At 65.9% G+C, this 57,671-nt stretch carries 52 protein-coding genes (2 of these 52 only partly in view); 38 read left to right on the top strand and 14 right to left on the bottom strand.

Annotated elements, in window-relative coordinates:
* Together CA951_RS03570 and CA951_RS03565 are read right to left on the bottom strand one after the other, a co-directional pair.
* Positions 1-151, bottom strand: the start of a protein-coding gene (locus CA951_RS03570) for a hypothetical protein (protein WP_087555554.1). 1,097 nt of this gene lie to the left of the window's left edge; the window shows 151 of its 1,248 coding nt (coding positions 1-151); it begins with the start codon at positions 149-151; the stop codon falls past the left edge of the window.
* Positions 148-543 (bottom strand): hypothetical protein, encoded by a 396-nt coding sequence (locus tag CA951_RS03565; protein ID WP_143543009.1) that lies wholly within the window; start codon positions 541-543, stop codon positions 148-150. Before CA951_RS03565 ends, CA951_RS03570 begins: the two co-directional genes overlap by 4 nt.
* A gap of 299 nt (positions 544-842) precedes the next feature.
* On the opposite strand from CA951_RS03565, the gene CA951_RS03560 reads away from it, so the two are divergent.
* Entirely contained in the window at positions 843-1,469 is a 627-nt protein-coding gene (locus tag CA951_RS03560; RefSeq protein WP_179220102.1) for an antirestriction protein ArdA, read from the top strand.
* Positions 1,470-1,541: 72 nt separating this feature from the next.
* Here CA951_RS03560 and CA951_RS03555 read toward each other — a convergent pair whose 3' ends face one another.
* Entirely contained in the window at positions 1,542-2,408 is an 867-nt protein-coding gene (locus tag CA951_RS03555) for a hypothetical protein (protein WP_143543008.1), read from the bottom strand.
* 115 nt (positions 2,409-2,523) lie between these two features.
* Positions 2,524-3,765, bottom strand: a complete 1,242-nt coding sequence (locus tag CA951_RS03550) for a hypothetical protein (protein ID WP_143543007.1) — start codon at positions 3,763-3,765, stop codon at positions 2,524-2,526.
* Positions 3,766-4,091: 326 nt separating this feature from the next.
* On the opposite strand from CA951_RS03550, the gene CA951_RS03545 reads away from it, so the two are divergent.
* From CA951_RS03545 to CA951_RS03485, 15 genes are all read left to right on the top strand, one after another.
* Positions 4,092-4,556, top strand: coding sequence for a single-stranded DNA-binding protein (locus tag CA951_RS03545; protein ID WP_087555549.1), 465 nt, complete (start codon positions 4,092-4,094; stop codon positions 4,554-4,556).
* A gap of 184 nt (positions 4,557-4,740) precedes the next feature.
* Positions 4,741-5,358: a M48 family metalloprotease gene (locus CA951_RS03540; RefSeq protein WP_179220101.1), complete on the top strand. Its 618-nt coding sequence runs from the start codon at positions 4,741-4,743 to the stop codon at positions 5,356-5,358.
* Positions 5,359-5,407: 49 nt separating this feature from the next.
* Complete coding sequence (locus CA951_RS03535; protein ID WP_087555547.1) at positions 5,408-5,821, top strand: hypothetical protein; 414 nt, start codon at positions 5,408-5,410, stop codon at positions 5,819-5,821.
* A gap of 99 nt (positions 5,822-5,920) precedes the next feature.
* A complete protein-coding gene (locus CA951_RS03530) occupies positions 5,921-6,907 on the top strand; it encodes a DNA cytosine methyltransferase (protein WP_087555546.1) in 987 nt (328 codons plus the stop codon).
* Between the two features lie 155 nt (positions 6,908-7,062).
* Positions 7,063-7,398: a hypothetical protein gene (locus tag CA951_RS03525; protein WP_087555545.1), complete on the top strand. Its 336-nt coding sequence runs from the start codon at positions 7,063-7,065 to the stop codon at positions 7,396-7,398.
* Positions 7,399-7,484: 86 nt separating this feature from the next.
* Entirely contained in the window at positions 7,485-8,216 is a 732-nt protein-coding gene (locus tag CA951_RS03520; protein WP_087555544.1) for a hypothetical protein, read from the top strand.
* 237 nt (positions 8,217-8,453) lie between these two features.
* Positions 8,454-8,849 (top strand): hypothetical protein, encoded by a 396-nt coding sequence (locus CA951_RS03515; RefSeq protein WP_087555543.1) that lies wholly within the window; start codon positions 8,454-8,456, stop codon positions 8,847-8,849.
* Positions 8,850-8,852: 3 nt separating this feature from the next.
* Positions 8,853-9,086 (top strand): hypothetical protein, encoded by a 234-nt coding sequence (locus CA951_RS42690; RefSeq protein ID WP_143543006.1) that lies wholly within the window; start codon positions 8,853-8,855, stop codon positions 9,084-9,086.
* Between the two features lie 51 nt (positions 9,087-9,137).
* Entirely contained in the window at positions 9,138-9,428 is a 291-nt protein-coding gene (locus CA951_RS03510) for a hypothetical protein (protein ID WP_087555542.1), read from the top strand.
* A 262-nt stretch (positions 9,429-9,690) separates the two neighbouring features.
* Positions 9,691-9,876, top strand: coding sequence for a hypothetical protein (locus CA951_RS03505; RefSeq protein ID WP_143543005.1), 186 nt, complete (start codon positions 9,691-9,693; stop codon positions 9,874-9,876).
* 29 nt (positions 9,877-9,905) lie between these two features.
* Positions 9,906-10,364, top strand: a complete 459-nt coding sequence (locus tag CA951_RS03500) for a hypothetical protein (RefSeq protein WP_087555540.1) — start codon at positions 9,906-9,908, stop codon at positions 10,362-10,364.
* A gap of 400 nt (positions 10,365-10,764) precedes the next feature.
* Positions 10,765-10,896 carry a hypothetical protein gene (locus CA951_RS44005; RefSeq protein WP_256973284.1) on the top strand — a complete coding sequence of 44 codons (132 nt, stop codon included), beginning with the start codon at positions 10,765-10,767 and terminating at the stop codon, positions 10,894-10,896.
* A gap of 187 nt (positions 10,897-11,083) precedes the next feature.
* Positions 11,084-11,563, top strand: coding sequence for a hypothetical protein (locus tag CA951_RS03495; RefSeq protein WP_087555539.1), 480 nt, complete (start codon positions 11,084-11,086; stop codon positions 11,561-11,563).
* A 462-nt stretch (positions 11,564-12,025) separates the two neighbouring features.
* The gene (locus tag CA951_RS03490) at positions 12,026-12,232 is read left to right on the top strand and encodes a hypothetical protein (protein WP_143543004.1); all 207 of its coding nucleotides are present in this window, start codon (positions 12,026-12,028) and stop codon (positions 12,230-12,232) included.
* Between the two features lie 109 nt (positions 12,233-12,341).
* Positions 12,342-12,626, top strand: coding sequence for a hypothetical protein (locus CA951_RS03485; RefSeq protein WP_087555537.1), 285 nt, complete (start codon positions 12,342-12,344; stop codon positions 12,624-12,626).
* Between the two features lie 66 nt (positions 12,627-12,692).
* On the opposite strand, the gene CA951_RS03480 is transcribed toward CA951_RS03485, so the two are convergent.
* Together CA951_RS03480 and CA951_RS03475 are read right to left on the bottom strand one after the other, a co-directional pair.
* On the bottom strand, positions 12,693-14,081 hold the full coding sequence (locus tag CA951_RS03480) for a hypothetical protein (protein WP_087555536.1): 1,389 nt from the start codon (positions 14,079-14,081) through the stop codon (positions 12,693-12,695).
* Positions 14,082-14,156: 75 nt separating this feature from the next.
* Positions 14,157-14,627, bottom strand: a complete 471-nt coding sequence (locus CA951_RS03475) for a hypothetical protein (protein WP_143543003.1) — start codon at positions 14,625-14,627, stop codon at positions 14,157-14,159.
* Positions 14,628-14,745: 118 nt separating this feature from the next.
* On the opposite strand from CA951_RS03475, the gene CA951_RS03470 reads away from it, so the two are divergent.
* The 7 genes from CA951_RS03470 (at position 14,746) to CA951_RS03445 (ending at position 31,295) form a co-directional block, all read left to right on the top strand.
* The gene (locus CA951_RS03470; protein WP_256973279.1) at positions 14,746-15,021 is read left to right on the top strand and encodes a hypothetical protein; all 276 of its coding nucleotides are present in this window, start codon (positions 14,746-14,748) and stop codon (positions 15,019-15,021) included.
* 948 nt (positions 15,022-15,969) lie between these two features.
* Positions 15,970-16,356 carry a hypothetical protein gene (locus CA951_RS42685; protein ID WP_143543002.1) on the top strand — a complete coding sequence of 129 codons (387 nt, stop codon included), beginning with the start codon at positions 15,970-15,972 and terminating at the stop codon, positions 16,354-16,356.
* Positions 16,357-16,673: 317 nt separating this feature from the next.
* Entirely contained in the window at positions 16,674-19,757 is a 3,084-nt protein-coding gene (locus CA951_RS03465; protein ID WP_087555534.1) for a DUF6603 domain-containing protein, read from the top strand.
* Complete coding sequence (locus CA951_RS03460) at positions 19,754-23,002, top strand: hypothetical protein (RefSeq protein WP_087555533.1); 3,249 nt, start codon at positions 19,754-19,756, stop codon at positions 23,000-23,002. The genes CA951_RS03465 and CA951_RS03460 overlap by 4 nt, the downstream gene beginning before the upstream one ends.
* A gap of 3 nt (positions 23,003-23,005) precedes the next feature.
* A complete protein-coding gene (locus CA951_RS03455; protein ID WP_087555532.1) occupies positions 23,006-27,529 on the top strand; it encodes a hypothetical protein in 4,524 nt (1,507 codons plus the stop codon).
* Complete coding sequence (locus CA951_RS03450) at positions 27,529-29,361, top strand: hypothetical protein (protein ID WP_087555531.1); 1,833 nt, start codon at positions 27,529-27,531, stop codon at positions 29,359-29,361. Before CA951_RS03455 ends, CA951_RS03450 begins: the two co-directional genes overlap by 1 nt.
* Positions 29,362-29,666: 305 nt before the next feature.
* Positions 29,667-31,295 carry an IS1634 family transposase gene (locus CA951_RS03445; RefSeq protein ID WP_087555530.1) on the top strand — a complete coding sequence of 543 codons (1,629 nt, stop codon included), beginning with the start codon at positions 29,667-29,669 and terminating at the stop codon, positions 31,293-31,295.
* Positions 31,296-32,063: 768 nt separating this feature from the next.
* On the opposite strand, the gene CA951_RS42680 is transcribed toward CA951_RS03445, so the two are convergent.
* The 5 genes from CA951_RS42680 to CA951_RS42670 form a co-directional block, all read right to left on the bottom strand.
* Positions 32,064-32,993 (bottom strand): hypothetical protein, encoded by a 930-nt coding sequence (locus tag CA951_RS42680; RefSeq protein WP_143543001.1) that lies wholly within the window; start codon positions 32,991-32,993, stop codon positions 32,064-32,066.
* 214 nt (positions 32,994-33,207) lie between these two features.
* Entirely contained in the window at positions 33,208-34,050 is an 843-nt protein-coding gene (locus tag CA951_RS42675; RefSeq protein ID WP_143543000.1) for a hypothetical protein, read from the bottom strand.
* A gap of 1,352 nt (positions 34,051-35,402) precedes the next feature.
* Entirely contained in the window at positions 35,403-35,831 is a 429-nt protein-coding gene (locus tag CA951_RS45040) for an SCP2 sterol-binding domain-containing protein (RefSeq protein ID WP_087555528.1), read from the bottom strand.
* Positions 35,832-36,141: 310 nt separating this feature from the next.
* Positions 36,142-38,388 (bottom strand): S8 family serine peptidase, encoded by a 2,247-nt coding sequence (locus CA951_RS03430; protein WP_179220100.1) that lies wholly within the window; start codon positions 38,386-38,388, stop codon positions 36,142-36,144.
* A gap of 1,035 nt (positions 38,389-39,423) precedes the next feature.
* Positions 39,424-39,672: a hypothetical protein gene (locus CA951_RS42670; RefSeq protein WP_143542999.1), complete on the bottom strand. Its 249-nt coding sequence runs from the start codon at positions 39,670-39,672 to the stop codon at positions 39,424-39,426.
* 281 nt (positions 39,673-39,953) lie between these two features.
* On the opposite strand from CA951_RS42670, the gene CA951_RS42665 reads away from it, so the two are divergent.
* The 15 genes from CA951_RS42665 to CA951_RS03360 all read left to right on the top strand — a co-directional run bounded on the left by CA951_RS42665 (position 39,954) and on the right by CA951_RS03360 (position 55,791).
* Positions 39,954-40,169 (top strand): toxin-antitoxin system, encoded by a 216-nt coding sequence (locus CA951_RS42665; RefSeq protein ID WP_143542998.1) that lies wholly within the window; start codon positions 39,954-39,956, stop codon positions 40,167-40,169.
* Between the two features lie 275 nt (positions 40,170-40,444).
* Positions 40,445-42,391 (top strand): hypothetical protein, encoded by a 1,947-nt coding sequence (locus tag CA951_RS03425; RefSeq protein WP_087555526.1) that lies wholly within the window; start codon positions 40,445-40,447, stop codon positions 42,389-42,391.
* A 96-nt stretch (positions 42,392-42,487) separates the two neighbouring features.
* Positions 42,488-42,928: an AAA family ATPase gene (locus CA951_RS03420; RefSeq protein WP_087555525.1), complete on the top strand. Its 441-nt coding sequence runs from the start codon at positions 42,488-42,490 to the stop codon at positions 42,926-42,928.
* Between the two features lie 43 nt (positions 42,929-42,971).
* Entirely contained in the window at positions 42,972-43,289 is a 318-nt protein-coding gene (locus CA951_RS03415) for a hypothetical protein (protein WP_087555524.1), read from the top strand.
* The gene (locus tag CA951_RS03410) at positions 43,286-43,531 is read left to right on the top strand and encodes a hypothetical protein (protein WP_087555523.1); all 246 of its coding nucleotides are present in this window, start codon (positions 43,286-43,288) and stop codon (positions 43,529-43,531) included. Before CA951_RS03415 ends, CA951_RS03410 begins: the two co-directional genes overlap by 4 nt.
* 207 nt (positions 43,532-43,738) lie before the next feature.
* Positions 43,739-44,968 carry a hypothetical protein gene (locus CA951_RS03405; RefSeq protein ID WP_256973278.1) on the top strand — a complete coding sequence of 410 codons (1,230 nt, stop codon included), beginning with the start codon at positions 43,739-43,741 and terminating at the stop codon, positions 44,966-44,968.
* Between the two features lie 25 nt (positions 44,969-44,993).
* Positions 44,994-45,833, top strand: a complete 840-nt coding sequence (locus tag CA951_RS03400; protein ID WP_087555522.1) for a hypothetical protein — start codon at positions 44,994-44,996, stop codon at positions 45,831-45,833.
* 137 nt (positions 45,834-45,970) lie between these two features.
* The gene (locus CA951_RS03395; protein WP_087555521.1) at positions 45,971-46,603 is read left to right on the top strand and encodes a hypothetical protein; all 633 of its coding nucleotides are present in this window, start codon (positions 45,971-45,973) and stop codon (positions 46,601-46,603) included.
* The gene (locus CA951_RS03390) at positions 46,604-47,254 is read left to right on the top strand and encodes an RES family NAD+ phosphorylase (RefSeq protein WP_087555520.1); all 651 of its coding nucleotides are present in this window, start codon (positions 46,604-46,606) and stop codon (positions 47,252-47,254) included.
* Positions 47,255-47,289: 35 nt separating this feature from the next.
* Positions 47,290-47,943, top strand: a complete 654-nt coding sequence (locus CA951_RS03385; protein WP_087555519.1) for a Fic family protein — start codon at positions 47,290-47,292, stop codon at positions 47,941-47,943.
* A gap of 75 nt (positions 47,944-48,018) precedes the next feature.
* Entirely contained in the window at positions 48,019-48,945 is a 927-nt protein-coding gene (locus CA951_RS03380) for a hypothetical protein (protein WP_087555518.1), read from the top strand.
* Between the two features lie 153 nt (positions 48,946-49,098).
* Positions 49,099-49,518 carry a hypothetical protein gene (locus CA951_RS03375; RefSeq protein ID WP_087555517.1) on the top strand — a complete coding sequence of 140 codons (420 nt, stop codon included), beginning with the start codon at positions 49,099-49,101 and terminating at the stop codon, positions 49,516-49,518.
* A 470-nt stretch (positions 49,519-49,988) separates the two neighbouring features.
* Positions 49,989-50,240 (top strand): hypothetical protein, encoded by a 252-nt coding sequence (locus CA951_RS03370; RefSeq protein WP_087555516.1) that lies wholly within the window; start codon positions 49,989-49,991, stop codon positions 50,238-50,240.
* 3,095 nt (positions 50,241-53,335) lie between these two features.
* A complete protein-coding gene (gene istA, locus CA951_RS03365; protein ID WP_087555515.1) occupies positions 53,336-55,051 on the top strand; it encodes an IS21 family transposase in 1,716 nt (571 codons plus the stop codon).
* Positions 55,048-55,791, top strand: a complete 744-nt coding sequence (locus CA951_RS03360; RefSeq protein WP_256973277.1) for an ATP-binding protein — start codon at positions 55,048-55,050, stop codon at positions 55,789-55,791. The genes istA and CA951_RS03360 overlap by 4 nt, the downstream gene beginning before the upstream one ends.
* Here CA951_RS03360 and CA951_RS03355 read toward each other — a convergent pair.
* The 3 genes from CA951_RS03355 to CA951_RS03345 all read right to left on the bottom strand — a co-directional run.
* Complete coding sequence (locus CA951_RS03355) at positions 55,746-56,969, bottom strand: integrase (RefSeq protein WP_256973276.1); 1,224 nt, start codon at positions 56,967-56,969, stop codon at positions 55,746-55,748. The genes CA951_RS03360 and CA951_RS03355 overlap by 46 nt on opposite strands.
* Positions 56,970-57,355: 386 nt before the next feature.
* On the bottom strand, positions 57,356-57,670 hold the full coding sequence (locus CA951_RS03350; RefSeq protein WP_087555580.1) for a helix-turn-helix transcriptional regulator: 315 nt from the start codon (positions 57,668-57,670) through the stop codon (positions 57,356-57,358).
* On the bottom strand, positions 57,660-57,671 hold the final stretch of the coding sequence (locus tag CA951_RS03345; RefSeq protein WP_087555514.1) for a tyrosine-type recombinase/integrase. Its footprint extends 1,050 nt past the window's final position; only the last 12 of its 1,062 coding nucleotides appear in the window; the start codon falls outside the window, past its right edge; the stop codon is at positions 57,660-57,662. The genes CA951_RS03350 and CA951_RS03345 overlap by 11 nt, the downstream gene beginning before the upstream one ends.

Below are 57,671 nucleotides of genomic sequence, written 5' to 3'. Positions count from 1 at the left end.
TGCGTACCTGCTCGTAGGCACTATCGGAATGGTTGGAGCCCTGGATGGCGGCTTCTGTGGATTCAGGCGTTGTACCGTCCGCGCCCGGAATCGAACCGAAGTCAATGATCGGATCCTTCTTGGCGTTGCATAGGCCCGCTTCGTCCGTCACGATCCCACCCCGAATTCGCTGTCCTTGTCGTCCAGCTCATCGGTGAGGATGCTGTCTCCGCGCGCGAGCTCGATCAACGTCGTGAACGTCGTCCGCACCATCGCGCCCATCGCATCGAGCTGTGACTCCATCGACTTCATGGCGTCGGCCATCTGGTTGATACGTCCGGCCAGGATGTGGTCGGCGTCGATCTCGACACCCGAGCGGCGAGCGATCTCGTTCTCCACCGCTGCGGTGACGAAATCGTTGAAATTCGGGGGCGTTCCGGCCGCTTCCGCGTCCCGGCCGGCCCAGAACTTAGCCCGTTCGTACGTCTCGAGATTCATCCGGATCGTCGGACGCGCCACTGCCGCCCTACTGTTGCCGTCGGTTCCCACCTGTGAACCGCCCACCCTTCTCCTCTTTTAAGCTGCACTTTATTAGCAACCTACTATGACGTCATACGTTACAGTATTTTACCTGCGCAAAGGCGAGAGTAACCGTCGTGTTCAGAAAACTCTGACAATTACTGTTCAGAATTCTTGTTCGCGCCGGGCCGGGGCCGTCCAGGTCGTGCCCGACCGCGCGGCAGAGCCGACGGCGGAGCGCCCTCGATACCGCATCGAAGAGAGAGGGGTACATCATGGGCGAGGTCAGTTCCTGGACCGAACGCCAGATCGCAGCCGGAGTGTTAAGCCCCGGCGCTCGCGGCATGACGCCGCACGCGGCGGCCGAGCAGCACAATGCAGCCAACGCGCTGGAACCTGGTGACGCCGACTACCTTGTCGCGCCGATCCCTGTCCAGACGCCGCCAGCCGACGTACCGAGAGTCTGGATCGGCTGCCTGTTCCACTACAACGCCGGGGCACCGGTCGGCGAGTGGTTCGACGCCATCGACGCCGACCGTGTCGGTGTCGCCGACGTCCATCGCAGCGGCCCGCCTGTCACCAGTGACTGTCAGGAGTTGTGGTGCATGGACAGCGCCAACATTCCTACCGACGACGAGATGTCTCCGGCGCACGCAGCGGTGTGGGGCAAGGCCCTCGCGCGCTTTCCCGACGAAAAGCGTCAAGCTTTCTGTGCATGGCTTCGCGGTGGTGACTACGTCGTCGGCAAAGACAGTGTGTCGAACGTCGATTCGTTCGACGAGCACTTCTGCGGGTGGTGGCCGAGCTTCGCGGACTTCAGCTACGGCGTCGCACAGAGTTCACTGCTGCGCGACGTGTCGGCAGAGCTCGCTCTGTACTTCAACCATGCGGCTTACGCCAGCGACCTCGAAGTCCGCTACACCACCGTCGACGCGCCCGATGGCGGAGTGTTCGTGTTTCGAAACCCGTAGCGATTCTCGTGCAATACGCAAAAAGACCCCGCACCGAGATTCGGTGCGGGGTCTTTTATCTCACCTTGCGACTCAGCGGCTGGGCTCCAGTTCCCCGAAATAGAGCTTCAGTGAATCGGCCACCACGAAATAGACCTTGCTGGAGGTCTCGCGCGGCTGCGCGGCAACACGCAACAACGCGGCGTCCGCCCCAGTGGCCTTGTCCCTGCCCACCACCGACTCCGGCAGCTGCGACGGGTCGGTGACCGCGACCCGGGCAGACGCCACACCCATCGACGCGCTGGACTCACCCGGCAGACCTCGGACCGAATTGGACGTCGACAGTATCGCCGGTTCCGATCCCGAGACGTCGAAGGCGATGTGGTAAACCTCTCGACAATTCCCGCTATCGGTATCGTGTGCGACGAATTCACAATTCCAGCTCAAATGCAGGACATTGTCCGTGTCGGTGTACATGCGAACCGAATTGTCGTTCACCGGGAAGCTGGAATCGGTGGTTGCGCCATTCGCATTCTTCGGCAGTCGCTGCTCCGCGGCTCCGTATCCGATGGACTGCGCGGCCTCGGTCAGATCGAGACTTCCGGTGATCTTGATGCCCTGCGGCGGGGTGACCGCTTCCTTGGTCGTCTTGTCGGTCCAACCGTCACCGAACTCCGCGTTCATGATGTCCGGGACGAACTTCGATGCCGGTGTCGTGGCTACGGCACCGGTTCCGTTCTCGGTCCCAGCGGCCGCGCCACCACCACCAGCGCCACCGTCGCCGCTGCTCAGGGTGATCACCAGGATCACCACGACCGCCACCACCGCAGCCGCCCCGCCGGCGAGCACCGTCCGCGGCACGCTCGACCACACGCTCGGCTTCGGGTTGTACGGCGGCTGAGGCTGCGCCGGATCATCAGCCGGGCGGCCCGGTCGATCGGGCCCGTTCGGTATCGTCATCAGTTCGTCTTTCCGTATCTCTCCGAGGCGACATCTGCGTTCGGAAGCGTTGAACAGTGCAGGTGGTGCGCCTGTGCCTGTCCGATACGAAGTATCATCTCCAATTTTGAATTTACTATGTCACATCAATAACAAACTCGTACAACCTGTCCTGACCGGCAATGGTGACCCAACCTCTTCTGGCATCGGTCTGATCCAGCGTCAGGCTGGTGATTTGCGCGTCATCTGCAACACCGTTTCCGCGCACCTGAAACCCTGCGACGGCGACACCGGTGCCCGTGTCGATGGCCACCGCGTCCAGACGGTCCTGCCCCGACGCGGTGGCCTGGCCAATCAGTGCACCAGTGCTGTGCGTTCCGGCCGGGTTCGTGCCGCCGCCGGCCTCCGCGACCAGCTCGGTCCCGCCGGCGTACCAGCGATCGGCCAGTTCCCGGTCGACGACGGCGAGGACTGCGGCGCCGCGCCCTGAACGGAGGCCGTCGGTGACACCGGCGTCGTGCAGCTGCTCGACCTGGTCGGTGCCCAGACACACCATGTCGGCCAGGCCTCCGACCAGGAGCTCCTGTGCCGGAGCGAACTTGGGCGGGGCAGCGGGACCGGTCCGATCCGCGATCTCCTGTTGGCCGGTGCGCACCCCGAGCTGCGGCCCGGCCTGCATCATCACCCTGGTAGGACGTCCGTCGCCGGGACCTGCCGCCGCGGCAAACCGGCGCTCGAGCGTGTTCGACCCGTCCGCGGTCATGGTTCCGGCGGCGTCGTCACCGACACCGGGGAACCAGCACGCGCCGGTGACCGGGGTGATCAGGGATGCCGGCTTGTCGGTGATCAGGCCTGCGTAATTCCCCGGTTCGTCCGGGGAGTGCTCCAGGTCCTCGACGACGCCGTATCGATTCCCGGCGCTGACCGCTGTGCGTCCGTCCGGGCCCGAGGCGACGGCCCACCCTTTCGCGACCTGGATCGATGCCGTCTGAGCTGCGGCGTATTCGGATCCGAATGCGATCGGATGCAACGTGGTGGCGGGGTCGGATTCAGTCCCGGTCGTCGTGTCGACGGAAATCAGCTCTCCGGGTGCACCGCTGGCCACATCGGGGGCTGCGATCGCCAGCACGCGCCCATCGGGGAGGGTGTCCAAGCCATGGACACGACTCGCGTGGGTCATCGGCCACGACTTCGTCACTGTCATGGGGATCAGCGCCGGGGCCCCCACCGGCGTCGTCGACGGTTCCGCTGCTGCCGGGGAGTAGTCGACACCGTCGGCCTGCGTCAGTGAACATCCGGCCGACAGCAGTGCGGAGCTAACCGCCACCATTGCCGCCACGGCTCTTGCCGATTTATTCAACTGAGAAACTCCAGTCATCTCAATCTCGCCTTTGAACACGCATCATGCCTGTTCAGGTCGACTTGAATGTCCGTGACGCGCGTATTGGTTATGCAGAAACTATATCAGCGAGAGTTTGTCGATGAGCGTTGCGAGGGTGATGCGAGACACCAGCAGCGCAGCTGCTGGCGAGAAGACCGTGACCAATCGATGCGTGTCGACACAGCGCACCGAAAGCGACGAGCGACAACCGCACAGGCGGAGCCTGCGCCGGAGAAGTACATGAACCCCCACAGACACACCAGTCGTCGGGGTCGATCGTCCGACTCGACCAGGGACACCTGGACAAGAACTCAGGAGAAGTCATGACCCAGATCAACGCCAACAACTTCGCCAAGGTCACCGGTCGCCTGACCCGGGATCCGATTTTCTTCGACAATGCGAACGGTTCGAAGACCGTCAAGCTCACCCTCGCCTACTCCGAGGAGTTCGTGCGCAACGGCCAGACCGAGCCGCAGGCCCGCTACGTCGACCTGACCGGGTACGTCCCGGAGGGGAGCGGCGAGGGCGCGTACGCCTACGTCGTGCGCGGCTCCAAGGTCAGCATCTTCTACGAGCCCTACACGCAGGTGTTCACCCGTGGCGGCAAGACCGTCTACGACGCGACCAACGAGATCAAGAGCGTGATCCTCGAGGAGTCCAAGGCCGAGACCGCGGCGCGCCGTAAGCGCAATGCCGACGGTGCGGCCGCCGGCGGCGACGCTGCCGCCCCGGCCACCGATCCGGTCGAGCAGACCGCCTACGCAGAGTCCGCCGGCCCGTTCGGCTGACGCGCACCAGCAAGCAATTCCATCTCGTCACGCGGCGGGTGGGGAACACAGGTTCCCCACCCGCCGCGTGCTTCTGTCCCGCATCCTCGAACACCCTGTTCACTACAGAAGGAAAGTCCCAGAATCCCGCCTCGACGACAACGCCGTGAGCCCACGAGATAGACCGACGACAACGAGGAGACGCATGACCACCCCGACCACTGACGACCTCATGCAGCGGAGGCAGCAGCGATGCCGGGAGTTGGTGTCCGACATCAGCTCCCGCATCCACGGCCCGTGGACGCCGCCGGATGTCGTGTTCGTCGACAAGGCCGGTTCGACTCGTGGTGGGTTCTCGTGGCGACACAATCGGGTCACCGTGGTGGTTCCGGGATTCTTGGACGACTCGGCGACTCTCGACGACAGTATCGACGCCGTCATAGCGCACGAGATGGGGCACTGGGCCGACCCCGACGTTGTCACCGAGGCGCGTCGAGCGGTCATGGCCGGGGTGCCGCTTCTCGCTGTATCGGCAGTACTGCTCGTCGTGAGTCTGCTGCTCCCCCCACTCCCCTCCGCCGCGGCGGCGCTGTCGGCGATCGTGACGCTCGTGGCCGCACTCTGGGTGATTGCCCGCCTCAGCTGGCCGGGCGAGGAGCGCGCCGACCGGTTCGCGGTCGACCAGGTCGGTATCGATGCGGTCGTCGCGATGCTCGAGAACCCTCCGAAGAAGGCCGCCCGCGGTGCCACTCCGACGCATCCGAGCATGCGTCACCGAATTCGTCTGGCGCGACACCATGAGCAAAGGCGTCAGGCGATGTGACCAACCCTTGTCACATCGCCTGGTCGCAACACAACACGTAAGGATTGGCATGACTACACCGCAGGTAGAGAACGGCGTCGCCGTCGGAAGCGGATCAGGCTGGCTGCTGATCGACAACAACGCATCTGGCGGCTCGGGCAGGCTTCCCGCAGGCTTCGCCTCGACCACGGAACCAGGTTCCGACGACGTGGTCGGCAGCTGGGAGCGGGGTGGTTTCCAGGCCGGGATCCTGTGGCTGCACCAGACGAGCAGGGCCGCCGTCCTCGCCGTGCCCTCCGCACGGTGGCAGGGTTCGGGGACCTTCCTGTTCTTCCTCTGGCGCGGCTTCGGGTCCGTCCTGAAGATGCCGGCGTGGTACGCCGGGGCCGACTGGACGAACAACTCGGCGGACTTCCACGCGGCGCACGCCGCCGCGCAAGCCTTCGGCGGCTCCGCGCTCGGCATCGAACCTCGACCTGCCTGACACACGACGGCGCTAGCGCCGACACCACCTAACCCCCACAGCCCCCTGCAGCATCTCCGCTGCGGGGGCTTCCTCCGTTCTGTGACAGGAGACCGTCCAATGTCCAGCCCCGCTTCCGCTGCACTCGGCATCCTTGACGCCACCGACCTGTTCTCGGGTGGCGGTGGTAGCTCGAAGGGGCTGACCCAGGCCGGAATCCGGGTCCGTGTCGCCGCGAACCACTGGGATGTCGCCGTGGCTACCCACGAGGCGAACCACCCCGACACCGAGCACCGCCTCGCCAACCTTTCCGAAGTCGACTGGCGCACGTTCCCCCGCACCAACATCCTGTGGGGCTCCCCGTCGTGCGTGTGGCACGCTCGGTCCGGTGGCCGCAAGAAGCCGACCGCCGCCGCCGAGCTGCGCGGCAACGATCCCGGCAGCGTCGACCGGGCAACCGCGTTCGCGATCATCGCTGCGACCGAGGTGCACGAGTACGACGCCGTAATCGTCGAGAACGTGCCCGAGTTCATGGACTGGGCCCTCTACCCGTGGTGGCTCGACGGGATGCGCGCTCTCGGCTACGTCGAGCAGGTCGTCATCCTGAACGCGATCGACTTCGGAATGCCGCAGCATCGTGTGCGGTACTTCGCGGTGTTCACCCGCACCGGCGACGTCGACTTGTCGCTGCCCGACATCGCACCGGTCCACGCCGACGCGATCATCGACCCGAACCCCGGCAAGCTCGTCACCCGCAAGCTGTACGTGGCGGACCAGCTCGCGCAGATCACCGAGCCACATGTGCCGCACACTGTGACGTACCGGCGCAACGCGAAAGCCCGCCGCGCCGACCGGCACCCCCTCGCAACGATTACCGCCGGCGGCAACCATCACGGCGTCGCCACACTCACCGATAACGGCATGCGCTTTCGGATGCTGTCGAACCGCGAGTGCGCCCGCGCGCAGGGCTTCCCCGACGACTACCGATTCGCCGGCAAGGTGGACGAGGTCAAGAAGCAGATCGGTAACGCGGTCCCCGTCGGTGTGGCTCGCTGGCTGGGCGAACGCGTCAGCGCGGCGATCGGGTGTAGCGCCGCGGCAGCTTGAGCGCTCTGTCCCTGGCGGCGTCCGTCCCCACGACTCGCATCGCATAACGCAACAGACCCCCGGCACTCAAGGCCAGGGGTCTGTTGTGGGGTTTGTGCCCGCGAGCGGTCGGTGCGCGATCTTGATCACTCTCACAGAAGTTCGGAGCTTTCCCGTTGCTGAATCACACTGCGCTGACACTCATTTTCGTGCTGGTCCTGGTGGCAACACTGGGCGCGTGGGGTCTCACCGTTCTGCTTCTGCAGGCCAGTCGGGACGCCGCTGTCGAAGAGCTCGTCGCCGCCCACGCCTGCGCTCGCGTTCACAGCGAGGGCGTGAGCCGCACCGGCAGCGCCGGTACCGAGGAGCATCTGATCCAGCAGATTCGGCGGATCGACGTCTCCGTCCGCGAGCGCTACGTGCTGGTGGGAAGACTGGCCGTGCTGATCCTGCTCGCAACGTCCATCAGCTACTTCGCCATTCGAGCATTCGCTGGGTTCCTCGGCATGTGACGTCCGAGTCCCCCGTCGCATTCCGGCTGCCGGAGAAGAGCACCCGCCCGCCGAGACATCCTCCGCACACGAAAGCGAGCCCAGCTATGTCCGACTACCAGATCTATTCGATCCCGCCCGAGCACGCCGGACGCATGCGTGTACTGACCTCGGGATGCCGGCACGCCACCAGTCCGGCACAGGCTCAGGCAGGAGCGCTGGCGCTCATCGCAGCCCGAATCCTGCTCACCACCGACGCCGTCACCGATCCGACGCCGCTGCTGCTCGACCACGGCGGCGCCGGCGGCGCGGACACCGCGGTGTGGCAGGCAGCTGGAGAAACTACGCCCGGCTGGGAGACGGTCGCTCACCCCGCCCAGTGGCACACCCACGTCTTCACCCAGCCGCAGTTCGCGCCGAGCGATCCCGAGCAGAGCGTGAGCCTGTGCCCTGCTCGTCACCGAGACGTCGCCCGGTGCGCGATGGCCGGCCATCGCCGCAACTCGGCGATGATCGCACTGGCGCCGAAACTGTTGCTGGCCATGCCCACGGCGTCCAAGGCCCAGGCCCAGGAACTCGGCCGGTCCCGGGGCACCTGGGGCTGTGTGGACGCCGCACAGCGCGCGGGGATTCCCACCCTGATCGTGTGGAGCCCTGACAGCGGCGAGCGCACCCCGTTCCGACTGTTCTGGTCCGACGAGATGACCGCTCACATGATCACGAGCCACTGGGCGTTGAGGCACATCCATGCCCGAGAATGTGCCCCCTCGACCGCTACGGCCGCGCTGGCCGTCAACTCGCTCGACCTGGCAGAGGCGGCCGTTGAAGTGCCCTTCTGACCGACCATTTCCCACGCTCGACATCCCGGTGCAACTCGGCGCGATACGCGCGGCCACCGGCAGAGACACTCACACCGACAGGACCCGGCCCACCTCCAACTCATGGGATGTGGACCGGGTCTTTCCTGTCGAGCTGCTGCGGTCGCCGCCGAGCCCGGCGACGACCAGCGGCGTAGCCGCTGACAGATGCCTTCCCGAGAAACGCGACGCCGACCCGCACCGAGCGAGGAGTACGACATGACATTCGCACGCATCCAGCTCTTCGAGACCGACGCCGAGGAGACCGCGCGGCTCGCGCAGGCACCCGTCGGTTCCACCAACCACAGCCTCTCGCTGCTGCCGGTCACCAACGCCCACCCCGACAAACACCACCTCCTCGAACTGTCCTGGCCGCAGACCCGCAGCTGCTCGGGCACCACGGGCGGTTTGGGCCACGAGCGCAACGGCTCTCACCGCATGGTGGTGCTGCCGCTGAACCGCCATGCCAGCGCCGGTGAGGGACTGCCTCGCCGCCACGACGGGTACTGGGATTGCCGCATCGTCTCCAGCGACCACCCCAGCTACCCGGTGGGTGGCTACGACATCTGCGTCTCCGACTCCGAGCTGCGCCGCGGCCGGGTCCTGGAGGTGTGAGCGATGTCCGAGCACCCCAGAGGCGGGCCGGTTCTGACCCGAGTAGTCGTCGTCCCCGCCGGGGATAGCGCTGTAGTGCAGGAGTTCTGGGCCGAGAGTTGGACGCTGCTCCGTCAGGACGACGGCGCCACCCTGAAGATCCTGGGCTCCGGTGACGGTTCGCGCCGGCGCCGAACACGAACCTCCTTGCTGGCCATCGCCCTCGGCGCGATCACCGGTGCCGTCACCGGCAGCTGATCGCTCGACGCCGCCCACCGGCCACCACTCCACCGACGAAGAGGTACCCCCATGTCACGCACTTCAGATACACCCACGCCCTCCCTGCGGCGCGATTTGCTCGTCATCCTCGGGTTACTGGGGCTGGCCGTGCTCGTGTTCCGCGTCGGCCATATCCCTGGCGTCGTCAACACCGCGACCCTGATCGCGGCAGGGGCGAGCATCTGGGCCGGATGGAGGCTGGTCACAGTGTTGCGTCGTGCGCATGTGCGCGCCACCGCGCTGGTCAGGGCCCGGCTGGCCGCGCCGCCCCACCGGGCGCCGGCGCGGCCGGTGGCTCTGCACGGCCACCGCAATCGCTGAGCGACCACCTCGACCCCGGCTGGCCGGGCAGGTGACCGAAGACGGTCGCAGCGATTCGCGCCGCGGCCGAGCCAAGGAATGACCGCGGCTGACGGCGCCACCGTGGTTGTTCAACGGTCACAGCCGCTCTCACGACCAGGACCTACACCCCAGGAGTGAATCACCCATGTTCCGTGCCCCACGCTGCTGCTCTGTCTGCTCGAACACACTCCGGTGCCAGTGCGGCACCTTCGACCGCCGGTGCGAGGACTTCTGCGATCTCGTGTCCGACGTCTGCTCCGTGTGCCAGGAGGCGGACATCGATCGCATCCCCGACGGCCCCGAACCCGACCCGGACGCCGACCACGTCAAGGAGCTGACGCTGGCCGAGCTCGACGCCCTGGTGCTCGAACACGCGTACGCGATGCCCTGGTCGGCGTCGCCGGCGCGTCTTCTCCAACCGCTCTGACCCACTCGCCCCGCCGAAAGGAGCTCCCCATGACCGACTTCGCGATCCGGGTGGACCCGGTGCGACTGCAGAATGCCATATCCGAAACCATCACTGCCGTACCGCGATTCGGCACCTTCGGCGTCACGCACACCGAGGATGTCACCGCGATGCAGATCCTCTGCCGGGCGCTCAGTGCGCACCGCGCCCTCTCCGCGCTGCGGCCGACAGACGGACTGGGTCTGAGCGTGCAGCTCGCACCCGGCGACTGTGCCGTCGACGCAGGCTACGCCTTCGACCAGTTCGAGGTGACCCTCGAACGATCGGGAGTTACACAGGTGCTCCAGATGGTCGATGCCGGCGCGACCACACTCCTCGACCTGACCGATCCCCGCAGGCAAGCGGGTCCGGAGGCCGCAGCGCGGCTCATCGTCGCGCACCTCGCCGTTGTCCTCCGCGAGGTGATGAACAGCAGTGCGCCGACCTTCACACGAGCGATCTCGGTGTGAACAGCCGTGTCAGACAAAAGATGGGCGCACAGCGCCCATCGGGCAGGGAGACGAGTGGATGGGTTACGCGCCCGGCTGACAGCTGTGGCGGGAATCGCCCGCCATCGAAAGACCGGACGGCCTGAGCGCCGTCACACGAAGAAGAGTGCGAGCGGAGGCCGCTGTCCTCAGCGACCTAGCTGCGCACCTCCCTCGCCCACGACGCACCCTCCTCGCTACCGGGGTGCGTCGTGGGACAGGACTTCGCTGCAGGACCATCGTGTCCAGCATCGGGGCCGTGACGCTGCATCATGCAGCGCCACGGCCCCACTGCTTCTAGTGCGCGATCACGTCGTTTTCCTCGTGCGCCGGCATCTCATCGAGCCGACCACGCTCACTCACAGAACTCAGGAGCTCACCGATGGCAGACGCCGCACTCACTCCGCTCGAGAACAACGCCCTCAACTGGGTCGTGTTGTGCGAGAGACTCAAGCTCGACCCGTCTTCCACCTCCGTGCTCGATGTCCTCCGACTCGTCGAGTCGTCGAAGTAGCGGACTGTCGCAACATTCCTGACGGTGACCGTGTCAATCACGCTGATGTGCACCGGGTTTCAGTCTCGCATCGTGAATACCCATCGACGGGCAGCGGAGCAGCCCTGCGGAGAAATACCTGAACAGAATCACACGATCACAGCCGATCGAACATCGATTCTCCAGACTTCGACGACAGGGGTACATCATGACCACGCAGACCGCCACCGTCAATGCGCCGACCGCCGAGGTCGCCGGGCAGCTCGCTCTCGACCTGGGCCTGAGCCTGCATGCCTGGGTCACCGAACAGCGCGACATCATCGCCGAGTGGAACGCTCGTGGCGACCGCTACCGGACCTTCGTCAACGCCTACGACGAGGACACGGTGACCGCGTTCGGTGCCTACATCGACGACCTGGCGGTCCACCTCGACGCGCTCGAGGATCCGAGCCTGACCGGTCTGCCGAGCTACAACGCCCGCGACCTGCTCGCCGAGCTGCGCCACCTGCGCAATCTCAACGAGAACCTGGTCCGCGCCGACGGCCGCGGCATCGTGCGCCGGGCTGCCGGGTCGCCGCGGACCACCATCCGCTGGGGCCTCACTGCCGGCGACGGCTCGGCCCGTGTCTACGCCGGGGTGATCGACCGCACCGCGAAGTCCTTGGCGATCGCACTCAAGAAGTCCTGACGCCGCAAGCGCCTGCACCCTCACCAGATTCGGAGACCGCCTCAAGCGGCCGCCGAATTCCCTCTGACAAGGCCGCAGCATCCCGCCCCGGGTGCTGCGGCCTTGTCATTTTCGCCTCGACGGTCAACCGGTCGGTCGCACGCCAGGTGGGAACGGAACCGCACCTGAGAAATAAGCGGACAGCGGAGCTGCCGCCGAGAACAGCCTCGAAGAAGCCAAACCACCACGAACGAAGGAACGCCATGCCTGTGTGCCCCAACGGATGTGCCGACGAATGCGACGCCCCTGTCGAGCTGGAGATCTGCTCCGCCCGTGGCCGTCGCGGTGGCGTTTGCGGCTGCTGCGGATACCAGGACCTGCGCATCGAGCTGTGCGCGGCGTAGCTGCCCGCAGCGGCCAGCAGAGCTGCCGCCCAGATCGACCTTGAAAGCCAGACCGTCACGATACGAGAGGGTGAAAGTCATGGGGATGGGAAAGCGGATGGCGGGCAACGCCGACGAGTTGAAGCTGGATCGCAAGAGCCGCCACTCCTTCGACTGGGATGCCGGCGACCGCAAGGGCATCCGGACCGGTGCGAACCGCCGCGACCGCCGTGGGGTGCGCCGCACGATCCGCGGCGCCGCGGCGACCGCGCTCGTCGACTGGGATATCGACGAACTGGTGATCTGAGCCTTCACCCCACCACCGAGCAGCCACGGCAGAAACGTCACCGTGACGGTTCTGCCGCGGCTGCTTGTTCTCTGTGAACCCGCAACACCTCACTTCGGAAAGGTCCGTCATGCACAGCACTGCCTACGATCTTGACGCGGAATACGCAGCCGAGGTGGCTGCCGCGATGGACGACATCGGCGCCCAGTGGGTTCCGACCGTCGCCGGCACCCACGGTGCTCCCGATCTGATGATGTTCCCCACCGGCATCTACCCCGGCCGGCAGATCCTGTCGATTCCCGGCATCACCCACCCGTTCACTCCGAACACCTGCCGCGATGTCGATGCGCCGGGCATGTGGGTTCTCGATGGTCTCATCCTGGTGTGCCGCGGCTGCGGCATCGACTGCACCTAGTCCGACCCCCACTCACGACACAGGCCCGGCTCCCCATTGCGGGGAGCCGGGCCTGTGCCTTCAGCGCTACTTCGCGCCGACCTTCTCCCTCTGGCGCGACGGCTTCGTGCTCGATGCTGCTGCGGCGGCAGCCGCAGCTACCGTCTCCGCGCGGTTGCGGGCGGCGATGATCAGGCCCTCGCGATTGAGGCCGCGCGAGTAGCTTGAGTCCAGGTAGAGGACCGGCGCGGCGTCTTCACCGTTCATCTCGATCACCTTGTCCTGGAGCACCTTGTGCAGAGACTCCCGCAGCGGGCCGGAGCCACCGCCGTAGACGTAGATCGCCTCGGTGACCGAACCGACCAGGTCGAGGACCTTGGACAGCTCCTGGGCGACCTCGCCGACGAAGAAGTCCGAGGCGATCTCGGTCTCGGTGACAACCCGCTGGTGGAAGCTCGCCTTGAGCGGGTTGACCTCGGCCTGAAGGAAGTCCGCCAGGTGCTTCCGCGAGACGAAGCCGTGCTGCTGCCCCTTCTCCGTCATCCCCTCGATCGTGTTCTCGAGCGCCGTGCCGTAACCCGCAGCGAAGGTGCGAGAGGCGTCGGGGTTGAACTTTCCGCCGGTGAACACGGGGAAGTTGACGGTTCCCTCACCCACGTCGACGCCGATGGTGTTGGTGGCCGCGAGCAGGTGCTTCGCTTCGATGCCCGGCAGCTCCAGGCCGCGGCTGCGGACATCGGCCAGCAGGCGATCCATCAGCGGTTCACCGTGGTAGTTGATCGCATATTGCGCGCTGGCGCCCTCGGGCACCACCAGGACGTTGTCGAACACGATGCTGACCGTGACCGGGGTGACGAAGTTGTTGATACGCACCTGGTGCACGAGGGGCTCGGCGGCCGTGCCGACGAAGCTGGCCGCGTAGCTGGTCCGGTGCACCTCGAACTCGTTGATGGGCAGCGCCAGACCGAGCACCGCGCGCACCGTCAGTGCGGTGACGTCGCTGTCGGCGTTGTTCGGGCTAGGCAGCTCGCCGGTGGCGGTGACGTAGTCGCGTAGCGCCTTGGCGGCGAGAATGCCCAGGACCAGCACCTTCGAGAGCTGCTGCTCGGCCTTGGACTTGTTGCCGATCAGGTCGAACGTGTCCACGCTCGAGGCCTTGGTCGCCAGCGCGTGTCTACCGATCACTCGCCGGTAGGTGTCCGGTACAAGGTTCGAGCTGAACACCAGGTCAGCGCTATCGAACCATGCCGAGCTGTCGGCCACCGCCTGCGACGCCTCGGCGTCGGGAGTCTGCACGAGATTCGGACGCACGAGCGTCGCGGAGACGCTCGGCATGTCGATGACGTCCACCGACACGTTGTTGCTGCGGACCTTGGCGTCGTTGCTGCGGTCTTCGATCACGCCCTTGACGTAGCCATTGCCGATGTCAAGACCTGCGGTGTACTCGAAGATTCCAGCCTGGGGATTGCTGCTCATCGTGTGTTTCCGTCTTTCTGTGTGGGTCGAATGCGGACTTCATGCGAAGCCACAGGTCGTGGCGCAGGTTGTGCGCTACTTCCGGAACAGGTCTTCGATGTCATCTCTCGGCGCTGCCGGCGGCGCCGGCAGCGCTTCGATCGGTGGTTCCGGGGTGGCTACCGGTGCCGGTTCGGGGGCGGGCGGAGGTACGGGGACCGATGCGGGCTCGGCATCCGGTTCGCTGTCCTGCTCCGGAGCTGTCGCCACCGGAGCGGGCTGCGCCACCGAGTCCTGCTTCAGGCGAGAGAGGGTCGTTGCCACCATCGTCTGTTCCATCACGCTGGTCGGGCCGAACTCGTTCACCCACATTCGGATCAACATCACCACCGCCTGCGACTGATTCCGCGTCCCCTGCGCGGCGAGGAAGGCCTCGACATCGGGGTTGTCGACAGGGATCTGCAGTCGAAGTGGCGGCTTTCTCGACCCTGACTGGCCAGCGCCAGTGGTTTGCGGGCTCATATCGACCTCGAACCTCTCTCTGTCACACGGCCGCTCAACGGCCACTCTGGTACCTCTAGGAACACCGTACAACATCCGTCGCACGGATACTAAGCGGACAGTACACAAGTGCGGATTCTCTGCGGCGCTCATGTGGAGAGAGAGTTACCACTGAGTGGATGTAATGCGGCTTCCATCTGACTGGACGACACCCGCCAATGGCTCGCTGCGCTCGGTGGTCGACCACGACTACGACTCCGCCGAACGGCGCGGCGAGGACGCCGATCAGATGAGGGAAGCCGGCATCGACGAAGAAGAAATCGCCACCCGCATGCGCGCCGACCTCGACCAGGCCCCGCACCCGGTCGATGCGGTGACCTGCACAGGTAGCCACCCCAAGGCACGCAAGGGCCGGACCAGGCGTGCGAAGTCCGCCGAGCGGACGATGACCGACCGGTAAGCATGCCTGTATCGGCGCAGGCAGTGGGAGTGCGGCTGCCCGGTGGGCGCGGGAGTCTCTGTGACGGTGATTTCAACCCTCACGGAGAGAAGATCTCCGGCACGAAAGCCGAGGTGTGATGACGCGGGCGCGTCCGGATTTACCGACTACAACCGTGTTCGCCGCCCACAGGGTGACGATCCGGCATCGACGGCAGATGAACAACCGCCAGCGCTAGACATCCGGCGGGTCCGAGGCGTTTACTCGTACCAGGTGGTCTGTTCCGCCAGAAATCCGCGGATGGTCCGGTTTGCCGGGGTGTTCGATAGACAGTCGGTCGATTGGAGCGGTCGAAGACGTCTGTGCGGTCCACCTAGCCCGGCCATGGCCTTTTGCTTACGGCTCGACGAGCAGTGCCGTTTCAAGTAAATGACCACTCACGACACGGGCAAGGTTGAAACTCGGATATGAAATATCGAGAGGCTCAGCTACTTAAGGAACGAGAACAATGTTCAGCTCGCCCGCAGTCGGATCCGCGACGACTGACGCGCCAAGCGCGGTTCCGCGTACACCGTCTCGCCGCGCGGAATGGATTCCGCACACCCGAGGCGGGTCCCCATAATTTGACCCTACTGTCCCGTTTGCCATCGCACACGCTAGGGCGGTGACATGAACAGGCACAACTTCGCAGTGCCGATATTGACGAATGGTCAACCTTCCTGACATGGCCGGAAAAAGATATTGATGCGCGGGCAACTTCAAATCCTGTCGCAGGACAAGAATTCCTCCGTTCCAAGTTGAATTTCGACCCAGAACCCGGGCGCATTTACGAGAACCAGCCATGCTGAGTGAAAATAGCAGTGCATTAGGGCGAATAACCCCGTATTCCACAGTCCTGAGCAAGGCCGCAACCGCCCAGTTTGGGAGAACTCTGATCATGAGATGGTCTAATCGAAGGAGTTGACATTTATGTCATGGCAAGCAGTCGGTGCACCGGCCTCATTCAGCGTTGATGCGAAAGACGTTGATGCCGAAGAGTGGCATTCTTTCCAATTCAACGGAGATGAAGGAAACATACTAATATACTACAAGTTATTCACTCGAACACTTCCAGGCGAACAAGTACGTGTAAGAGTTCAGTTCACCGAACTTCAAGTCATTGACGACGAGGAAATCGGTTCTGGAGACTGGAGAATTGTCACTTCTCTCAACAACGTAAACTGTGCGAATTCGCCGGAAGAACGCTGGTCGATCGGAACCGGAAGCAGTGCCGACCTTAGTTCCTTTCGCTCTGCCACCGTTCCTGTTAACAGCAAGGTAATTGTTCGGTGCCGAGCCTGGGAAGAAGACAGCTAGTTAACCACTCGGCTCGCGATGGCCGCGACTGCGGAGCAATTGGGGGAGCAGACGGGCTTGCGGGCGGTATCAGTCATTAACCGGTGACATACACCGGGACGGCGACGTCGACAATTCAAGCACCTCATCGGGCGCATCGTAGGGGCCGTCGACCAATCAACTCGTACTTCGCTACCAAAGATGTTGTACTGCAGCAGAAGTTGCAGTACAGACCCGGCAGTGGGGCGCGCACAATCAATTGGTATCTGCGCGCTTCTAGGTAAGACCATCGGAGTAGCGATCCACGGCAGTGGATCGCCTGTCCCGGGGAGTGCCTCATGACAGACATCGCCACAGGATTCATCCGGGGGATAGAGGCGTTCCTGATCACCCGGCTCGGAGTGATGACGCAGGGAGCGTGGCGCAACACCGGGGCCCTCGTCGGCTCCGTCGCAACCTTCGACAAGAAAGGCAGACAGTCGGCCTACGACAAGCTGAAGGCCGACATCGACTCTATGTCGCCGATCGTCAAGGCGATCGCCGAGAAGATCGGGAAGCAGACCGAAGTCATCGCAAAGATGGTGACCGAGGCGGCGAAGGACGTCAAGGACGACGACTTCAACTTCGACGTGGCGGCGCGCGTGGCGGTCCGGGTCGGCACCGCCCTGGCAGCAGCGGACGAGGCATACCGCATCATCGCGAGCGAGCTCGCCAAGGACTCCACCGGCAAGGTCGACGAGAACCTGCGCAATCAACTCCTCGACCTGTGGAACCCCTGGGCCCTGGCCTTCACAAACATGGGCACCACCAGCAGCAACGCGCTGAACCAGTTCGGCAAACTTTTTGGCGTTAAGAACCTAACTGACAAACTCGGCGACCACCTCGAACTCGACCGCTCCGAGGGCTTCCACCTCGTCGCCAAGATTGCCAAATCAGGCTCGACCGAGCTCGGTGACCTCACCCTGGATCAGCTCTCCTTCGAGGCATTCCTGCAGTTCAGCGACCGCCAGATCGCCAATCCGACCGACGAGGAGAAAAAGTCCCTCATCCAGCGCGACAACAAATTCTACTCCGGCGACATCGCGATACTCGGCCTGCGGGTCCGTACTTTGCTCGAACCAGGTATCACCAAGGACAAACTTCTTAAGAAGGTCATGCCGGGCGCCAAGGACCCGACGACCACCACGCTGACCGCGATCTCCCTCGACACCGCGCAGGGTCTTTACCTCGGCGATGGCCGCGCGCAGGAACGAGCTGTCCTCCCGGTCCGGGTGCAGTACCCGGGCCTCGAGTTCCGCGAACTGGCGATCGGGCTGGTCCGCAACCGACAGCGGGAGATCATCGCGCTGGAGGTCACGACGTCGATCGCGACAGAGATCGAGGACGTCGTGGGCATGCAGATCGTCGGCAGCGGCGTCGTCATCACTCCGGAAGGCCCCACCGAGCACCAAGCGATGTTCTCTCTGCCGGTGTCCCCGCGGTGGCCCGACGGGATCGGACTGAAAATTAATGCTGGCCCGGTGTCGGGAGCTGGCTACATCGAGCGGATCGAGCGCAAGTACAAGGTTGGAAACGACGAGGTCAAGCGCATCGAGTTCGGCGGGGTCATTCAATTGAAGGTGTTGACGTTCGGCGTCAACGCGATCGTCGTGCTTTCTCCTGACCCGTTCTCGCTGATCCTGATACTGGGCACACGCTTCCCCGTTGCGATCGAACTCGGCTTCGGCTTCACGCTCAATGGCATCGGCGGCATCCTGGCTCTCGAACGCGGCTTCTCCGTGCCGGCGCTTCAGGAGGCCTTGAAGGACCATATCGTCGAGCGAATGCTCATGCCCGACGACCCGTCGATCGATGGCGCCCCGAAGCTGCTGGAGCAGGTCGCGCAGATCTTCCCGCCGCGCAGCGGGGGGTTCGTGGTCGGACCGGCCGTCGAACTTGGGTGGGGTTCGCAGGCGAAGTTCGTCACTCTGAAACTGGCGGTGGTGCTCGCGCTGCCCGACCCCAGCGTCACCCTCCTCGGTTCAGTGCGGATCCAGGCCCCCACAAAAGAGGGCGCGATCACCGACATCCGCGCCGACATGCTTGCCACTGTCAACGCCGACCATCTCCGTGCCTTCGCCAGGATGCGCGACTCCAAGATGGGGCCGTTGAAGATCAGCGGCGATATGGGCATGTATGTCGAGTGGGGCGGCGAAGGCGCCTTCGAATTGTCCGTCGGCGGCTTTCACCCCGCCTACTGGCGGCTCACCGGCAAGGAGCCCCACCTCCTCGGGATGCAGCCGGCAACAGTCGAACTCTCCCCGATCAAACTCGTCACCATCGTCGCCACGGAGTATTTCGCGGTAACCCCGGGCACGGTGCAGTTCGGGGTCGAGGGAACGTTCACCGCCGATTTCAAGGTGATCACTGCCTCGGCCTGGATCGGCCTCAATGCGATCTTCACGTGGTCGCCGTATTTCGCGTTCCAAGCCGGGTTCCGTGTTGGCGCGAAGGTCGAACTGCTGGGGCAGTCGATCGCCGATGTCGGGTTCAGCGGGACGCTGTCGGGGGCGCAGCCGTTCCAGCTGTCCGGCCACATCAAGGTCGACGTCTGGTTCCTGCCGACATTCGACAAGGACGTCGGCCCCATCTCCTGGGGCGATCCACCGTCTGTGGCGCCGCCACCGGTCGATGCCCTGGCACTGGTCGCCACCGAGCTCAGGCGGCCGGAGTCGTGGAAGGCGATCCTCCCGCCGCACGCCGACCAACTGGCCGCGCTTGCCGACGTCGAGTCCGCCGAGGTCGACGGGCAGCTCGCCCACCCGCTCGCCGGGTTGGAGGTCGTTCAGAACGCGGTGCCGCTGGGCATCAAGATCGACCGGATCGGGACTTCGCCGGTCACGGCCGACATGGTCACGTTGGGCACCCCGACGATGTCGCAAAGCGAGGCGGCCGCCGTCAGCGAACTGCGCAGCGCATTCGCCCCCGGTCACTTCTTCGCACTGGAGGGAGAGAAGCTCCTCGCCCAGTCGGGCTTCGAAGAGTTCCAAAGTGGCATCCGTATCGCGGCGTCGACGACGCCGGTGATCGGGGCCGAGGCTCCGGTCACCGTCTCTTACCGCATCTACCTGCGCGGCTCCGGCAACACCGCTGCGGAGGCGGATTGGACGTCGACGACGATCCCGTTCGACACTGCACACGTCAGCTCGTCGCTGACCGCCCGCGCGGTCCGCGAGAACTCCAATCCTTACCTGACGACGCGACTGGGACGCCCGCCGGTGATCGTGGCGCCGCTCGGAACGTCGGTGCTCACTGATCCGGCCACCGGCACGCGGCTCCTCGACGGGCTCGGTGCCCTGACCGCCACCGCGGCCGACGTAGTGCGTGAGGCGGTGCGCGGCTCGGCCGCCGCGGTCCGCATGGAAGTGAGGAAGCCAGTATGACCGATCTCTACAAGCTCGTTGCGGCCGCGTATCTCCCACTCCGCGAGACCGCCGTCAATGTAGTGGCCGACGCCTTCGTGATCGGCCTCGCCGCGCCGGACCACTATATTGAAAGCGAGGTCACGCTGGAGGCGCTCGACCTTGCGTCGTTCGCGACCAGCGGCCTCGCCGCGGCGGCCGACGATCCCGAGCCCGGCGAAGTGCGAACCAGTTCTCGGGTAGTGTTGCCGTTGGCCGACAGCGGCGGACAGAAGTCGACGGCTGAGTCGACGGTGACGCTGTACGGCCCCGGCGACGTCATCAGACTGGACCCCGGTTCGATCATCCGCCGCCATCCCGCGCCCACGACGCAGACCGCGGAGGTCACCGATCTGGCGCACATCGAGTTCGACCGGCCAGAGTTGCCGTGGGCGTTCTCCGCGGTGGCCGCCCGGGCGAGCAAGGTGATGCGGCCTTGGCTGACACTCATCGTAGTAAGACAATCTGTGGTGCAATGGGATTCGATTCCTGGTCTGCCACCCCGGCTGTTCGTGCCGCCCAGCGAACTGCCCGACCTGGAGAACGCCCACCTGTGGGGGCATGCGCAGGCCGCACGCTCGGGTGCAAGCCTCCCCGCGCGCCTCTCCCCCGAGCACGCGCCGATCAACCTGTCGCGCCTGGTGTCCCCGCGGGTGCTTGAGCCCGACACCGACTACGTCGCCGCACTGGTCCCCACCACCGACGTCGGTGTACAACGCGGCTTGGGTACCGGCGGCGGAACGCTCGATAAGGCGTGGCGCCGGAGCAGCCCTGACACTGTCGTGCTACCCGTGTACGACCGCTGGGAGTTCCGCACCGGACCGGCGGGCGACTTCGCCACCCTGGCGCTGCGTCTGGTCGGCGTGGCCGCGCCGTGGGAGGTGGGCCGACGGGCCGTCGACATCTCATCACCCGGAGATCCCATGAAGCGCACCCTCACCGCTGGTGAGACAGGCACCAAACAGGTCCTGCGGTGCGCGCTGTTCTCACCGTCGAAACCGCCCAACGCCACGGCCAAGGCAAAGGAGGAGGCTACCTGGCCGGACGACATGGTCGACGAGTTGGCCGGGAAGCTCAACCGGGCCGCCGAACTCGGGGGCGTCGTGGCGAACACTGCCGACGAGATACCCGACCTGCCCATCGTCGGGCCGCGCCTCTACGCCCGCGCCCAGCGCGGGGAGGCCACCGTCGGCGGGTACGACTGGTTCGCGCAGCTGAACCTGTCGCCGGTCAATCGGATCGTCGCCGGCCTCGGCACGCGGGTCGTGCAGCGCGAGCAGGAACAATTGATGGCTGCGGCGTGGACGCAGATCGGCGAGGTGCAGAAGGCCAACCGGGCGATTGCGCTCGCCCAGCTCGCCGAGCAGGTCGCGGTGCGGCTGCACATGCGAATCGGCGACTTCCACCAAGGACATCTGCTACAGGTGGTGGCACCGGTCGCGCCGCTGGTCTCGGTGAACGCCGGCCGCACACTGGCAGCTGATATCGCGGCGAGCGCCACCCCGGTTGCCACCGTCTCCGGTGCCTTCCGGCGTGCACTGCGTCCGGGCGGTCCGGTCGTGCGCCGGGCGGCCGACGCGACGAAGCTGGCCGGGACCATCGTCGGCACCGACGCCGGAATGCGTGACTTCACCCGCCGGTATACGAACCCCGACGGCATCGAGGGGCTCAGCGCCGTGTCCATCGCCACCCTCGACACCGCGCGGGTCTCGGCGGTCCTCGACGTCCCCGAGGGCAAGGTCGCCACCACACTGAATAAGGCGAGCGCCAACATGAAGGGCGGGTTGTTCGCGCACCTGGCCGACGCCACGACGTGGTCGAACGCCCCCGCCGGTTTCGACGCGGCGACGATGATCGCCACCGGTTGGCGCGACGCGATCGTCACCGAGTCCCGGATCCCGGTCGTGGAGAAGATCCGTAGGCAACGGGTCGGCCCCCTCGCCGCGGAGCTGGCTGTGTCTGCGGCACCCGCGATCCTCGGCATCAAGAGCGAACTCGAAAGCGCAGCAATAAAATACAACAACTCGGTGATCACCACGGTGACGACGACACCCACGTCGGGAGTCGACCCGGTCATCCGCCGGAAGCCGGGCCGCTCAAGTGAGACCGTCGGGCGGATCTCGATGTTGAATCGCATCACGACGGCGGGGACCGGCCGGCTCGCGACGGGCGTGCCCGGGGTATCGGTGATCGACGCGTCGGCGCTGCAACGCATCACCACCCGAACGTCGGCGAACGCCACCAGCGAGGCGCTCAAGCATTTCGCCCGTCTCGCGCCCGTGCAGGTCACCCCTCTGCTGGAGAGGGCGCGGGCAACGTCGGCGGCGCGGCTACGCGCGATGATCCCGGAACTGCTCGACCCGGGAGGGGTGATGGCGATCCCGCCGGTGGCGGTGCGCGCGCCGGTCGCCGTCGGCGATCTAGTCGCGGCGCTCGATCCGCGGCGCACGGTACGCGAGGCGCTGCGGGGCCGGTTATCGGCGGCCATCGACAATGGCTGGTTGTCCGACGTGTCCGCCCCGATCATGGCGGCGCCACAGTTCCACCGCCCAATGTTCGAGGCACTACAGGACTTTGACGAGCAGTGGCTGCTGCCGGGCCTGGAATACCTGCCCGACGATGATTTCGTGACCGTCTTGTCGATGAATAGCGCCTTCGTGGAGGCGTTCCTCGTCGGGCTGTCCGACGAGTTCGGCCGCGAACTGTTGTGGCGCGGCTACCCCACCGATCAGTGCGGCACCTACTTCACGCGGTTCTGGTCGTCGCGCTCCGACGAGTTGCGCTCACCGATCCACCGGTTCGCCCGTACCGACTTGGGCACGCACCTGACGATCGACGGCCCGGAGGGTGCGGAGCGCGCCGTCATCGTCGTCAAGGGAGATCTTGTCCGCCGCTACCCCGATGCCATTATTCGAGCTGCCAAGAAGTCCGGTAAAGGGCCGACCACCCGGTTCGATCCTGCCGACCAGCTGTTCGCTGCGCGCCTGGGCCCCGACACAGTCATCGTCTGCATCGACCTGAGCGTCGCGGAGATGACGTCGGGCGGGTGGTGGGTCCTCATCTCCGAGCATCCGACGGCGACCCGCTTCGACCGCGCCGACAATGCGCAGGGCTCGTTCCTGGGGACCGGAGGCATGACCGATGCGGCGGCGTGGGCGCAAAAGCGCGTTCACCAACCGGTCCACGTGGCGTTCCCGGCCACCGACGTCATCAAGCAGGAGGGCTGACCGATGCCCATCGACACCCCTCAGGCTCTGGTGGCCGCCCGCGCGGAACTCGCCCTGCTCACCGCGCAGCGGAACCGGATCATCGCGGCCACCCCGGACCGCGGCCGCGCCGAGGAGATAATCCGCATCGACCGGGGCATCATCAGCGTGCTGGACCGCTACAACGTGTCGATCGACCCGTGCGAGGCCTCGGCCAGCGTCCCACTGGTGATGTTGCCGGTGAGGGTGGAGGCGAAGCTGAAGCCGGGCTCCAGGACGCTGCGAGTGCGGATCTGTCCCGACGCGGTGCATATCGACAGCCTGGTGCGCTCGGTCACCGACACCGAAGTCGTGGCGGGACAGAAGTATTGGACGATGCTCTGGGCAGACCCGAAAAATTCGGGCGCCTGGGGCGATCTGATCACCACGGTGGGCGATAGACGAGCCGGGTGGGTCGCGCACGTGACCGCGCCAGTCAACGCCGTCGAGCGCGGCAGCGGCGCTGCGCCGGTCTTCGGCACCGCGCCCGACGAGGTCGCGCGCGGCACTGTCGCCCGCTGCCTGCCCAACCTGTTCGTCGTGCACACCTACACCCCGGGCAACAAACCGATCGTCACACACGGCAACTCCATCCCACCCGACCTGCCGGTGTCGCCGCTGGCCTTCGACGACGACCCCCTAGTGGACGCCGGCAAGCTGAAGGTGGCGATCGGGTCGGAGTGGACCGTCGAGTTCAACGAGGCGGTGCGGCTCGGGATGGGCGTCGAGGTGCCACTGCCAGCCGGGGTGAACCGGATCGACCGACTGGTCGTCGTGGGGGTGCGGCGCTCGGTGCCTGAAGAGGAGAACGCCGCCGACTTCGCCAGCCTGCTGGCCAGCCACCGCTACACCGACGGTCTGTCACTGCCGCCCGCCGGCACTCCCACCAACAATGACGACGAGCAGCGCTCGCCGTACCGGTCTGACGTACAGCCCACCGCGCCGCCGCTCATCATCGGCGAGGCGGACGCCGACGCCGAGGCGCTGGCAGCGCTGCTGGGCGTCGCTCCGACCACCATCGAGGGCCTCCTCGACAGTGACGCGCCGCGCTCAACGCTGGGCGCAGCACAGCAGGCCGCGAACACTGCGCTGTGGTTCGCTACCTGGCATCCAGTGCTGACGTGGATCGGTATGGGCAACCACCCGGGCTTTTCGCCGTCGCAGATCGAGTCTGCGCGGCTGCTGCACCGCGACCACGTGCGCGGCGCCGGACATACCCCTGCGATGCGGATCGGCGCCCAGCCCTACGGCGTGCTGCCGGTGAGCAACCTCGCCAGGTGGAAGCCCACACCGAGCGACTCGACGGCGACGGTGGCGACGGTGATCGCCCGGACGTTGAAGCGGTGGGTAACGGTGGCGCCCACGGTGCCGCACATCGCACCGGGCGGCGATGTCTCCGATAAAGACCTGCTCGACATCCTGGGCACTGCCCCGATGTCGAACCGGGTGCGTGTGCGCATTGCCGCCGACGGCCGCAGCGCCCCTATTTTCGCGTCAGTGGCTGGCCTTGGCTTGGGCTTGGTGGAGAACGAGGCGACGATACGGCGCGCCGTGTTCGCGCAGTATTCGACGGCGGCCGCCAAGCACCGGTTCCTCCACTCGCCAAGTGATCAGAGCCGGTCGGTCCGGATGCCGCTGGTCTCGGAGCACGACGCCGAGGTGATCGAGCAGATCATTGCCGGAGGTAGCCCCAAGGTGGACAGCGTGCTCCAGGCGCTGCTGGTGGTCGCCTGGGACCAGGCGTGCGGGATCGGGAAGAAGGCGGTGCCCGAGCGCTATCTGGCGCCGCTGTTCACCTTAGTCGGCACCGACCTGCCGATTATGGAGCTGGCGCGGGAGGCGGTGAAGCCGGCCAGTGTCGCACCGGAGCCTGGACAGGCCTCTGTGGCAGCGCAGGAGTTTCGCGCCACCGTGCGGTTCGGCGGCCAGCCAGCCGAGCCAGTGCGTCTGTCGCAGTTCGAGCCGCTCGCCGAGGCGCAGACGTCGCTGGCGCAAGTGGCCCTCGACCTCGGCGACACCCCGGAGGGGCGCTGGGTGGCGCAGGACGCGATCGCCACGGTGATCGAGGCGTACGCGTTGCGCGGTGAAGTGAGCGTGGCAATGACCGCGCTCGGTGGCGCCCCGATCGACGAGCGGCGGATCGCCATCGCCTCGGCGGTGGACGTGGCGTCGCACCGAGTGGACGCGTGGGCGAGCGCCCTGGCACATTCGCGTGTAATGCCGAGCCGGGGGGCGATGACGATCGGAGCTTTTGGCTATGTCGAGAACATCGAATTGCTTCCGCCCGCCAGCGCCGCAGGGTGGGTGCAAGCGCCGAGCCCATCGCACGCGGTAGCGGCCGGGGTGCTCGCCAGCGCGCACGCTTCCAATATCGGGGCCAAGCCCGGCAAGCAGCCATTCGCGATCGACCTGACGAGCCGCCGCGGGCCTGAGATCCGCCGCATCCTGGAGGGAGTGCACGCCGGCCAGCCGCTCGGTGCACTGCTGGGGTACCAGATCGAGCGGAGGCTGACTGGGCCGCCAGCGCGGTTCCAGCTGAGCCTGCGGGAGCTGGCGCCGATGAACGTGTCCGAGCTCAACAACGAGCTCGGACCGGCCGAGCGCAGCAACCAGATCGACGCAGCCGACGTCGTCGACGGGTTGGCGCTATTGAAGAAGTACCCGCCGGAGCGGTGGGGTGACTTGCGCGGCGCGCTGAACACCCCTCCGAAGAACGCCTATACCCCATCGTGGCCGGAGGTGTCGCAACAGGAGTGGAAGGCGGTGACGTCGGCGATGCGGGCCGCGTCAGACTCGCTCGACGCGGTGAGCGATGCAATGTTGTCGGAGTCTGTGCTGCAGTACTGCGGCGGCAACGCGGCGCGCGCAGCGGCTGCGATGGACGCAGCGGGAACCGGCGGTTCGATCGACTCGGACTTAGGTGTGTTCGACGTGCGGCAGTCGGGACGGCAGTTGTCACACGCGTTGTTCACCACGATCCCCGTCGACGCGACGGGCTGGTCCTCGACGCGCCCCCGCGCAATCGCCGAGCCGCGCGGGGAGAAGTGGGCGGCCCGTCGGATGGGTGACCCATTGTCGATCATCGTCACAGACAGCCCCCGGCACACGCTGGCCGAGGCCGGGTGGGCGGCGCTCGACCTGGTGTACACCGACGGAATCGCCGACCTAGACAGTGGTCTGCGCACTGCGATCCCCGGGCTGGCCGACCATCCGCTCGCCGACCAGCGGGGCGCCGATTGGCCCGACGGCGCGATCTCGATCCTTGACGCGGCGACGCTCGCCGGCACGCTGCGCGGGCTGCTGGCGGGCGCGCGGGCCCTCTCGCCCGACGATTTGGCGAGGTCTGGGGAAGTGGCGGCGCGCAAGCGGACCATCGACGTCGACGAACTGCTGGATCGCTGCCTGCGCCTGGTCAGCGGCCTGCGTGGCCAGCTTGAGCTCTCGGCCGACGCGATCACAGCGATCGATCCGAACACCCTGACCGTCGCCGAGGCCGATGTTTCCGCAATCGCCGGGGCCGTCGCCGGGCTGGCCGCCTACGGTGCCGCGCTGACACCGGATGCGCATGCTCCGACGAACGTCGCGTGGGCGTGGACGGCCTGGCATTCAATGCGGGCCCGCCACGCGCAGGCAGACGGCCTGCTGAACTCGATTTGGAACGGAAACACTGCGCCATCGGTCGCCGCAATCGTCGACAGTGCGAACACCATCGCTGAGACGGTGCTGGGCGACGGGTTCCGCCTGTTGCCGCTGCTCGCGCCGTCCGCGGGTCTCGATGACTTCGCGACGGCGGTCACCAACCCGGTGTTCGCGCAGCCGTCGCCTCCAAAAGTGGCCGCGTTCCTGCGCGACCATGCGACGGTGCATGCGGGCGCGGCGCGGGTGGCCGAGGCACAGCTGATCGGGAAGGCATTGCGAAGACCAATCGTGCTGACCGTCGTGCAGCTGACCGAGCGCGCCGGGGTGACGGCCGCTCCGGGCACCGACCGTTGGTTGGCCGGGCCGCTGCCCGACGACGTGCCGTGGCCGTCGACGGCGTCGACGCACGCGGTGATCGAGCTAGTGGGTGAGGCTGCGGCGCTGAGCGGGCGGATCGCGGGAATCGTGTTCGATGGCTGGGTTGAGACCTTGCCGTTCCAGCCAGATCCGGGCGCATTCGCCGCGGGCGCTGATACAGACAATCCGCTGCGCGCCGCGCGCGCCACCACCGGGCTGGCGGTGAACGCGAACCAGGCGTCGGCGCGGGCACCGCAGGTGTTGCTCTCGCTGGTGTCCCCGGACGGCAAGCGGTGGAACACGCAGTCGGTCGTCGATGCGGTGTTGGCAGCTGTTGACCTGGCGAAGGCGCGGTTAGTGACGCTGGAGAAGGCGCCGGGCGACGCTGCGATTCTTCCGGCCATCTACGTCGCGAGCCCGTGGCTGCAGCCGGCGAAGTTCTTCGACTTCGCCGAGTTGGCCGCACAGCCGTGGGACCAGTCGGTGTACCCGTTCCTCTCGGAGGTGAAGTAATGCCGTTCCAGCCGATTGAGTTGTTCAAGTCTGACCTCGTCGACACGATGCGAGAGATCGCCGTCACGCTGCCGGTGCAGGACCCGCCGGCGCTGGTTCGCGTGGAACCGGACTCCACCACCGGTGACCCGGCGCCCGGTGTGCGGGCCGAACTGGCCGACGCGGCGTGGATGTTGGGCCGCCAGTGGCAGCTCGGCGAGTTAACCGGGGAGAGCGCGGGGACCCCGGTGTCGGTGGACGTTGATTCGTCGGCCCGGCCGATTACCGCGTGGGCGCCGTTGGACGACGCCTCGATGGCCGATCCGATGAAAATCGTGTGGCGGCCGTGGCCCCAGGGTGCAGTGTTGGAGGAGCTCGTGGGGGACGTGCCGATTCGGCCGGGGCTGCGCCAACGCGCGGAGGCCGGCGCGCAGTTGGTGGACATGCTCGACGACGCCGGCTGGGGTGCTGTGAGCGATGTGCTGCTTGAGCGGTACCCACTGGCGTTGGATCCGGATCCGAATTCGCCGGAGGAGCCTGTGGCAGGGGAGAGCGCCGAGGAGAAGGCGCAGCGGCTGGCCAAGGTCGCCGAGCGCGATGCGCTGGACCCGCAGGCCAAGCGGCTGCTTCGGGTGCTGGCAGGGACTGTTCCCGATGGTGCGGCGGTCGCGCGCGCGTTGGAGGACGATGACACGGACTGGGTGTCGGACGCTGATCTGCCGGCTGACGACCTGCGGGTGCTGCTCGCGGAGTGGCTGCGCTGGTGGTTGGGTCCGACGGCAGTTCTGCAGCAGTCGCCGAACACCGGCGGTGCATGGTGCGCGGAGCGGTTGGAGTACCGGTTCGCGCTACGCTTCGGCAACAACGCGAATGCGGTGGTTTTGCGCGGCACGCGATGCGGGGCAGCGGAGATCCGGTGGAGCGACCTCGATTGGGTTGACGCGGCGACACCGCAGCTGACGGGGGATTCTGTCGGTGCGCCGGTGACGACGGCGGCGACAGTGCTCGCCACTCCGTTGCGCTACCCGGGGATGCCTGCCGACCGGTATTGGGCGATGGAGGACGGTTGGGTCGATCTCGCAGCGTTAGAGGCACAGCCGCAGGATCTGGCGCGCCTGGCGTTGGCGGAGTTCGCGATGACGTCCGGGGACGATTGGTTGGCGGTTCCTGTCGACGGCCTATTGGGCTCGATTAACGAAGTAAAAGAGGTACGGATCACCGACAGCTTCGGCGACACGGTGACGGTGCCAGAGATGCGAGATCCACGGTTCACCCTGTTCCGGGTGTCTACGATCGGTGGGGCGACGCTGCCGGGGATAGTGTTGCCACCAGTCTCGGCGGGGACGGTGACCGGCGAGGCCGTCGAAGAAATCGAATTCCTGCGCGACGAGATGACCAACATGGCATGGGCGATCGAGCGAATCGTTCGCGGGCGCAGTGGCGATCCGCGGCCGCGCTCTGCCGAGCTCCGACCTGTGCAGCCTCCGTGGCCGCCGGACTTGGACCCCGAGGAGCGGTTGTACCGGCTTCAGGCGCTGGTGCCCCCGGAATGGATCCCGCTCGTCCCGTTCGCGCCCTCGCCCGGTCGAGTCGCGCTACGCAAGGGCGCGTTGCTGCGGGACGGGAAGCCGATACAGGCGGTCAGTACGACGTTGGCTCCGACGCCCCTGACGTTCCCCGACGAGGAGATCCCCCGCGAGGGCGTGCACCTTCGCGCCGTCCCGTCGCTGGCGCGCCGAGCCGATGGGTCGTATGCGAAATGGATAACGTATCGGGTTCGGGTTGGCACCGGGTCCGCCGCCAGCAACCTCGCTTGGGATTCTGCGCTTAGTGTTGCTGAGTCACGACCGTGAGCGGCTTGGGGTTCGGTCGATAGAACCACGTCAGGGGACGGCATGATTGAGATCCCGCTGAACCGTGCGACCGAGCTGCTGGAGGTGCACCTTCAGCATCTTGCTAGCCATAGACGAGTCCTCCTACGCCAATAGCGTGGAGTTCGTGATGGACGGCGACATGACGGGGATTGGGGGAGCAGCAGCGTCAGACCTGTCTTGGCTCACTTCTCGGTGAGGAATGACATTCCATTCTCTTGACCTGGTACTTCTCGTGTCGATGGCGGCGGTTTCACGCACTAACGGCGCCGGTCTACCCTCGTCGGGTGACGTTCATCAGGCGGGTCCGGACGAAGTCCGGGGCCACAGCGGTGCAGGTCGCCCGCTATGTCAACGGCCGGCAGGAGATTGTCAAGCACATCGGGTCAGCGCACACCGATGTCGAGCTCGGGATGCTTCTCGAGCGGGCCCGAGCGTGGATCGAGCCCGATCAACAGGTCCTCGACCTGGGCGTCACCCCGCAAACACCGGCGGCGAGCGTCCTGGCGGCGGGCCAGGGCGTGTTGTTGCCGGCCGCGGATGACCGGCCGGTCGTCGATGCGCCGGGGCGGACCGCGTCGACGGGGTCGGTGGTACTGCGGCAGATCCTCGAAAGTCTCTACGACCAGCTCGGTTTCGGGGTGCTCGGCGACGAGGTGTTCCGGGATCTAGTGATCGCCCGAATCGTCGAGCCCGGCTCGAAACTCGACGCCGCCAGGGTGGTCCGTGACCTCGGGAAGGACCCGGCGAGCTACGCCACGATCAAGCGGCACCTGCGGTGGATCATCGACCGCGACTACCGGGACCAGATCGCGACGAAATGTTTCGAGCATGCCGCCGAAACAGGTGGCCTGTCCCTGATCCTCTACGACGTCACGACCTTGTATTTCGAGGCGGAGAAGGAAGACGAGCTCCGCAAGGTCGGCTACTCGAAAGAACGCCGCGTCGATCCGCAGATCGTGGTCGGTCTGCTCGTCGACCAGACCGGATTCCCCTTGGAAATCGGATGTTTCGAGGGGAACAAGGCCGAAACCCACACCATCGTCCCGATCATCCGGCAGTTCCAGACCCGCCACGACATCACCGGGGTCGAGATGGTCGTCGCCGCCGACGCCGGGATGCTCTCCGCCGGTAACTTGAAGGACCTCGACGACGCCGGCCTGAAGTTCATCGTCGGCTCCCGCGTCACCAAAGCACCCATCGATCTGTCGAACCATTTCCATTGGAAAGGAGACGTTTTCGTCGACGGACAAGTCATCGACACCGTCACGCCGCGGCATGCGAAGAGCACCGTCAACAACATCCGTCACCGCACCGAACCGGTCTGGGATCCGGCCAGGCACCCGAAGTCGTGGCGGGCGGTCTGGCAGTACTCGAAACGCCGCGCGGTCCGCGACAACCAGACCTTGAACGCCCAGGAAACCCGAGCCCGCGAGGTCGTCGACGGGGCGAAAGCCCCGAAATCGACCCGGTTCGTCAAGACCACCGGCAAGGGACGCAGCCTCGACACCGCATCGATCGAACGGGCCCGGTCGCTGATCGGGTTGAAAGGCTATGTCACCAACATCCCCGCCACCCTGATGGAACCCGGCGAGGTGATCGGCAAGTATCACGACCTCTGGCACGTCGAGCAGTCGTTCCGCATGTCGAAAACCGACCTGAGAGCCAGGCCGATCTTCCACCGCACCCGCGACGCGATCGAAGCGCACCTGACCATCGTGTTCGCCGCCCTGGCGGTGTCCTACCTGGCCCAACACCGCAGCGGACTAGCGATCGGCAACGTCCTCAAACGACTCCGACCTCTCCGCTCGGCCACCATCGCGATCAACGGCACCCGGCACACATTCCCACCCGAACTCGACCCCGACACCTGCGACCTCATCGACAAGATCACCGGACCCGGACTCACGCACTAACGAAATGAGCCAACTCAGGTGAGCGGCTTGGGGTTCGGTCGATAGAACCACGTCAGGGGACGGCATGATTGAGATCCCGCTGAACCGTGCGACCGAGCTGCTGGAGGTGCACCTTCAGCATCTTGCTAGCCATAGACGAGTCCTCCTACGCCAATAGCGTGGAGTTCGTGATGGACGGCGACATGACGGGGATTGGGGGAGCAGCAGCGTCAGATCCGGCGCTGACGGGAAACGCTCTGGAGGAAGTGCCTTGAAACTAGCGGCGACATGTGACCATGGGTCCTCCTGCGCGGCGGCTCGTCCGTCAGCGCCCGGACCGTCCCACCGAGAAACCCTACATCTCGCGCTGTCGCAGAGAATTTTCGAATCGACCCGCCCTGGGAAGCCATTCGCGCTTGGTTGTCTCCTGCCCTACCGCAGAGCTTGTCTGCGGTAAATCCCTAGCGCCGGGTCTGACGCGACTGCTCCCGACCCCGAAACCGTCTCAACTCAATACCGGCACCGACCCGACACGCTTTGGGTGATCGACCCCGCTCAATCGGCTTCTGCAGCATCTCGAACAAACCGGAACCCGAGAGTGACCGCGGTTGAGGTAGCGACGAAGGGTTGCGCGAGCGCACCCCTGAATTCCGAAGACGCCATCGCGTACATCGCGATCGCTCCCAGCCGCGGTGGCCGTACGGACGACCCTTCAGTAGCCGCACAAAAGCTTACTGCAACTCTGATTCATGCAAAATGCCCCCTACAAATCGTCAGGAACTATCGTTGTTACAACGGCTCAAGTAACCACTGGTGGGTGCGGAGAAGCGCTGGAAAGAAAATTCTCTCATTACCGAACCAAAAACCACTGTGCCCCTCAAGCTGAAGATCAAGTTTAATTTCGAGGTCGATGGTCAATGGATTATTCACGTCAAGCTGAAATTCGACCCGTGGCATCGGCATATTCCCAGGCAGGTCTGCAGCCCTACGATCATTACTTCCCGCCAGGAAGATCAAGTTCCTTGCCTCCGTACTGGAGATCGCAATCCCGCCGCCAGGCCCACCTCGGACTGTCTGTGTGGCAACCAACCAACACTTCGACCAGTCATCCCCCCATGTCCATCCAGTCCAGCCGAGCACGCTACCCATTAGGTCTATGGTCGGAGACGACCGGTAACGTCCAGCGCCTGTCGTTGGCATGCGGTTCGGCTCTAAACCGAACTGAGCGAGAATACGGAAGGATCCCTTCCAGAGGTCTCCGCTGTGATGGACCATTTGGCCGTCGAGATTCAGACCTTCACCATCTCTCCAATATCCATCTGTACCTGGTAGCGGCCACCAATTTGTCCTTCCCCACCACAGCTGCCCAATACCTGTCGCGTTCAGAAAGTGCCAGGTTGAGAAGTCGTATGTTGTCGATTCTTGTCGATCCGGCATCTTTGGAAGATTGGGCCATTCACGCTCGATGGCTTCGAACTCGTCCGCCAGGCCGAGTTTGGCGAAGACTGCCGCAGTTACATCCCTGCGCCGAGTGGATCGATGGCTAGCGTCTAGCTCAACCGCATTCGCGTCGCCTGGTTGATGGATTTCCTCGAAGCGTCGCTGCGCATGGTCTATCGCCCTAACCAGGTCGGCATCGGGTGCCCGGTATCCGACCTGCTCAGCCGTGATGCAGCCTCGCGCCTGATGACTATTGACATTCGTCCACTCAGTTTTCATATTTCACCTTCCAGGTGTCATGCGATCCGAGTTACATGGACACCGCGCCTTGAATCGCGGCGCCGCTCTGGACTGTGGATGCGATCGGACGGGCACCCGCCTGGCCTCCCTGCGGATGGTTGATCGATCCCGGACCAGAGCTTCAGCCCCACACGGCTGTCTTCTAACACTCGCCCTTCGTGTCTGGATCAAGACCAGCCAGCAGCTCGTTGCGCTACCAGTGATTTACTGATGAAATGCGATCACCCCAACCGAGGGCGTGTATATTGGCGTACTTGTTCTGAGGCTCCCCGCCAGGGATTGTTAGAGTACTTCCTTTGAAATTGATGTGCTCATAGTAGGTCACCGCGTTCGCGGTTGCCGTCATTGAACTAATCTTGTCATTCCAGTCGTCACTCGAGAAAATTCCCTTATCACGTTCTACTTTTAGCAGATTGGAATATCCCCAGCCTTGGGCCAGCCAGAACCAGTCGCCTGAAAAGTTAATATCCGAGAACATTTTCAAGCTACGATACGGAACCTCCCATGGCTTGGGTTCCGGTTCAGGCGCTCCTCCTGATCCACCGCCACCATCTGGACAGGGACCCAACACATATATCCAGGAGCCGGTGGTCGGGTCGTACACCATCCTCGGCGGGCAACCGCCAGTGAATTGGATGGTCGCGTCGGAGGTCAATCGAAGCGCTGAGGCGTAGACGTGACTCGTCAGGGCTGACTTGATTCCAGCGCCATCGGTGCTCGCGGTGAGGGCAACCCCATCTTTCCCCGACGTCGCGATGTAATGGAGTGGCTGACCGTTGAACCGGGCTACATCACGTGGTTCGTACTCCACGCCATCAATAGTCAACCCAACCTGAGGGGGCCTGTGTTTGATCAGAGAATTCTCCTCGACCGTTGTAAAAGAATTGGCGAGTGCTCGCGACGAGGGTACGAGGTTCCCCGTTTCCCCGTCAGAAAGTCGCGATTTGATAACGTATTCAACATAGTCAGGGAGGGAAGTAATTCCCTGAATAGAAAGTCGCTGAAGCGCTTCCTCTTTAGCCTCATCGAGTTTCATAGATCCTGGATGAACCATGCTACTGTCCCCTTCTGTTCGGGTTCTACGCGCATTTCAGCTCGTCAGTAGTAGAAATTCTGCGAGCTATCCGCCAAGCGCTGGGAGCAAACATGCCCTTGTCTAGTCTTCTCTGCTGTCGTAGCAATGTCACCGTTGGTTAGCATGTCTATTCTTTTGTTCGTTGGCCGAACCATACGGAGACCCCACATAAAAGCGGATTCGGGCAGATGTTTCTTCAATTGCCCCACCAAAACCCACTGAGTGTCCGATTTCTGCAAAATTCCGGGCGTCATCAGCGGGTTTTGCGACCCTCTTAAATCCTCAGGTCGGTCTCTTGCATCCTTCGGTACTCCTCCAATGTGGGAGGCCCCGCTCGATGTTGGGTGGACGCCATAAAACCGGGCAGACCAACCTGGACGCCAATTTCACAATCGCCGAGTGCGGCTCGCGGATGTTAGGGCTCAAGCCAGAGGCGACTTCGCTGGCCCACTCAATCTCGTCATCCAACGGGCCGACATCGGCTCAACCCTCCAAATCTCCGCATGTTCGGGGGCGGCCTGTCGCTCTTCGGCGGGAGTGAATCGACGATGCTCGCCGGATCATCCGTCTTGAGGTTGGTTGGGTCGTGAATTGCCGGCGGTGGCACGTGCTGGGGAAGGTCGAGGAGTCGTTGATGCCCAAGGGGTTTCGTCACCGGGGGTTTTCTTCTTCATGTCCGTGGCCAAGATGCCCATTTCCATCTCCTGGCCGTCAAACCGTGCACACGGCTTAGCGACGCCATTCACTGGCGGTCGGTTTCGCCCACCGGCGCTGATGCACCCTGCGCGGTGCCTGCCAGTTCCGGCCGCCGAACCGAACCGTGTTCCAGCACGGCCGCGCGCGCGAAAATGTGTCTCGCAGCGTTAGGACACGCGGTCTCATCTATGTGCGCTCCCCGACAGCAGACATCAACGAGTGAAATCCGCACCGAAACAGCGGCCAGGTCCATCCATTTTGGCGACCGAACAACACTGGGGGCAAGGTGTATACCTGTTCACGTTTGGACCTATGTGGCGGTCAGCCTCCGAGCTGGACGCTGGATATGCGCGCGTCGTAATCGCCATGAGTCACGGTCACCTTATGACCGGTGATGATCGACTCCCGGAGAAGGGTAATCCACATGCTGTGGGTAACCCGTTCAGCCGCCGTGGGCGGTTGCCCCATCCAAAGGGCGTACCCTTCGCTCACCCCGTTCACATCCCGAACCGACGTGAAGCCAGCGTCCTCGGTGACCAATACGCATATGACAGTGCCTGTCCGTTGTGCCATACCAATGTCCTCCCTACCTCAGGTAGTTAAAGCTTCTTTCGGATCTATCGCTGCAACAACCGAATCAAATGTCTGGCGACTCGGAGATCGCCAAGTACTCGCATGTCCCCCATGCCAAAGGCCTCCATGGGGGAGATTGCTCCGGCTACCAATCGGTGCCAGGTTTCGTCAGTCGCGAGTATCTCCAGGTCGGGCCCGTGAATCCGCTCGTCAGTGACCGCGCACGTATGCTCGCCAAGCTCCAGTGACCACGAGCGCGAGGTAGCCTCTGACCCATCGTTCCGCTGGACGCCCAGATGCACCCGTGCATGTACGCCTGAGCTGCGGATGGTGTCTGCAAGCCGCTCAACGGCTTGGAGTAGGTCGCCGTCCGGGGAGTCGGTCAGCGGCGGAAGAGGAGATAGGAAGTCCGCGAGGGCCTGGTTTCCACGGAGCCGTTCGGTGATCTGAGAGAACTCGCTTTGATCATTCATTACTGTCCCGTTCGGAGTGGGCGATGCGGGTGAGGGTTTCTTCAATAGCGGCTGCGCGCTCGAACTGAAATCTCGTAGGGGATGAGGGAATCGCCAAGAAGAGTGAGGAGATCAGCGCACTGTGAGACTGGGCGGGGTCTTTTGGACCGACACGGCCGCGATCACCAGCGAATCCTCTTTGCTCAAGCATGATCGCCGGGCAACTATCAAGACTCGGGTCCCCAGTCAGACGAGGAGTTCGGCGGGCGTCCTCGACCAACCCCGCCGTCTGGCAGTATCCAGCGATGAACCATAGCTCGAATTCCTTAACCTAACTCATCATCATGTGTAGGATTGCTGTCAGCCAGTCGTCCTCGCCAATCAGTCGTGCGTCACGCACGGCGGCTGCGGCATCGATGCGCCCGAATCCAAAGAACTCGCTGAATTGTGGGCCCGCATATCCGGGATCGGTCGAAATCTGTCCCGCTCGGTCACGCCACCGGCCGATGGGGTCGGTGTTGTTCTGGTCGATTTTGATCGCCGTGTCGTATAAGATATTTCGCGCTTCGTCCCACCGAAGTCGCGGAGCTGCTGACAGCATCAACGCTCCGATGCCGGCGCACACCGGGGTCGCGTACGAGGTGCCGCCGAAGTTGCTCTGGTAGGACCGAGGGCCAGAGACGATCGCGGTTCCGGCGCCGTGCGCGTTCCGCAACGCCGGGGTCACCGCGAGCTGGTTCAGGACAGCGTTCACCGCAGTGATTGGTCTGCCTTCGGTGTGTGCGGCCCCCGGAGTGCCGATCATCAGCGCCTGGCCTGCGGCCATGCCAGCTACCGTCGCGAGGGTTAGCGTCGTCGCGCCCGCTGCGACCGCAACGGTCAGCGTGGTCCGCCGGTCGGGCCGCCCTGGGATAGCCTCTCCGTCAGGAGCAGCCTGGATGGTGGCCGCATGGGCGCCGTAGCTCGTCGGTGGGTTATGGAAGCCTGACCAGTCGTCGCTCGGAGCGCAGAAGTCGACTGTCGAGCCGAAGCTGCTGTACCCCGCCTTGGTCTCCGTCGCCCCATCGTTGGCGAGCGTCGAAGCCGCTACGCAGAAACATCGTTCGTACATACCCCATGGACGATCAAACGTGACGTCGAGGTCGCTGTTGTCGTTACCCGCAGAGAAGAAGAGCAGGATCCCCCCGCCCCCGCGCCCACTGTCGGTGAGCGCGTCGAAGGTGTTGCTCATCAGCCCCGAGATCGGGCTGCCGATGCTGGCACCGAAGCTGTTGGAGATGACGTCCGCACCCGGTGTGATCTGCGCGGGGAACCCCGGTTTCGAGCTGTTGGCGTCCAGGCCCGCGGTCCACAGGTACATCTCTGAGTAGTCCAGATCCGAGCCGCCGCGGCGAACTCCGATTAGCCGGCAGTTACCCGCCACCCCGGCGATACCCTCGTTGACCCCCACGACGTTGGACGAGTTGTTGGTCCTGGCGGTGGCTGCGCTCGCGCAGGCGGTCCCGTGGTCACTGGGGAGGCTGCTCATGTTCGCGACCATGTTGGCGAAGTCGAACACGTGGTAGAGCTTGGGTTGGCCGTTCGAGAGGTTGCCGGTGAACTCGGGATGTGTTGCGTCCACACCGCTGTCGACGACGGCGATGATCACGTCGGGGCTGCCGAACGTGCGGTTCGAGTCGAGGTCGCGCAGCTCCTGCCACGCGTCGGGCGTGTTGATGATCGAGTGGTCCCACTGCTGGGGAAAAAGGAAGTCCGTAGGGACGATCGAGTCCTCCTCGACCGTATGGATGAGGTCAGGTTCGGCGAATACCACGTCGTCTTCGTCTGCGAGCGCGTTGCTGGCGTCGAGGACCGCGTAGGACGCCAGGCCGGCGAAGCGCAGGCGATAAACGCGACCCAACGCGTGGATCCGCCCGTCTGGAGTCAGCCCGTGGCGGGCAGCGATGGTCGCGACGCGCTCGTCGTCCACGCCCTCTACGAAGCGTGCGATGACCGTGTTGGTCAGAAATGACGCATTGTTGTCAAACAGCTTGACGATAGCGCCCGCTCGCTCGACCCCATCAGTTTGCCCCAACTCGTCCAGTAGCGCCTCGGCGCCGCGCGTATGATCGCCTGTCGTACCCACCACCGCGATCCCGCTTCGTGCGAAATTGACATGCGAGCGGACCATCTCCGCCCCAATACTCCTGGCGATCCCATCCGCCGAAGCTGCCAGGTCTTCCTCGCTCCGCTCACCGGGATTACGCAACAGGACGCCGACCGCGTCGTCCACGGGTTCGAACGGAACCCGCACCGTTCCGCGATAGTAGAACGGCATCCCCGGTTGACCGAGCACGAACAGCTCAACATGGTCCGGCCGGTCGCCGGTCACCGATCGCTCATCACCGGCAAATCCCGGCGCTTCGATTCGGATAAGAAGCTCGGCGCCGTCGTCGCGCTCGATTCTGATCCGACCCCGCTCATCGGTGCTGCCGGAAAGAATTGTGCGGCCTTCACGTTCCGCGGTCACCTGCGCTTGCTGGACCGGTTGATAGTCGAAGCTCGTGACCTGTATGGACAGATCGGCGAATGCGCCCATGACGTAATGCTCCCGACGTTCTTGAGGCGCGTAGGGCTGCATAGGCCGGTCGCCCTGTCGACTCGGATTTTGGTTCTGCTGTCAGTCGGTTTCTGTGTACCTAACGATTGTTCGTCCGGGACGAGTCGCTTGCTGTACCGGGTCCGACAAAAACTGCATCCGCTGCGTCCATCGATGCCAGCCAGTTCAGCTCGTTGTTGCCATTTCTGCTGCTGTGCCGATACTGGCTTTACACACAGACGGGTTGGTCTGTTTCCATCCTCTTCTATGGCGGCACGAATGTCACCGACGGTTAGCGCATCTAAATGTCCGTTGTTCACGAAGCATCGAGAATGTCACAGCTGATCTCAATGGCGAGAACGCGGACGCTGGTGGATGGTCGTCGCCGTCGCAGGGGACAACTCCCGTTCACAGGCCTGGATCGATCGGGAGTTCTTCGAGGCACTCATCGATGCCATTCAGACGAAGCCCGGCATAATGCCCGACGCCTTTGATGGAACTCCGGCCGCCCGACGCCTTTGATGGAACTCCGGCCGTCGATCGCTGCCGGATCCGCGCCCGTCCGTAGTAGCCAGCAATGAGGTTCGTTGATCGCCAGCTGCCAATGGAGCCCTTGCACTGGCGACCGGCTGAACCCGCCAATTACCGTTCGCCACCGCGGTGGCGGCGAGACCGGCACATACGCCCCCGCTAGCCACCTTCACAGGGGCGGCGTATCCCATCGACAGGCGTGTCGCACTCGCAATGCCAGTACCGAAGTGACCCGGCAGCGGTGGTCCCCGCAGTCGGCGCACGAACTCCGCTTCGGATTTCGAGGCGGTCACGCACAGCGCGGACGCGGCGCGCGAGAAGTTTCCGGTCCAACTCACTCGCGCCTTCACGCTCGGCACGCTGCTTCTCGGCACGGTGGTAGCCGCGCTCACCGGAGTTGGTTTCCCGGGAGGCGATCACGGCAAGGCCGTGCTGTCGTTCGAGTTTGGCGACGATCTCACTTGCCTGTCTCTTCGACCGCCCCAAGTTGACTTCGTGCCGTCTTTACGCACGGCGGAGGCCGCGATGTGGTTGTGATCGTTGCCGCTGCTGGAGACATCGTGACGGGCAGCCACCCAGCTGGCTGGGGAGCGGCCGGACTGGCTGCCATGAACTGCTGGGCGATCTCGCCCGCTTGTCGTCGGTGAGCTGCCCCTCGTCGACGTGCAGCGACACCGAGCAGTGCCACACGTTCGCGTCCCGCCACAGGTTGACCGGGTCGCGGACCTTCTTGCCGTGCGTTCCGGACGTCATCGCCGTTGGAGTCCGGAGATAGTTCGGCTCCCGGACTCCTGTCGGTTGACGCGCCTGCCGTCACATCCTCGAGACCACATCGGGTGAGGTCTCGAGGATTTGTCAGTGAGGTCTCGAGACGGCTTGTCGGTGCGCGCGGGAGTGCTCGGAAGGAATCACAAATTCGTCACAGTGCGGCGGCGTGTCGCTTACCGCCTCGAGTATTTCTGTCGCAATAATCGTCTCAGCGCAGCCACAGGCGGCTGTGTTGAGAATTCGGGGGCAGCTGAAAGGAGTTCGCGATGGCAACGGCAGGAAGGCCGAGTAAGGGTCCACGCACGACCGTCACCTCACGCGTCCCCACCGATGTGTACGAGATCCTCGAGGGCCAGCGGCGCGCAGCCGGCGTTCGCTCGGTGAGTCAGTACGTCGCAGATCTCCTCGCCGTTTACGCCGGTCGCACCGACCTGATTCGGGAGCTCGATACGAAGGCGCTGCAGGAGGTGCCTGTGGCCTGATGTAGCGGAGCTTCCCGCCGGGCCCATGCCCCCGCATGGTCCTGACTGCATACACCAGCAACACCACCACCAGCTCGACAAAGAAAAATCCCTCGCACCTGCTGCGAACAGAAGCGAGGGTTTTCGATTGAGTTTTGTGTTGAGAGCCAAGCGACCAACTTGATTCTCGGGTGTTGCGTTTCCCCGAAGGGACTGTCTTGAGGGACAGGTCTGAGGGTACACCAACGTGCCCTGACACTGCTTTTGATCGCTCCGGCGAGTCGCAGCCTGACGTCGTGTGGCGATACCTCGCCCCGCTGATGGCCGCGCGCCGCTCCATGCGCCTGGCCGCGCCCGGGGATAACGGCAAGTTCGCCACCTCACGCACGCTGACCCGCCGGTTACCCGGCGCACCGGCCGCTGTACCGCTGTACAACCAGCACGGCCGCACCGTGCTGTTGGCGCTCGACTTCGACGTGGGCACCCACGGCGTCGCCCAGGTCGACACGGACGTCGAGCGTGTCTTGTCCTGGCTGCACGAATGCGGCGGCCGCGCAGTCACCGACCGATCCACCAGCGGCGGCCGGCATGTGCTCGTGCCACTTCCCACCGACACACCGCTTCGGGTCGACGATCTCCGCGTCCTGCTGGCGCTGCTCGAAGAGCGGCTACCCACTTTCGACAAGTCCCCCATGCTCGGCAGTTCGCACGGTTGTGTGAGCGTCCCGGGGTCGCTGTGCCGCGGTGATGGCCATAGGCAGCTCGACGGCAGTCTCGCGGCCGCGGTCGAGGCGTTCACGCTCCGATCCGACCGGGGGCTCGTCGCCCGCCTGGTCGCCCTGCTCGGCGGCGCAGGTGCACGGCACCCTCGTCATCGCACCGCGGTCGCGGTCGTGGAGACCTCGCTGGCCTGTGAAGAACGGCTCGTCGGCGTCGGTGACGCCCGGCGCCTGCATCCCCGCTACTGCCGCACCACACCGATCCCGGCCGACGTAGACACGTTCGCGCGCACCGGCGTGATCACGGACTCCTCCCGCTGGCCCACGCCGTCCGAGGCCCGGCAGTCGGTGATCTGCCACGCGGTCCTGCGCGGCTCCGCCGCCACCGATATCGAGGTTGCGCTCGGAACTATGCCCTATGCGGGCCTGCGCAACGCGTACGCCCGCTACGGCTCCCCCACAGCCATCGCTGACGCCCTGCGCAGGGACGTTGCCAAGGCGCTGATCTGGGCCGCGAACGTGGCCCCCCAATTCCGTGAACTCACGCACGAGAACAGGCACACAGGGGGGCGGGGGGGAGGGAAGGTTAGGGAAACTACCGAGTTCCGTCACGAACGAACTCGTCTCTGCTGGCTTGCCAAGTCACAGGAATGGATTGATCGGGAGTTCCTGAGCTCGCGTCAACGGCCCATCCTGCTGGCCGTGGTACAGGCTCTCGCCTACAGCTCTGCGCTGGCAGGCGAGCTCGTCGAGGGTGTGCCCGTGGTGGCCGTCGGAGGGCGCAGTCTGTCGCACGCGGCAGGGCTGATGTCGGAGTCCACGGTGTGGGCTGCGTTGCGCCTGCTCCGGGACACGCCGGGGTCACCGGTACTGCGGGTCGCGCGCGGCGCGGGACAGCTCGCAGACCGGTACGCCCTGACCACACCTGCCGGCGCGTCAGAGCCCGACGAGGTTGCTCTCGGACGAGCTCACGTCGAGCCCGTCCACCAGGCATGGAGCGTGCTCGGGCTACGCGGCAGGACCCTCTACGACCTGGTCCGCAGCGGCCGGGTGACCACTGCGGCGGACGCGTTCGCGGCCGCGCAGCTGGGCCAGTCGGCCGGCTACGCGATCTTGACCGACCTGCGGGTGGCGGGGCTGATCACCCTGGACAAAGGCTCCCTGTCCGTCGGTCACCGGACCCTGGACGACGTCGCCGACGATGCGGGCCTCGAGGTCGTCGCGGCGGAACGCGTTGCCCGGCATCGCGCTGAGCGCCTGCTCTGGCACACATGGCTCGAGTGCCGGTTCGGGCCGCCGCCGACCGATCGCGACACTGTAGATCAGCGAGACGCCGCGCTGGCGGCCGCGATCGCATCCTCCCCCGTGCTCGACGTGCAGGATTCCGAGCTGATCTGGGCCGCGACGATGGCCGCAGGCCCACCGCCGGTGGATCCGGCGGACCTGGACCGGAACCAGGACCTCGAGGCGTTCGATCTGCTCAGCGACATACTCGGGGCGGTGCTCGTCCACGAACCGAGCTGATCGAGGCATAAGACGGTGCCGGCGAAGCCCACACCGGGCGAGGCGCGATCGTCGCGGCCACCTGCCGCCGACACCGACCGAGGAGCAGACCCGCTAATGCTGACCATCACCACCGGACTTCCCGGTGCCGGTAAGACGACCTTTGCACGTGCGTGGGTGGCAACCGATCCACAACGCCGCGCCCGCGTGAACCGTGACGACCTGCGGGCAATGCTGTTCGACGCCCACGGAGTGCTCGACCCCGAGCAGGAGGACGCAGTGACGGCCATCGAGCGCGCGGCCGTGGCGAACCTCTTGGGGGTCGGAATGGACGTCATCGTCGACGCCACCCACCTCACCGACGCCAGGCGCGCGGTGTGGACCGAGCTGGCTGCGGTAATGGGCCACGACGTCGTCACCCACGTCATCGACACCCCAGTCGAGGAGTGCATCCGCCGCGACGCGGCGCGCGGGGCGGCCGGCGGACGCTGCGTCGGCGCCGACGTCATCACCGCACTCGACGAGAAGCGGCGTCTCGCCGCGCTCGACCGCGGATGACCGCCAGGCAGCAACAGACCGACTCGACCCCTGGAGGCACCCTGTGAGCATCGTCCTTGACCTGCCGGAATCCGGCGGAAGCAATGTCGTCGGAAATCAGCTCTGGGTACTCGACGACTCGGCCGCACCATCCGCCATCGAAGCCGACCGATTCCTCGCCGACGGCGCTGTGCGTATCCACCGGTTGCTCGGCTGCGATCTCGACCAGGGTGCTCCCCATCATCCCGACGACGTCGAGGCCGCGGGATTGGCACTGGTCGCCGCTGCGCGCGCTGCCCGCGCCGACCATCAGGCTGCACAGGGATCCCCGGAGAAGCGCGGGCGAAGCCACCCGCACGAGACGGAAGTCGATGACCGGTGACAACCGAGACGACGAATACGACCGTGGGGCCGAAGAATCCCGCGTACATCCTGGCCTACAACGTGTTGCTGAGCGGCGTTGTAGGCCAGGTCGAGGGCCTGCACACCAAGGCGATCGAGGTCGCGACCGAGCAAGAGTTCTGCGTGGGATGCAACGGCGACTGGCCGTGCGAGACCCGACGGGTCCTGATGGAGTTCCGCGGGGAGGTCGCGGACCTCCAACGACGAGGAGTGCTGACGTGACCCGGCGAACCCATCGCCCATGAGGTGACCAGCGCCATCGACCACAGAATCCGCACTCTGTCTCCCCGGCAGGTGCGGGTTCTGTGTTTTCGCCCGGCTCAGGCATCCTGCGCCGCGCTGCAGCGCCTCCTGTGCGGTGTCGGCGAGGTTGGCGGAGCCAACGTCGGACAGGTGGTCGACCCGACCACTCGACGACCGGAGGCACCAGTGACCACCCCGATCTTCATGAATGTCAACACTTCCGCGCCCACACCCAAGGTGGTCATGAGCTACGGCATGGGCGAGGACAGCACCGCTATCCTCTTGCGCTGGCTCGAGGACCCGACGTCCCGCGACTTCGACCTCACGGATTTGGCGGTCGTGACCGCGATGACGGGCGACGAGTGGGAATCGACTCGTACCGTGGTCGAGGCGCACATCCTGCCGCGCATGGCCGCCGCCGGCGTCCGATTCATCCAAGCCGCCCGCTCGCGGCGGCACGTCACCAAGGCCGGCGACGGTGTCGTCGTCCTCAGCGACTCACGCGCCCCCACCCGTCTGCACCTCGAGGGTGACTACACTCTGTGGCGGGAGATGGCGGAAGCAGGCACGATCCCCCAAAGTGGCGGTGCCAGAACATGTTCCGTGCATTCCAAAGGTGACGTGCTCGATCCGATCATCGCCAAGATCACGCGCGGCCACAGCTACCGCCATGTCCTCGGGTTCGAGGCAGGTGAACTCCGGCGCGCCGCCAAGGACGAGACCTACAACACCGCGTCCCGCACAGGGGAGTACCCGCTCATCGAGTGGGAGTGGTACCGCGACGACGCCATCGACTACACCCGCTCGATCATCGGCACCAGCCCCGGCCGCTCGGCGTGCTTCTACTGCCCGTTCTCTCTCGGGAACAAGGCCTCTCGCGCACACATGCTCACCCGGTACGCCGCGGAGCCGGCGATCGCCGCACGCACGCTGCTCATGGAGCATCTCGCGCTGGCCCTGAACCCGGCGCAAGGGCTGATCGGCGGCAAGCGCCTGATCGACCTCATCCGCACCGAGGCCATGACCGGTGTCCTGGACGCCTGGGAGGACCTGCTCGGCAGCCAACGTCACGCCATCTACGAGGTTCGCCGGATCATCTCCGCCCGGGGCGGCGACCCTGACGTGGCCGGCAACGTCCAGCGATCGCTCCGGCTCCGATGCACAGGCACTCGGGAGATGCTGCAGGACGTTCTCGACCGCCTGGCGGCCGATGGAGCGGCCAAGGGAGTCACCGCCGCTATCACCGGTGACGACGGGATCATGCGGCTCTATCAGCACCAACGCGCCGCGACCTTCCCGACGATCGAACGCTTCTTCGTCGTCGCACCCGCGCTGGCACCCACCAAGGAGAGGGCCGGGTTCGACGAACGCTGGGCCGCATTCGTCAACGACACAGGCCCGGCTGCGGCGGCCTGACCCAGCCCACAACCAGAGGATGACCATGACGATTGATCGAACCCGCCTCATCGACGAGGTGCGACAGATACTGCGGGACTACCACGGCGACCCGGATGCAGACGACGTGACGCTGATCAGTGCCGTCGATGTCCTGGCGACACTGGCCGGTCTGACCTACCTCGTGGACGACGACGGAGCGGTGATGCTCGATACGAACGAGAACGTCACGACGGCGTCGTGGCCCACTCTCCACGACGTGCCCGCTGGGGTGCGCACCGTGCGGGACAGGGTGGGCGTCCGCTGGGATCGACACCAGCGCTTCTGGATCGCAGGTGGCCGCTCGTCGTGCCCGAACCACTACCCGAAGCAGTGCGCGACCGGGCATCCCGGCCTCGGTCCCTTCACCGGCGTCGACCCTGCGGTGCAGTTCCTGCCTGGTGACGGCGACGACGCAGTGCCCTGCGTCGTTGTGGACGGCGTGCAGGTCTACAGCTCCGTCGACGACTCTGGACTACTGCAGGTCTCGGTCGACACCGAGGACGCGGACGGTCTCGTCCCGATCGAGTTCGCCGTGAACGGCACCACGATCGCCTCCGTACCGGGAACGCCGCGACCTCAGAGAGTTACCGCCTCGCCCATGCCAGCCGTTCGCGGCGCGGACGGCGGCGACACCATCACCGAGCTCGCCGAGCTCGAGGCGCTGCCGGTGGGATCGGTGATCAAGCTCCCCGACGGAGAGACCGGCATGGTCATGGTGGCCCGTGACAAGCGGCACGTCATCGGTTACCCCGGAACCCTGCCCGTCGACGAGCTGCCGGACGTGATTCGCGGCGCCTGCGGCGACTCGATCACTGTTCTGTGGCTTCACGGGACGAGCAGGTGAGCGCCGGCAACCGGTGGCGGGGATCCGACCGGTCCGCGCCGCGGACGGCCGCGTCCAGGCTTTCGCGGTCCGATAGCCGCAACACACCGCACAGGGCTATCATTCATTTACACGAGGAAACAGCCGTAAGGGAGGCGATGGCGATGAACAATGCGGCCAAGAGCGTAGAGGACCGCTACCGCCACGGTGACCTTGACTTCGAGACCGCCGTGCGGGAAGTGACCGGCGCCGACCTCGGCCGCGAGTTCTTCGCACGGATCGTGCACGGCCTCGCGGCGGAAGGCCCGGCCGCCCCGGCGCTGTCCGAGCACGACGCCGAGCTGCTGGCCGGGGCCGGATTCGTCACCGACCCCGCCGCCGCCACGGCGGCGCGCGTGAACCGGGACATCCGCATGCAGGACCTGGTCCGCAGCTGCCTGTCGGTGAACGACGCCGCACAGCGCCTCGGTGTCACCACCGCCCGCATCCGCCAGCGCCTGACCGACGGCACCCTGTGGGCATTCGACTCCGGCCGTAACCGGCTGCTGCCGCCCGGCCAGTTCACCGAGACCGGCGCGGTCCCTCACCTCGAGAAGGTCCTGCCGTTGCTCGGCAAGGATCTGCACCCGCTGACCGTGCAGGCGCTGCTCACCCAGCCGCAACCGTCCCTGACAGTCGACGGCGGACATCCGGTGTCGATCGTGGCCTGGCTGACCGGCTGTGCGGGCACCGACGCCGAGATCGAGCAGGCCGCCGACGTGATTGCCGCCGCAGACTGGGAATCGGTGTAGATGGGGGCTGTGACTGTGCTGCCCCCGCCGCCGGCGGTGTCCGTGCTGCGCGGCGCGGGGATCCATCCCGAGGAACTGATCGCCTGGCAGCCCACCGAGCTGCTGTGGCGGGTGCACCGCACCACCGGGGGCCATGTCCTGCCGTGGAACGCGCTGCGGACCTTCGGGCCGATCCTGCGGTTCGACCACCACCCGCTCCCGCGAGGCGAGCACTCCGGCTACGGCATCTGGTACGGCGCATCCGATCCCCGCGGCGGCCTGGCCGAAGCGTTCCAGTCGGCGCGGGTCATCGACCGCCGCCACGGCGACCCGTACCTGACCGGGCTGCGCGTCACCCGGCCGCTGCGGCTGCTCGACGTGTCCGGGATCGGCGGCGCCGCCTGGGCGACCCGCGTCGGCGGCAACCACGCCCTCGACTCGGCCGCGCACGGCCGCACCCAGCACTGGGCCCGCACCATCCACCGCGCCCACGACGACCTCGACGGCATCATCTACCGAGGTCGCTTCGCCGGGAGCGTGTGTGTCGCGCTGGTCGAACGCGCGGCCGACGCCTTCCCCGCCCGCCCGGCGCTGTCGCTGCCGCTCGCGCATCCCGCGCTCGACGGCCAGATCGCCACTGCCGCGTATCAGCTCGGCTACACCATCACCTGACCGACCGACCACACATGGAAGGAGCGCTGCCACCCATGATCACCGTCGCCGACCTGGCCGGCGCCGTCTACTCCTCGGGAAAGGTGTTCGACGGCCTCTCCACCGGTCGCCTCGACACCGAGAACTTCCTGCGCTCGGGAAGCCTGGCCGGAGTCTCCTCCCGCGCCGACCTTGCGCTGCTCGAAGACCTCCGGGACGTCGCGCAGTTCATCATCGACCGCCACGAGCAGCCGATCGACGCCGATTACGTCCGCGCCATCAACGCGCAGATCACCCGCAGCGGCGCCCTGCACCCCGGGCAGCTGCGAACCGATGACCAGCAGATCGGCGTCGGAACCCGCTACGGCCGACACACCCCACCCGCGCTGACCGAGAAGGATCTCCTGCACCTGATCGACTCGGCGATGAGCAACCAGGACGTCACCGAGAATGCCCTGGACCTGTTCGTCGAGCTCGCCAAGGCTCAGCCGTTCGAGGACGGGAACAAACGCACCGCGTTGTTCGTCGCGAACAGCCTGCTCATCGGCCACGGCCAGCTGCTGGTCGTTCCCGTCGACGAGCGGAACCCCACGCTGGCCGACACCTTCAACGATCTGCTCGCCAAGGCGTATATCGAGGACGAACACGACGCGGTGAAGGATCTGATGCGCCAACACGGACTCACCGCGCTTCCGCGCCGAGGCTGCTGAGTCCGTCGGCGGAGCCACCACGGACCCCGGACGGGCTCAACAGACGTCTGACCACAGAAAGCGAAGGAGACAGCTTTGACACGTCTCGACCACGCGCCCTACACAGAGCCGTTTCGGTCCACATGGACTTCTTACACCGGCGTTGCCCTCAAGGCGTTCGAAGGCGACATCAATCGTGCGATCGCCGCACTCGGATCGTCGGACAACGAGGACATGCGGTGGGCGATCGTGCAGATGATCACGCCGGCGCTCACCGAGGCAGATCTCGAGGACAGACGCATCCCGTATGTGACCGAATCCGGCGACGGGGTCGACTGGGTGGTCACATACCCCGACGTCGGCACAGTGCTGGGCATCTGCGAGCACAAACCGCTGGGTGCTCCGGCGCACGGGGCGTGGGCCTCGCACAGTCTGCTCTCCGACAAGACGGCGGTGGTCTGTGAAGAAGGCTACCTAGAAGAGGTCGCCGCCAACATCGAGGTTCTCGACAGCGCTGTGTTCACCGAGGAGCAGTTGACCGACCTGCGGTACTGGACCTACAAGGCCGTCCCCGGCGGAATGCGATCGTCGATTGACCAGGTGCTCAAGTATCGGGCCGACTACGACGGCCGCTTTCCGTGCCACATCCTCAGCGACCAGGGCACGAGCGTCAACGAGATCTACCTCCTCCGAGGCAAGGATGCGCCGCACCGGCCCTACCGCTACGTCGACACAGCGTTCCCTGTTCACTCGACCGCGGACGCCCTCAACCGTCTCGCCGCAGCACTGGCGGGCGTCGACCTCACGCCCGCCGAGAAATCGGACGTCACTCGGGTCGTGGACGCAATGTGGATGCGCGGTCCGGTCGCGATCGACCACGACCTCACCGACGCGGCGAAAACCCTCGTATCGGCAGCCGCCCGCGATGCTGGCTACAACAAAGAGATCGAGTGGCAGCACCGCTCTCGCTCCCACGCCGCTGAGTTCGCAGCCGACCAACAGAGCGCAGCCGGGCCTTCCTGATCCAGGTCCCGTCACCCACCACGAGAACCCGCACCCTGTCTTCGACGGCAGGTGCGGGTTCTTGTGTTTTCGCCCAGCGCAGCGCCCGTGACGTTGGCGGAGCCAACACCGGGCGGAGGTCGAACCATCCACCCTCGACTTCCGGAGACACCCATGCGCATCGTCGTCCAACCCACCTTCCCCGGCCGCCGCCGCAACAGCCCGCACGCGGACACCCTCTGCTCCGACCTGGCGGGACTCATCTCGGCGCCCACCGGCCTGTTCGTCGCCGACGAGGCCGGCATCACCGTCACCGTCGACAACAGGCCGCCCGTTCACGTACACGCGCTGGCCGCCATCAACTCGGACGGCGAGTTCGACGACCGAGTCCACCTCATCGCCACGCTGCCCGGCCTCGGGACGATCCAGCGGGTCCACACCATGGACCTCGCCGGCACCGTCTACACAGCGGTCACCCGGTGCGCCACCGATGTCGCCGTCGGCATTGCCGAAGCTGCGACCGACCTGCAGGTGACCGGCGAATTGGTGGTCCTCGACCACAGCGGCGACGTCCGCATTGACGGAACGTTCTGAGGGGCGAGAGATGAGCGACAGCCCGCCGCGCGGCGTCGCGGAGCCCCGAAGCCTGCGCCGACGCCACTGGACGCTCGGCCGTGTAACTGCCGCGGTGATCGCCCTGCCGGTGCAGGCCGGCGCCGCGGCTCTCATCGTGATGCCGCTCCCGAATCAGGACGACGGGTGGCGCACCGTCGCTCAGGAGTCCGCCACTCCGGCGATGCAGAACGCAGGCCTGCTCACCGCGATCCTGGTGATAATCGCCGCCGTAGCGTTCGTCGTCTGGCTCCTGGCCTGGGGGATCCAGGAGCTCATGAGCGGCCTCCGGCCGCACAGGAGCCGTCGTCGCCCGGGACGACGAGACCGGCAACGACATGCGCAACCTGTCCCCGCTGTGGGTGCTCTTCACCGAGGACGCGCGCCAGCAGTTCCTCGAGATGTTCTGGGCGCACCGGTCCGGCCGAGCGCGGCTGTGAGAGCATCACCGCATGAGTCACGGGTACCCCGCCGATAGCCCCACCGTCCGCCGGCACGGCCGGGCTATCGGGTTCAGTCCCTCACCGAACGGCTGTTCCATCCGCGCGTGGTGGACGCAAGACGGCAACCCGATCGGCACCTACTCCTCCTTCGAAGAAGCCGTTCAGGCCGGACTCGAGGCGCTCGGATGCGAGGATCCCGCCGAAGTCGAACGGGAGACCGCGCGCATCGCCACCGAGTTCCACGAGGTCGACTGGCGCTGACCCACCCGACCTAGACCTGGCTCGCGAGAACCTGCGCGGCCGCCGGAGTCACCGGCCCCGGCCGACCCTAAGAACCCGCACGCTGCCCTCACCGGCAGGTGCGGGTTCTTCTTTTTATTTATCGCGCTGACCGGACAGGCGCCACTGCACGGCGCCGAGGCGGACACATGACGGCGTATGCGCGGTGGCCATTGCGCACTTGAGCGGCTCGCTGCATCCACACGCGAGCCGCGCGGAGCGCAGATTGTCAGTCCAACGGACATGCAGCATCCGCAGTATCGGCATACTCAAGCCACGCAATGGCTGTTGCGCGGCGTTTATGCCTTACTGCTCGTTGTATGGTGGTCGTGCGGTGATACTGCGGTCGCTATACGGCGATAGTGCCGCCTCCGTTCGCATAAATGCCGGACCGCATCCGCATAATTGCTCGAACCTTGCCGCTGTGCGGCGGTTGAATCGCTGCAGTACGACAACACGGCCATCTGAGTACCGCCACGCAACATCCACACTGAGCGCCAGTAGCCGCGGTCGAGGCATCGCAACGCCGTTGCGATGCCACTGGGCAGCCGCACAACCGCCACGATGCCCTGACCTGCGGGTTTGCTGCAATCGGTGGCGACGAACGGCTCCCGCTGAGCAGCTTCCGCGATTCTCTACGGCCTCCGATAAATGGGTTCGACGCCCTCGGCGCAATTATTTCGAGCAATTCACCCTGTGCTCGATCCGCTCAACAATAAATCGACATAAGCCCGAATAATTAAGGCGTATTCGTGCGCCCACCTCGGAGTCATTTATCCACCATGAATCGGTGCCCGTATCGAATTTTCACGGACCCGACTGTTCTCATCCGCGTGATACTCCCGCACCACAACAAAGCAGCTCCCGCGGCGCACGTGGAGCCAGGTGAGCGATGCAAGGAGAGGTGACCTGGCGGCACCGACGCTGCGCGCCGGGGCCGGTCGCAGAAGAGCGCTGCGACCTACCCACGTGCGCCGCAGAAGCGCCCTGTTCCCGCCGTCCCCGGAGCGAGATCCTGCAGCCGACCGCGGCTACCGCGACCCAAGGCCGGCCGCTACGGACCCGCTCCAAGATCGCGGCTGCCCCCGCTGTGGCGGGCCTGCGAACAGGGCCTGCCGCCGCTCCCAGCCGTTCACGCGACCGGACTCTCCGTGCCCACGCGGGTCGGCCGCACCGCTGCATTCCGGCGACACCGAAGGCGGCCGAACCCCGCTGACGCGGCTGCTGTGACTCCCCCGGTCAGACGACTCGGCGACCGCGGGGTTGTGACGTCACCGGCCTCCGTAAGCACCCTCCTGCACCCCGTCCGGGGGCGGTCCGGATCGACCTTCTGTGCCCGTGCCGAGCGCGCGGTGACACGTTCTGCGGACGTCGTGCGCCTGGGCCCGGAGGCGGTCACGAGAGACAGCGGCGAGGCAGCGGCACGGGTGCGGCCGCGTAGCTGTGACACCGGCGCAGTCGGTGCCCGCACCCGTCATCGGGGCCGACTTCACGGCAGCCGATCGATCTCGGCGGGCAACCGGATCGAGGCGAGCGAACAGACCTCGTCACCGGCTCAGCCCGTCCCGCTCCTGCGGCCCGGGACGGTGACGCGCCTGGCGGCGCTGCGAAGCGGTACCGGCCGTCGCCGGCCGCTGCGGTTGCGCGCTTTCGTGGGGCCCTCACCGGTGCCTGCTGCTCGTCGATACGCGCTCACGCGCGGGCACCGGACCCACGAAAACACTCCACCTGCGCGGATGTGGTGTCCGCGGCTGACGCCGCCCTGAGGACACCACGGGGCCACGAGATGACCCGCGGCTGACGCCACGGGCTGCGGCTGCGCCTTGCTTGGCACGGCCCGCTGGCGCGGTCCGTGTGACCCTGACGCCACCACACCGATGCGGCCCCGCCGCTCGCTGCGCTCACTGGCGGTTCCAGGGCCGCAATCCCGCCTCCGGCGCTCTTGCGACATCTGCGTCAGTGACTTGGCTCATAGGGCGCAAGACGAACCCGCTCTGGACTGGGGAAACCTGAAATCGATGCCGTTCTTGCGACCCCCGTTTTCGAGGGTGTCTCCCGTTCCTGCGACGGGTCGCAAGAACGGCGAATCCTGCCTGTTTCCCCAGATCGCCAACTACGCAAGTTCCCCTCGCTAACGCTCGGAGCCACTTGCTATGGCTCTAGAAAAAAAGGGCATAAGGAGTCGTGACGCACTTCGGGTTTCGTTCGCTTCGCTCACTACACCCTTCGTTTGCCCGGCAGAGCCGGGACGACCTCCTCGGCTGGCGCCTCGTCGCCCTCGCTGCGCTCGGGTCCTTATCGCCGTCAGACCTCTCTCGGGCGGCCGCGGGCGGCCTTCTCGTTCCCCCTGTCGGCGCCCCCTCCGGGGTGCCCGCTCCGCCGCGGCCGGAGTCCGGAGTGGTGCTCGGCGCTGGCGCGCCTGCGGCCCTCTCCGGGTCGGTTACTCGCCCGCTCGCAACCTCGATGCCGCTGCGTCCTGCCTGCCTTGGTTCGCGCCCCGGGCGCGCGTGTCTGCGACAGGTGGGGCCTGCTGCCCGGTGCCCGCCGCTGCGCTCCGCTGGTGTGTCGGTGGGGTCACCACCAGGTGACCCGTCTCGTGGCTGGACAGCTCGCTCGCTGCCTGGTTCGCCCCATGGGTGTGGTCACCTGAGTGGGCCCAGTTCGGCCACTGATCGTCACGAATTTTGGCCCCGGCTGAGGCGGACGGTGGTTGCGGGCAGGGTGGTGCTGCGGCGGCGCACTCGACGCGCTCGGGCTCGATCCCTGCGCCCGTGGACGGGATGGTGGCGGACTCGGAGATGGCGCCCGTGAGTCGATTGGTCGTGGCTGTTGCCGAGACGATCCGGCACCGGTGAAGTCGTGACGTCACAGCTCTCTCAAGGCGGCCTGATTCGGCCACCCGAGGTGGTGTTGTCGCCTGCCATGAGCATGGGACCGTTTTGATCTGATTTCTGCCACCCTCATGGGACCACTCGGATTGCCAGTCATGGGACCACCCCGGCGCGTCGCGCCGGAGTCCCGTCGAATGACTCGTTTGATCGTCGTATCGGTATCCCCGATCACGAAGGCGGACGGGCATGGCATTTCGGGAGGTCAACGTGAACGAAGTGAAGGAAGTACTCCGGATCTGGCTCGGGGTGCCCGGGTCCCGGCCACCGGGCCTGCGCACGATCGCCGCGCACTGCGGGGTGGACCGCAAGACGGCGCGCCGATACATCGAGGCCGCCCAGGCCGCCGGCCTGCAGCGCACCGACGGGATCGAGGCCCTAGACGACGGGCTGATCGGGACGGTGATCGAGGCGGTGCGCCCGGCCCGCCCGAATGGGCACGGCGCCGCCTGGGACCAGCTGCTGGGGTTCGAGGACCAGATCACCGCGTGGGTGGCCGGCGACGGAAACCATCCACCGCTGACGATCACCAAGATCGACACCCTGCTGGCCCGTCAGGGCTGTGTGGTGCCGTACCGGACGTTGCACCGATTCGCCACCGAGCGGTGCGGTTTCGGCCGCAAGGACACCACCGTCCGCATCGTCGACGGCGATCCCGGCAGCGAATGCCAGATCGACTTCGGCTACCTCGGCTACCTGACCGATCCGGAGACCGGGCGGCGCCGCAAGGTCCACGCGCTGATCTTCACCGCGGTGTACTCGCGGCACATGTTCGTGTGGTTGACATACTCGCAGACCCTGGCGGCGGTGATCGCCGGCTGCGAGGCGGCGTGGACCTTCTTCGGCGGTGTCTTCAAGGTCCTCATCCCGGATAACCTGAGACCGGTGGTGTCCGAGGCGGACGCGGTCAATCCGCGGCTGTCGCAGGGTTGGTTGGACTACGCCCAGCACACCGGGTTCGTGACCGACCCGGCCCGGATCCGGTCCCCAAAAGATAAACCCAGGGTCGAGCGCGCCGTTCAATATGTACGTGGAAACTACTGGGCCGGTGAGGAATTCGCGGATCTCGCCGACGCGCAACAGCGGGCCGAAGCGTGGTGCCGTGACACCGCGGGGATGCGGAAGCACGGCACCACCGCGGCCCGCCCACTCGAGGTGTTCGACGAGGACGAGGCACCGATACTACTGCCCGTCCCCGCGGTTTACGACGTGCCGATCTTCAAACAGGTCAAGGTGCACCGCGACTTCCATGCCGAGGTCGCCAAGGCGTTGTATTCGATCCCGGGACCGTGGATCGGATCCACCCTCGAGGCGCGGGCCGACAGTGCGCTGGTGAAGTTCTACGCCCACGGCAAACTGGTGAAGGTGCATCCGCGGCAGCCCGCCGGTGGGCGCAGCACCGACCCGGAGGATTTGCCCACTGAGAAGGTCGGGTATGCGATGCGGGACCTGGATCGGCTGATCGCCACCTGCGCCGGGCACGGCCGCTGCGTCGGGATCTACGCCGAAAGGCTGCTCGACGATCCGTTGCCTTGGATCCGGATGCGGGCGGTCTACCGGCTGCTCGGGTTGGTCCGACGCTACGGGCCCGGCCCGGTCGAAGCGGCGTGCAGCACGGCGCTGGAGCTGGATGTGGTGTCGGTGAGCAAGATCGCCTCGATGCTCGAACGCGCCACCGAGACCACCACACCGCTGCTGCCGGCCGCCGGGTCGGCGGCACCGTCCCGGTTCACCCGCGATCCCGCCGAGTTCGCCACCAACCGGACCGGCCCCGCCACATCTGGGACCGCCTCCGCCACCGAGCGGACCACCCCTGCCACTGCCGGGACCGGCGTCGCCACCGACAGGACCGCGCACCTGACGGTGATCGTCGGCGGCAACACCGACACGAAGGAGCCACGATGACCACCCCACCCGCACCGGTTCCCGGCCCGGTCGACCCGATCGGCGCCGACCTGATCGCCCTTCTCAAGGCCCTCAAACTCGGCGCCCTCAAGGACACCCTGCCCGAGCGACTCGCCCTGGCCCGCCAACACCAACTCAGCCACGTCGCGTTCCTGGAACTGCTCCTCGCCGACGAGGTATCCCGCCGGGAATCACGCTCGGCCACTTTGCGGTCGGCGAAGGCCGGGCTGGATCAGTCGATGCGGATCGACACCTGGAACGCCCTCGACGACCTCCGCTACGACCGATCCCTGCTCTCGGACCTGGTCTCGCTGCGGTTCGCCGAGGCCGGCCACTCCGTCCTGGTTCTGGGTCCGGTCGGAGTCGGCAAGACCCACCTGGCGACCGCCCTCGGGCACATCGCGATCCGGCGCCGGATGACGGTGCTCTGCGCCCGCGCGGACAAGCTGTTCGCCCGTCTGCGCGCCGCCCGGCTCGACAACTCGGTCGAGGCGGAGATGCGGCGCATCGCCACCGTCGATCTCCTGGTCCTCGACGATTTCGCCCTGAGGCCCCTGGATGCCACCGAGACCAACGACTTCTACGAGTTGGTCGTCGAGCGCCATCGCCGCAAGGCGACGATCGTCAGCTCGAACAGGGAGCCGTCGAAAGCGCACAGGTTCGTGCGAACGTGTGCATGGTGTCGCCTGAAATCTCACAGGTCTGCGAGCAGGGTGGGATCGACGCGGTCGGCGAAGTAGGCGAGGACGCCTTCGGCGCTCATGCCGTAGGTGGTGGCGATCAGGTTGGGGTCGTGGCTGTTGGTCAAGGCCAGCAGTCGGGAGGCGCGCAGCGTGGAGATCGTGGTGTCGGCGGGGTCGAGGATGTGGCCGAGGTAGGGCTGGGACGCCGGTGTCCGCCCGGATCGGGTGATCTTGGTGATGATGACGTGGGGATTGTGGGTGCCGGATGGGCGGTGATCGAGGCATCGGGTCAGTGCGGCCCAGGTCGCCGGGTCCAGCGGGATCGGATGTGGGCGGCGGCCGAGCCGAACCGTGCGGTGTTGGTGATCGATGTCGGCGATCTGCAGGTGACGCAGTTCGTGCTGTGAGGCGCCGTGGATCAACGCCATCAGGCCGACGAGGGCCTCGTTCGGTGCCACCTCGGTTGATGTGCACCAGCGCGTGAACAGTTCGCGCTGTCGTGAGCGCGGCAGGGTCCGTCCATGGAATCCGCGGGGCGTGCGCACGCGCAGCTCGGCGGTGGGATCGATCAGGATGAGTTTGTTGCGGCGAGCGAAGCGGAAGAATTGGCGAAGTCCGGCCAGGCGGCCGTCGGTGGGCGACACCTCGGCGAGGTGGTCCTCGATCACGGATTTGTCGACCTGCGCCCAGTCCTCGATCCCGCGTCCGACGAGATGACGTGACAGGTCACGGATCTGGGCCAATCGCTTGTCGATGGTGGTGTCGGTGCGGGGACGGGTCCCGGCGCGGCGGGCGCGGTCTCGTTCGTCGAGCATTGCGCGTTCGAATGCGGCGACGGCGGGCCGCAACGGTTCGGGCACGGCCTGCAGGCGTCGCGCCCGGCGGCCGGCCGCGAGCCGCTGCGGCTGGTCGGTGGGCAGGGCAAGAGCTCGGGTGGTGAAGAAGTCCTCGAGCATCTTCGCGAGCGACCCGATCGAGCGGCCGGGGATGCGGGCCCGGTCGAGCAGGGTCTGCGGCAGTGCCCGTGGCTCGGTGCGCAGCAGCGCCCCGAGCTGACTCACCAGATGTGTCGCCTGCGCCGGACAGTACCGAGTCGACACATGGATGGTGAAGTCCCACAGCCAATCCGGTGGCTCATCGAGTTCGGCGAGGAGGTGCTCGGCGCGGGTGTAGGGGCGTTGGGGGCGGCGTTGCCAGCAGCGGTTGCACAGCCTCGCCCCGCCGCCGCGGATCACGCGCCCGCACTCGGTGCATGCGGCGGCGGGTTTCGGCGCCGACCCCGGTTGTGAGCACGGTCCGCACCAACCGGTGTGTTCGCGTATGTAGCCGTCGCGGCCGCAGCGCGGACAGCGTCGGCGGGCGGCGGTGAGGTCGTGACGGCGTCGGCACCGCAGACACCGGCTCTCGTCCTTGCGGCGCACGACGGCGCCGCAGTCGTGGCAGGTGCGCGAACACGACCGGCATCGCCCGGTGTCCGGGCTCAGGACCCGCTCGATCCCGCAGCGGGAACACGGCGACTTCGCCGCGGCGCCGACCGTGTTGCGCCAGCACCGGCAGCACAAATCGCGACCCAGTCGGCCCCGCGGCCGACCGCAGCGGGTGCAGTCCCCGACCTTCGTCGTCACACCGGCGGCATCGACCGGCCGCCGACTCGCCGCGCCGCGGGCTCCGATGCCGTCGGCGCCGAGGGCTCGGCGGGGACCCGATCGGGCGTGGTGTCGAGGTCGAACAGGTCGTTCGGTGTGCACTCGAGCGCAGTGCACAACGCCAGCAGCGTGCTGAGCTTGATCTGCGACGGTTCCTTGGTGAACAACGCCGACACCGACGCCGACGACAGCTCGAGTCCGCCGCGTTCGGCGAGCAGCCGGCGCAGCTCGGTGCCGGTCCATACTTCCCGTTGCGCCGCGGCCATCCGCAGTTTCCATCTAATGTGCATC

The sequence above is a fragment of the Rhodococcus sp. NCIMB 12038 genome, assembly GCF_002165735.1.
Lineage (GTDB): Bacteria > Actinomycetota > Actinomycetes > Mycobacteriales > Mycobacteriaceae > Rhodococcus_F.
The sequence above is the reverse complement of the archived record's forward strand: the minus strand, read 5'-3'. Positions and strand labels throughout refer to the sequence as shown.

Coding starts and splice junctions, on each gene's coding strand:
- CA951_RS03560 (WP_179220102.1), top strand. CDS start 843: ATGACGCCGCACGCGGCGGCCGAGCAGCACAATGCAGCCAACGCGCTG.
- CA951_RS03555 (WP_143543008.1), bottom strand. CDS start 2,408: ATGACGATACCGAACGGGCCCGATCGACCGGGCCGCCCGGCTGATGAT.
- CA951_RS03550 (WP_143543007.1), bottom strand. CDS start 3,765: ATGACTGGAGTTTCTCAGTTGAATAAATCGGCAAGAGCCGTGGCGGCA.
- CA951_RS03545 (WP_087555549.1), top strand. CDS start 4,092: ATGACCCAGATCAACGCCAACAACTTCGCCAAGGTCACCGGTCGCCTG.
- CA951_RS03540 (WP_179220101.1), top strand. CDS start 4,741: ATGACCACCCCGACCACTGACGACCTCATGCAGCGGAGGCAGCAGCGA.
- CA951_RS03535 (WP_087555547.1), top strand. CDS start 5,408: ATGACTACACCGCAGGTAGAGAACGGCGTCGCCGTCGGAAGCGGATCA.
- CA951_RS03530 (WP_087555546.1), top strand. CDS start 5,921: ATGTCCAGCCCCGCTTCCGCTGCACTCGGCATCCTTGACGCCACCGAC.
- CA951_RS03520 (WP_087555544.1), top strand. CDS start 7,485: ATGTCCGACTACCAGATCTATTCGATCCCGCCCGAGCACGCCGGACGC.
- CA951_RS03515 (WP_087555543.1), top strand. CDS start 8,454: ATGACATTCGCACGCATCCAGCTCTTCGAGACCGACGCCGAGGAGACC.
- CA951_RS42690 (WP_143543006.1), top strand. CDS start 8,853: ATGTCCGAGCACCCCAGAGGCGGGCCGGTTCTGACCCGAGTAGTCGTC.
- CA951_RS03510 (WP_087555542.1), top strand. CDS start 9,138: ATGTCACGCACTTCAGATACACCCACGCCCTCCCTGCGGCGCGATTTG.
- CA951_RS03500 (WP_087555540.1), top strand. CDS start 9,906: ATGACCGACTTCGCGATCCGGGTGGACCCGGTGCGACTGCAGAATGCC.
- CA951_RS44005 (WP_256973284.1), top strand. CDS start 10,765: ATGGCAGACGCCGCACTCACTCCGCTCGAGAACAACGCCCTCAACTGG.
- CA951_RS03495 (WP_087555539.1), top strand. CDS start 11,084: ATGACCACGCAGACCGCCACCGTCAATGCGCCGACCGCCGAGGTCGCC.
- CA951_RS03490 (WP_143543004.1), top strand. CDS start 12,026: ATGGGGATGGGAAAGCGGATGGCGGGCAACGCCGACGAGTTGAAGCTG.
- CA951_RS03485 (WP_087555537.1), top strand. CDS start 12,342: ATGCACAGCACTGCCTACGATCTTGACGCGGAATACGCAGCCGAGGTG.
- CA951_RS03480 (WP_087555536.1), bottom strand. CDS start 14,081: ATGAGCAGCAATCCCCAGGCTGGAATCTTCGAGTACACCGCAGGTCTT.
- CA951_RS03470 (WP_256973279.1), top strand. CDS start 14,746: ATGCGGCTTCCATCTGACTGGACGACACCCGCCAATGGCTCGCTGCGC.
- CA951_RS42685 (WP_143543002.1), top strand. CDS start 15,970: ATGTCATGGCAAGCAGTCGGTGCACCGGCCTCATTCAGCGTTGATGCG.
- CA951_RS03465 (WP_087555534.1), top strand. CDS start 16,674: ATGACAGACATCGCCACAGGATTCATCCGGGGGATAGAGGCGTTCCTG.
- CA951_RS03460 (WP_087555533.1), top strand. CDS start 19,754: ATGACCGATCTCTACAAGCTCGTTGCGGCCGCGTATCTCCCACTCCGC.
- CA951_RS03455 (WP_087555532.1), top strand. CDS start 23,006: ATGCCCATCGACACCCCTCAGGCTCTGGTGGCCGCCCGCGCGGAACTC.
- CA951_RS03450 (WP_087555531.1), top strand. CDS start 27,529: ATGCCGTTCCAGCCGATTGAGTTGTTCAAGTCTGACCTCGTCGACACG.
- CA951_RS42680 (WP_143543001.1), bottom strand. CDS start 32,993: ATGAAAACTGAGTGGACGAATGTCAATAGTCATCAGGCGCGAGGCTGC.
- CA951_RS42675 (WP_143543000.1), bottom strand. CDS start 34,050: ATGAAACTCGATGAGGCTAAAGAGGAAGCGCTTCAGCGACTTTCTATT.
- CA951_RS45040 (WP_087555528.1), bottom strand. CDS start 35,831: ATGAATGATCAAAGCGAGTTCTCTCAGATCACCGAACGGCTCCGTGGA.
- CA951_RS03430 (WP_179220100.1), bottom strand. CDS start 38,388: ATGGGCGCATTCGCCGATCTGTCCATACAGGTCACGAGCTTCGACTAT.
- CA951_RS42670 (WP_143542999.1), bottom strand. CDS start 39,672: ATGACGTCCGGAACGCACGGCAAGAAGGTCCGCGACCCGGTCAACCTG.
- CA951_RS42665 (WP_143542998.1), top strand. CDS start 39,954: ATGGCAACGGCAGGAAGGCCGAGTAAGGGTCCACGCACGACCGTCACC.
- CA951_RS03420 (WP_087555525.1), top strand. CDS start 42,488: ATGCTGACCATCACCACCGGACTTCCCGGTGCCGGTAAGACGACCTTT.
- CA951_RS03400 (WP_087555522.1), top strand. CDS start 44,994: ATGACGATTGATCGAACCCGCCTCATCGACGAGGTGCGACAGATACTG.
- CA951_RS03395 (WP_087555521.1), top strand. CDS start 45,971: ATGGCGATGAACAATGCGGCCAAGAGCGTAGAGGACCGCTACCGCCAC.
- CA951_RS03390 (WP_087555520.1), top strand. CDS start 46,604: ATGGGGGCTGTGACTGTGCTGCCCCCGCCGCCGGCGGTGTCCGTGCTG.
- CA951_RS03385 (WP_087555519.1), top strand. CDS start 47,290: ATGATCACCGTCGCCGACCTGGCCGGCGCCGTCTACTCCTCGGGAAAG.
- CA951_RS03375 (WP_087555517.1), top strand. CDS start 49,099: ATGCGCATCGTCGTCCAACCCACCTTCCCCGGCCGCCGCCGCAACAGC.
- CA951_RS03370 (WP_087555516.1), top strand. CDS start 49,989: ATGAGTCACGGGTACCCCGCCGATAGCCCCACCGTCCGCCGGCACGGC.
- istA (WP_087555515.1), top strand. CDS start 53,336: ATGGCATTTCGGGAGGTCAACGTGAACGAAGTGAAGGAAGTACTCCGG.
- CA951_RS03360 (WP_256973277.1), top strand. CDS start 55,048: ATGACCACCCCACCCGCACCGGTTCCCGGCCCGGTCGACCCGATCGGC.
- CA951_RS03350 (WP_087555580.1), bottom strand. CDS start 57,670: ATGCACATTAGATGGAAACTGCGGATGGCCGCGGCGCAACGGGAAGTA.